Genomic DNA, 55,983 nt, shown 5'->3' with positions numbered 1-55,983 from the left:
TGCGCAACGGCCTTCGCGGCAATGGCCTGATCGGCGTCTTCCAGAATCAGATCCGCGCCCTTTTCCGCGACCATCATCGTCGGCGCGTTGGTGTTGCCCGATGTGATATTCGGGAAGATCGACGCATCCACCACGCGCAAGCCTTCGATGCCATGCACGCGCAGGCGCGCGTCCACCACCGCCGTGCGCGGGTCCGGCCCCATCGCGCAGGTGCCGCACAGGTGATAGATCGACCCGCTTTGCTCGCGGAAGAACTTGAGCATGCTCGCGTCGTCGGTCACTTCGCCGGCGGGCGTCACCTCGGCTTCGGTGATGTCCTGCAATGCGCGCGCCGTCATCAGCTTGCGCACGAGGTGGCTGCCTGAAATCGCCTCGTCGCGGTCCTTCTGCGTCGAAAGGTAGTTGCCACGAATTTTCGGCGCGTCTTCCACGTTCGACGAAGCGATCTCCACCGAACCGCGGCTCGTGGGCCGGCAAGGATTGAAGCAGACGAGAAAGCCCGAGTACGGCTCCGGCGTGAGCTGCGCCCGATTCGACTTCGGAATCCGATACGAAAGCGGATTGAAGTACACCTGCATGTTCGGGTGTGCCTCCTCCTGGCTCGTGCGGAAGAAACCGCCCGACTGGTTCACGCTCATCGAGAACGGACCCTTGCGCTGAAACACGTATTGCAGCCCGAACTTCAGCTTGCCAGTCCAACTGCTGAATGAATCGTTGAGCGTTTTCACGCGCGAACGATAGTAGAAGCTCACGCACAGATGGTCCTGCAGGTTCTGCCCGACAGCAGGCAGTTCGTGCACCACGTCGATGCCGTGCTTCGCGAGCAGCGCGCGCGGGCCCACGCCCGATAGCTGCAACAGCTTGGGCGAATCGACCGCGCCAGCCGCGACGATGACCTCGCGGCTCGCCTGGAACGTGCGCTTCACGCCCTGCTGCACGATCTCCACGCCCACGGCGCGTTGCTTCGCCTCGTCGAACAGCACACGCGTGGCACGCGCATGATGCTCGATCTTCAGGTTCGAGCGCTGCCCCGCACGATGCAGGTAGGCCACGCTGCTTGAATCGCGCTTGCCGTCGCGCGTATTCACATCGTAGATGCCCACGCCTTCGAGCCGCGCGCCGTTGAAGTCCTCGTTGCGCTCGTAACCGAGCTGCGTGCAGCCTTCCACAAAGGTGCGGCAAACCGGATGCGCGCCATCCTTCATCGGCGTGATGCGCACCGGGCCGTTCGCGCCATGCCAGGGGGTGTCGCCGAGCGGATGCGATTCGAGCTTGCGGAAGTACGGCAGCACTTCCTGGTACGACCAGCCCGCATTGCCCGCCGCGGCCCAGTCGTCGTAGTCGCGCGCGGCGCCGCGCACATAAATCATGGCGTTGATCGCGCCCGAGCCGCCCAGCACCTTGCCGCGCGGCGCGTAGATCTGCCGGCCGGCAAGCTCCGGCTCCGGCTCGCTGTAATACATCCAGTTGTACTGCTCGTTGTAGTACAGCTTGGCGAACCCGATAGGGATCTTGAACCAGAACGAATCGTCCGGTCCGCCCGCTTCGAGCAGCAGCACCGAATGGCGCCCGGAAGCGGAGAGCCGTTCCGCGAGAATGCAGCCCGCCGAACCGGCGCCAACGATGATGTAGTCGTAGTTCATCTGAGTGCTCCGGCAGATCAGCCGCGTGCGGGCGAGGTATCGCGCACGTCGGCGGGCTGGCTCGCCATCTGCAAATGCAGACGCTTGCCCGTATAAGGGGAGTGCGCGCGCACGACGTCCATGTCGAGTTCGACGCCCAAGCCCGGCGCCTTCGAGGGAATGATGTAACCGTCTTCCCACTGAATGGGCTGCTTGAGCACTTGTGCGTGGAAACCATCCCACGTCCCGATGCTTTCCTGAATCAGGAAGTTCGGCGTGCAGGCCGCGAGCTGAATGCTCGCCGCCGCGCCAATGGGCCCGTTGTAGAGATGTGGCGCGATCTGCGCGTAGTGCACTTCGGCGAGCGTCGCGATCTTCTTCGCTTCGAGCAGGCCGCCCACGCGCGCAACGTTCAGTTGCAGGATCGACGCACCGCCCGCCTGCAACAGCTTGTGGAATTCGTATTTGGTGGTGAGGCGTTCGCCCGTGGCAATGGGAATCGACGTGTGCTTCGCGACATTGGCGATGGCTTCTTCCTGGCCCGGCGGCACCGGCTCCTCGAACCAGAGCGGGTCGTATTTTTCGAGCCGCTTCGCGAGCCGGATGGCCGAAGAAGGCACCATCTGGCCATGCGTGCCGAACAGCAGATCGGCCTTGCTGCCCACCGCTTCACGCACCTTGCGGCAGAACGTTTCGCAACGGTCGAGCACTTCGAGCGAAAGCTGATGCCCCGAATAAGCCGTGTACGGACCCGCCGGGTCGAACTTGACCGCGGTGAAACCGCGCTTCACATTCTCGGCTGCGCATTCGGCGGCGAGATCGGGGTCGTCGTAGTCGTATTCGCCCTTCGCGTTCTTCGGGTACAGGTAGGTATACGAACGAAGCCGCTCGTTCACCATGCCCCCGAGCAGTTCGTACACGGGCTTGTCCGCCGCCTTCCCGATGATGTCCCAGCACGCCATTTCGAGGCCGCTCACGATGCCCATCATCGTGAGGTCCGGGCGCTGCGTGAAGCCGCTCGAGTATGCCTCGCGGAACAGGCGCTCGACGCGGTGCGGATCGTGGTCCAGCAGATAGCGCGTGAAGACGTCTTCGATCGCGGGCACCATCACATCGGGATGGAACGTCGCGGCGTAGATTTCGCCCACGCCTTCGATGCCGCAATCGGTTTTCAGCGTAACGAAGATCCAGTACATGCCGCCGAGGTGCGGAGGAGGCACCGCAACAACGTTCGTTTCAATTGCAACGACTTTCATGGTTCAGGCTGTTTCAGGCAGGTTTGGAGTGGGTCATGCGCTTGAGCACGAGCGCGGCGATACCGCCGAGCGTGCCAATGGCGGCGACATAGGCGAAATAGATCTGGTAGCCGAACATGCCCGCGTAGTGCTCAGTGATATAGCCGTTCACGAGCGGCAGGAAAATGTCCGACGAGTAGCCGACCAGCGAAACGAGACCGATGGCGAGGCCCGTTATGCGCATGGGAATCGCGCAGTAGTCGAGCAGCGTCCAGTAGAGGCCGCGAATCGCGTAGGTCATGAGGCCGATGAACAGCACCACCGCGCCGAGCAGCGCCATGTTGCGCAGCGCCGGCAGCAGGATCAGACCGATCAGGCCCGCGACGGCCAGGAACAGCGCCCAGATGAGCACGCGCAGGTTCGAAAGGCGGTCGCCGAGAAAGCCGCCGCCAATGCCGCCGATGGGACGCATCCAGAGCTTCGCGGTGGTGACCATGCCCGCCGCCACGACGCTCATGTGCATCTCGCCCTGCTGGAGATACGCGGAGAAGCTGTAAGTCGCCCAAAAGATCTGATAGCCGCAGAACACCACGGCCGCCATGAGCCAGAGCTGAGGAATCGAGGCGAGCGTCGCGAGATCGCGCCACAGCGAACCCTCTGCATGCGCCTCGACCGACTTGCTTTCGGCCTGTGCGGGCGCGGGATCCTTGAAGAAGCTCATCAACGCGCCGAGCGCGATACACGTGAAGGAATACAGAAAGATCACGTGACGCAGGCCCGCCGCTTCACCGCTTCCCGAGCCCGTTGCGGCGGCGAAAAGCGCGAGCGCGGCGGTGGCGAGCAGTGCTTCGACAAGTCCGCGTCCGCCGTCGAGCAGCCCGAAAAATCGGCCTTGTTCGTTCGCCGCCGCGATCATGCGCACGCGTTTGAGTACCGAGGCCCAGAACGTGAGGCCGGTCGTGACGCCCCAAAGGCAGAAGATCACGAGCAGCGCATGGAACGAGGGCGCGGTGGAGTACCAGAGGCCCAGCGCCCCGGTGCCGATGAGCGAGAAGCAGATCAACAGGCGCGGCGCGACGCGGTCGGCGAGCCAGCCGCTCGGCAGATACGAAACGAAGAACACGATGCCGAGCACCGAGTAGAGATAGCCGAGCTGAGCATTGTCGATATGCAGGACATCGAGCATCGTGGTCTGGTAGACCTGACGCAGATACAGCAGCGGATAGATACCGCCCGCAGCGAGCACGAGCAGCAGCAACTGCACGTAGCGCTGCATGGAGCCTGACGCGGCGGGCGTGAGCGATGAGGTTTCGGCGCGCGGCATCGCCTGCGCACTGGGCTTTCGGATGGACTTCTGCAAGATTGTCTCCTGTCGACGCCGGCGCGCGGGCGGTTGCCCGCGCGAGGCGTTTTTTCTTTATCTGCGGCGCCCGGTCGAGGGGCGCCGTTTCTGCGATTAATCAGTATCTCGAACGATCAGAACGGCATCACGACCAGGCGTGTTTGCGTGAATTCGAGCATGCCGTGCTTGCCGTCGTCGCCGCCGAGGCCCGAGCGCTTCCAGCCTGCGTGATAGCCCTGATACGGGTCCGCAGGCGTGCGGTTCACGTACAGTTCGCCAGCTTCGATCTCGTTCGCGACGCGCATGGTCGTGCGGTAGCGCTCCGTAAAGAGCACCGACGAAAGGCCGAACTGGTGATCGTTTGCCATGCGCAGCGCGTCGTCGAGCGTCTCGTACGAAAGCACCGGCAGCACCGGGCCGAAGATCTCCTCCTGCACGATCTCCATGTCCTGGCGGCAATGCGTCAGCAACGTAGGCGGATAGAAATGACCCTTGCCTTCGGGCACATAACCGCCCGTTTCGAGCTTCGCGCCTTCGGCTACCGCGCGCTCGACCATTGCGTGGATCGCCGCGCGCGCGCTTGCGCTCACGAGCGGACCCATGCGGGTTTCGTCTTCGGCGCGGTCGCCGAAGCGCACCGCGCTCATCTTCTCGCGCAGCAGCGCGACGAAGCGGTCATGCACCGAAGCGTGCACGTACACACGTTCGATCGCCGTGCAAAGCTGGCCGCAATGTGTGGTTTTCGAGCGCACGATGGCCGTTGCGGCCGCTTCGAGATCGGCGTCGTCTTCGATGATCACGGGCGTCTTGCCGCCCAGTTCCAGCGACGGCTTGGCGATGTTTTCCTTGCAGTAATCGAGCACCTTGCGGCCCGCGCTCACGCTGCCCGTGAGCGTGATCATGCCGACGTCCGCGTGCGTGCAGAGCACTGCGGCGGTGTCGTGGTCCATGGCCAGCACGTTGAAAATGCCGGCCGGCAGTTCCGCTTCCTGCGCTGCGCGCGCCACTTCGAACGCCGAGCACGGCGTGTTGTTGCTCGGCCGCACGACCACCGCATTACCCGTGATGAGCGCCGGCGCGACCTTGCGCAGCAGCGTGTACACCGGGAAGTTGAACGGAATCAGGCACGCAGTCACGCCGATCGGCTCGCGCATGAGAATGAGGTTTTCGTTCGCGCTATCGCTCGGAATCACCTCGCCTTCGATGCGGCGCGCCCACTGCGCGTGATAGCGCAGAATTTCGGCGGCATACTGCGCCTCGGCAGTGGCGTCGGCAACGCTCTTGCCCGACTCGGCGGCAAGCGCCGCGCCGATCTTCGGCGCGCGTGCCACGATCGCATCCGCAAAACGGTTCAGGATCGCGCCGCGTTCGGCGGCGGGCAACTTGCGCCAGGCGCGCTGCGCGGCCTTGGCGGCCACGACCGCGCGAACCGCGTCGGCGGCGCTCGCGGCGCTCACGTGGCCTATCGCGTCGCCGGTTGCGGGGTTATAGACAGCGATCTGCGACCCTTCGGCGCCGACGAACTGCCCATTGATGAAATTGAGGTCTGATCGCATGGATTGCTGCCGGTTTGGCGTTGCCGCCGCTTCATGAGAAAGCGCAGTATCCGTGCGGCATCGGGACGCGACAAACGATTAATTGTCGAGCGGAGCATGCGAAAAACGCATGCTCGCCGAATGAAGCGCGGGCGCGGCAGGCGCCAAAGCGCGTGACCATCCCACACCTTGCTTGTTATAATTCGATCACGCGGACGAAATAAATCTAACGTCTGGCGAGCCGCAATCGCTCCGCGCCAGACAACCCACTCCATGGCCAAAACCGACCGGCTGCGCGCCCTTGCCGACGCGCTCGCAAAACACAACGTCATGCATCTGCGCGATGCAGCCAGCGTGCTTGGTGTCTCCGAAATGACCGTGCGGCGCGACATCGCCGCGAATCCCGAGCGTTTCACGTATCTGGGCGGCTATATCGTGAGCGCGCAGGACGTCCCCAATACCGCCGGCTACTCGCTCGAACACGAAAAGGACCATTTCGCTCAGGCCAAGGCGCAAGCGTCCGCGCACGCGGCGCGGCTCATCGCGCAGAACGACACGGTATTCATCGACTGCGGCACGACGCTTGCCGCACTTGCGCGCCTCATCCCTTCTCAGCTGCAGATCACGGCGGTGTGCTATTCGCTCAACGTGGCCGAGATTCTGCGGCGCATGCCGAATGTGCGCATGATCTTGCTCGGGGGCGTGTATGTGCCGTCGTCGGACTCGTTTTCCGGCGAGGAGAGCCTTGAAACGCTGCGCCGCATGGGCATCAACAAGGCGTTTATTTCAGCGGGCGGCGTGGACGCCGCGCGCGGCGTAACGTGCTGGAACTTCCACGAAGTGGCGCTCAAGCAGGCCGCCATGGCCAGCGCCGTGGAAAGCCATCTCGTTGTGGACGCCAGCAAGTACGGAATCGTGAAGGCGTGGCGCTTTTCGCAGTTGGACGACTTCAATTCCGTCATCACCGAAAAAGGCCAGGTGCTACGCGGGCACGGCGCATAAGCGCCGGCCGGCCGCGAGGGCCGGCCGCCCTAAAAGCCTGCTGACTCAGCCGCGCCGGCGCAGCGCGAACAGCGTGCCGGCCACCAGAATGAACGCGCCGACAATCACCTTCTGCCAGGTGCTCGGCACGCCCACGAGAATGAGCACGTTGTTGATGAGCGTAACGAGCGCCACGCCGAGCAGCGTGCCCATGACCGTGCCGCTGCCGCCCGTAATGCGCGCGCCGCCCAGAATCACCGCCGCAATCACGTCGAGTTCCGAGCCCACCAGGTCGAACGGATTGGCAAGCCGGTTGTTCGCCACGTGCAAAATGCCTGCCACGCCGGCGAGAAACCCCGTATAGCCGAACACGAACAACCGGATCGCGCGCAAGTTGAAGCCAAGCCGCTCCGCGATCGCCGTGCTGCCGCCCATCGCGTAGACGCCGCGCCCCATCATCGTCCGATTGAGCAGCCACCACGTAAGAATCGCGCCTGCCACGAGTGCGATCGCGGAAACGGGCAGCACCGCGTTGAGCCCGTCGGCGGTCTTGTAGGCAATGAGCGGAATGCGGCCAAAGTGGTCCATGCTGTGCGGGATGTTCATGAAGAACGTCGTGCCCACGAAGGTGAGCAGCAGCCCGCGATAAAGGTACTGCGTGCCGATCGTCACGATCAGCGAAGGCGCCTGCAGCCGGTGCACGAGCATGCCGTTGATCACGCCGAGCACGATGCCGCCCAACGCGCCCGTCAGCAGAATGAGCGCGAACGGCGCATCGGGCCACCACGCGAACACGGCTTTCGTGATCGAGTACATCGTGAGCGCGCCAATCGCCGTGAACGAGACGTCGATGCCGCCCGATGCCAGCACGACGAGCGTGCCGAGCGCGAACAGCGACGTGATCGTTGCCGAGTGCAGCAGGTCGAACAGCGTGGCCCACTGGAAAAAGCGCGGGTTGATAGAAGCGACGATCACGCAGGTAATGACGATCAGCGTGGCCGTGAACCACTCGGGATTGCGGGCGAGCTTCGCGCGCCAGTTGAGCGGCACGCTCTGACGCGCGACTTCGACGGTGTTGGACGACGTGCTCATTGTCTGATTCATGCTCATGCGGTGTCCGGCAAAACGTTACGCGGAATTCAGGCTGCCTCTACAAGCAGCGCGCGGTACAGATCGGCCTCGGTCAGGCCGTCTGCGTGATGCTCTTCGGCGAGGCGGCCTTTACGCATCATCAGCACGCGATCGCAGTTCTGCAGCAGCTCGGGCAGGTCGTCGCTCACGAGCAGAATGCCGATGCCGCGCTGCGAGAGCCGCTGCATGATGCGATAGATGATGTCCTTCGAGCCGACGTCCACGCCCACGGTCGGCCCGTGCAGAATCAGCACGTGCGGGTCGATGGCGAGCCAGCGGCCAATCAACACGCGCTGCTGGTTACCGCCCGACAGCGACTGCACGGCCTTATCCACGTCAGGCGTGGCGATCTGCAGTTCTTTCACGGTGTTTTCGGCCAGCGCGCGTGCGCGCGTGCGGTCGATCTGCCCGAAGCGGTCGCGCAGGCTCGCGATCATCGCCGTGATCACGTTGTCGCGAATCGGCTTGTCGAGGAAAAGGCCTTCATTCAGGCGGTCTTCCGGCACGTAGCCAATGCGCGCGCGCCTCGCGTCGCCGGGCGTCGAAAGCTTGATCGCACGGCCTTCGAGTACGATCTCGCCCGCATCGGCGGGCGCGACGCCCGCAAGCGCACGCGCGAGTTCGTTGCGGCCCGAATCGAGCAAGCCCGTCACGCCGAGAATCTCGCCGCGGCGCAGCGTGAACGACACATCGCTGAACAGGCCCGCGCGCCCAAGGCCGCGAACGCCGAGCAGCACGTCGGATTCAGGCGCGACGGTGCGGTAGCGTGCGGTGGAAAGCTCGCGGCCCGTCATTAGTTCGCTCAACTGCGCCTTGGTGTAATTCGTGATCGGACCTTCTGTCACTTTCTGGCCGTCGCGCAGCACGATCACTTCGCCGCCGATCGCATAGCACTCGTCGAGCTTGTGGCTCACGAACAGCACGGTCACGCCCTGCGCGCGCAACTGGCCGAGCACGGCGATGAGGTTGGTCACTTCCTTTTGTGTGAGCGAGGTCGTGGGCTCGTCCATGATGACGAACTTCGCCTCGCTCGCAATGGCGCGCGCGATCGCCACGAGCTGGCGCGCGGCGAGCGGCAGTTGTTCGATGAGCGTCGCCTGGAAGTCGGCGTCGCCCGGCAGGCCCACGGCCTTCAAGGCGCGCTCGGCCGTGCGGGCAAGTTCGCGGCGGTCGAATGTGCGCGCGAGACGACCCGCATGCTCCGCGAGTTCGGTCGTGAGCCCCACGTTTTCCGCCACGCTCATGTTGGGCAGCAGCGAAAGATCCTGATACACAGTCTCGACGCCCGCCGCGAGCGATTCGAGCGGCGTTAGCCGCGCGTGGCGCGCGCCGTCGATCACCAGTTCGCCTTCGTCGGGCGGCTGCGCCCCGGAGATGATCTTGATGAGCGTGCTCTTGCCGCACCCGTTCTCGCCGAGCAGGTGATAGATCTGCCCGCGCTCGAACGCGAGCGTCACGCCGCGCAAGGCGTGCACGCCCGTGAAGCGTTTGTGCACGCCGAGCACCTGCAATAACGGTTCTGAAGCCATATCTTCTCTTCGTGACGTTGCGACGAAGCGCGCGCCGGGCCACAAGACCATTGCGCGCGCCACCTTCTCCCGATCAGAAGTTGTATTGCTTGTAGTTCGACTTGTCGACGCTCACCCAACCCTGGCCGCGCACGATGATGCCCTTGCCCGGCCCCTTCGACACCGTGACTTTCTCGTAACCCGGCAGGCCGAGGTTCGCGCCGTTCTCCACCGTCTTGCCGTCGATCAGCATCATCGCGATCTTGTTCATCGCCATGCCCGCCAGCTTCGGATCCCAGAACGCAATGCCGTTGATCGCACCGCTTTCGAGGTACTTGCCGGCCTCGGTCGGCAAACCGGTGCCATACACGCAGATCTTGCCCTGCAGGCCCGCTTCCTCGACGGCGCGGCCGATGCCGATCACGTCGAGTGACGACGAGCCCTGGAAGCCCTTGATGTCCGGATGCTTGCGCAGCACTTCCTTGGCCACTTCATAGGCGTGCTCGCCGTCGTTGTTGGTTTCGAGGTTGGTCTCGACGAGCTGCATCTTCGAGAACTTCTTCTTCGCGTTGTCGATGCCGCCGTCGGCCCACTGCACCTGCGAACGGCTGCCGAGCGAGCCGACCATCGTCGCCCACTTGCCTTCGTTGTGCATGCATGAGGCCAGGCGGTCGTTGAGCGCGGCGCCGTAGGCGGAGTTGTCGAACGCCTCGACGTCGACCATCGTGTTCTTTTCGTTGTCGGCTTCGTGCGTGACGACCTTGATACCGCGGTCCATCGCCTTCTTGAGCGCCGGTTCGAGCGTGGGCGGATCATACGGAACGACCGCAATCGCGCTCACTTTCTTCGCGATCAGGTCGTCGATGATCTTCAGTTGCTGCGCGGCGTCCGCGCGGCCCGGCCCCGTCTGGTAGACCGCAACGTTCGGGTTGTCCTTGCCGAATTCCTTGACGCCGTCGTCCATCCGATTGAACCAGCTAATGCCGGTCACCTTTACCACCGTGACGATGGTCGGGTTTTCCGCCGCATACGCCACGGCCGCCATGCCAGCGGCGAGTGCACACGCTGTAATTGCCACGCTGAGTCGCTTGATCTTCATGTTCCTTGTCTCCGTTTTTTATGTCGATCCGCAGTTTGCGCTTTAGCTGTCGACCGGAGTTCGGGCTTTAGCCCTTACTCCGGTCCCATGCAAAGCACTTACTGCGGTCCCATGCAAAGCACGTATGTCGCCCCGAAATGGATGGCGGCGGACCTCCGAGGCACGAGGCCCGCCTGCTACACGGTTCAGCCAGTCAGCCCGAGGTCCGCCCTTTGCCAGCAGACGCCCAGGCGCCGAGACCGAAAATCGCGCGTACCCGCTCGCCGCCCGCGAACGCGAGCGAAAGCAACAACAGGAAGCCCCAGGCGCAGTCGCCGAAAAACTGCGAAACGCCCATCAAATTGAAGAGGCTCGAAAGGAATTGCAACACCGTCGCGGCAAAGAACACGCAGATGATGCGTCCATAGCCGCCCGCCGGGTTCACCCCGCCCATCACCGCAATGAGAATGGCGATCAGCAGATAAGAATTGCCGTAGTCCCATTTCGCGCTGAGCGTGTGCGAAACGCTCACGAGCCCCGCGAGCGAGGCGAGTACGCCGCACATCGCGTAGGTCATGATCAGCATGCGCGCGCGCGGAATGCCGGCATAGAACGCCGCACGCTGGTTCGTGCCCATGAGGTAGAGGCGCAGCCCGAACGGCGTGCGCCTGAGCAGCCAGCCCAGCAGCACGACCACGGCCACGAATAGCAGGAACGAGATCGGCACCTGGAAGAACGTGCCGTTGCTGATATCGGCGAGCGGTTCGACGTAATCCACGTGCACGGAGGCGCCGTTGCTCAGCGCCACCGCGAAGCCCGTGAAAAGCAGTTGTGTACCGAGCGTGCAGAGAATAGGCGTGAGTCCGAGGCGCGCAATCACCACGCCGTTCAGCAGGCCGCCAAGGAGCCCCATGCACACTACGATCACGCAGAAGAGCGCCGTATAGAGCACGGGTGAGTCGTCGCCGCTCACGAGGTGCGGTACGACCAGCGCGGCGATCATGCCCGAAAGATTCGCGAGCCCCACGCCGGAAAGGTCGATGCCGCCGTTACCCGACAGCATGGAGAGCATGATGCCGAGCGCGAGCAGCGCGACTTCGGGCAGTTGCGCGCCCATCGACTGCAGGTTGTCGATGCCGACGAACTGCCCGCGCGACACCCAGACCGCGACCAGCACGACCAGCAGGTTCACGGCCAGCAGGAAGTTCAACTGGCGGTCACCGAACCATTTGGCAAAGAGTGCAGACTTCATAGACCTCATCCTTTGCGGTGTGTTTTCACCTGGCTATGCTCAATGTGCAGCGGTGTTCGCCGTGCGTGCGAGCATGGCGTCGACTTCTTCCCTGCGCGGCATGGAAGGCGCAGTGCCGGGGCGCGTGACGGAAATGCCTGCCAGCGCGCAGCCAAAGCGCGTGGCCGTGAGCGCGTCGTCGCCGCGCGCGAGCGCTGCCGCGAAGCCGCCCGTGAAGCCGTCGCCCGCGCCCGCCGTTTCCACCACCGGGCCGCAATTGAAGGCGGGAAGCAGGACCGAAGCATCGCGCGTATGGAGCAGCGCGCCGGCTTCGCCCAACGTCACGATCACCGCGCCCGCGCCCTTGGCGAGCAGCACGTCGGCGGCACGGCGCGCGTCGTCGGCGTTGCGGATCTCGATGCCCGTGAGCGCCTGCGCCTCGGTCTCATTGGGCGTGACGTAGTCGCAAAGCGGGAAGATGTCGTCGGGCAGCGCCATGGCGGGCGCCGGATTGAACACCGTCTTCACGCCATGCCGGCGCGCGAGTTCGAGGCCGCGCCGCGCTGCCGCGAGCGGCTGTTCCAGCTGCGTGACGAATACCTGGGAGGCCGCAATATCGGCTTCGATCGCTTCGGCGTCGCCGGGCTCCATCGTGCCCGCTGCACCCGCCGCGACGATGATCGCGTTCATGCCGGTCGTGTCGTCCACGAAGATGTGCGCCGCGCCCGTGGCGAGGCCATCCACCGCCTGGGTGCGCGCCGTGATGCCTTCGGCGGCCCACGTCGCACGCGCGATGTCGCCGAATGCGTCGTTGCCCACGCGCGTGCAGAACACCACTTGCGCGCCCGCGCGGGCGGCGGCCACGGCCTGATTCGAGCCCTTGCCGCCCGGCCCCATCGCGAATGCCGATCCGGCGAGCGTCTCGCCGATCATCGGCATGCGGCTCGCACGGAACGCGAGATCGGTCACATAGATGCCGAGGATGACGACGCGTCCGCTCATTGGCCGTGCTCCTTCGCACGCGGTGCGTCGGGTGCGAGCAGCACGCCTTTGGTGAACACGAAGCAGCCGTAGCCGCGTGTTTCGCCCGTGGCGATCACACAGTAAGCCTTGCGGGCGCGCGCGTAGAACGCATGACGTTCGATGGGCGCGAACGGCACGGCGCGGCCTTCCGCGGCGTCGACCTCGGCCTGCGCTTCGTGCTGCACGGTGGGAATCGTGTTGGGTTCGCCCACCACTTCCATGCGCATGGCCGGGGCTTCGACGAAGGTGTCGAGCGGCAGCACGGAGAGGATCGCGCGCACGGCGCGGGGCGCATCTGCGCCGTCGATGCGCAGAAGCTTGCCGAGCACCGTTGCGCGCGCAACGGAGTCGGCGGGGAAGTTGGCGTCGCAAACGACGAGTTCGTCGCCGTGACCCATCGCGCGCAGCGCTTGCAGGACATCGGCGTTCAGAAGCGGGTCAAGATTCTTCAGCATTTTTGTCTCCTGTCGGCCGCACTTGGCGCTTTAGCGCTTAGTGCGGCCCCATGCAAAGCTGGGGGCTGGCGCTTTCTTGTTCGAAGCGCTCAGTCGCCGTACGGTATCCAGATGTTCTTCACCTGCACGGCGTGGCGCAGGAACGGCAATCCTGCGCTCGTCCGGTCGAACCAGTCAACCTCGCGGCCATGATCGACGAAGGTCCGCTTCAGATTGCCAACCGACTCGCGCTCTACGAGGGACGAATCGGCCGCCGTGCCGAAGCACCAGAGCGCGTCCACGTCGTCGTGCTTCGCGAGGGCCGGCAGCAGCGCGGCGCGCTCGCCGGTCAGAATGTTGAGCGCGCCCGCAGGCACGTCCGACGTTTCCACGACCTGATAGAAGTCCGTTGCCGCCAGCGGGCAAGCCTCGCTCGCCAGCGCCACGACGCGATTGCCCATCGCAAGCGCCGGTGCGATCAGCGAAACGAAGCCGAGCAGCGGCGCTTCGTCAGGGCAAGCGATGCCGACCACGCCCAGCGCCTCATGCATGGCGAGCGCGACACCGCGCAACGGCGGTGTATGCACCGCGCCATCGAACTTGTCGGCCCACGCCGCATAGCTGAAAAGCCGGTCGATCGCCATCTCCACTTCACGCTCGGCCGCGCGCGCGTCGTGCCCCGCGCGGCGCGTGAGCTGCCGCGCGAATTCTTCGGCGCGCGCGCTCAAGTTTTCCGCGAGGTAGTACAGCACCTGGGCGCGAGCGTGCGTGCTCATCTGCGTCCACTTGCTCGCGCCGCGCGCGGCGGCGACGGCATCGCGCACGTCCTTGCGGCTGCCCGCGCCCACTTCGCCCACCCATTCGCCGTTCGGCGCGTAGACGGCGTGCGAATAGCCGCTATCGGGCCGCACCTGTTTGCCGCCGATAAAAAGCTTCGCAGTGCGATCGAGACCGGTGCCCGCGTGCGCAAAGTCTGGTGCGGGCGGGCGCGCCTCGCGTTGCGCGCGCGTCGGCAGCTTGCTCCATGCGGCCGGCTTCAGATATTCGAACACGCCTTCGCGGCCGCCCTCACGCCCGAAGCCCGATTCACGGTAGCCGCCAAAGCCCACGCTCGCGTCGAAGAGGTTCGTCGCGTTGATCCACACCACGCCGCATTGCAGGCGCGGCGCGATATCGAGTGCGCGCCCGATGGTCTCGCTCCATACGCTCGCGGCGAGGCCATAGCGCGAATTGTTCGCGAGCGCCACGGCCTCTTCCGGGGTGCGAAAGCTCATGGCCACGAGCACTGGCCCGAAGACTTCTTCCTGCGCGAGCGTCGAGGCGGGGCCAATGCCCGTAACGAGCGTCGGCGGATAGAAGCAGCCGCCCGCTGGCAGCTCGACTTCGCGCGGCTGCCACACGTTGCAGCCTTCGCGCCGCCCGGCTTCCACGAGCGACTCGATGCGTTCGAGCTGCACCGGATCGACGATCGCCCCGATGTCGATGCCCTTGTCGAGCGAGGGCCCGACGCGCAGCGTCGCCATGCGGCGCCTGAGCTTCTCGAGAAAGCGAGCTTCGACGCCCTCTTGCACCAGCAGCCGGGAACCCGCGCAGCATACCTGGCCCTGGTTGAACCAGATGGCGTCCACGACGCCTTCCACGGCGCCGTCGAGGTCGGCGTCGTCGAAAACGATGAACGGCGACTTGCCGCCCAGTTCGAGCGTAAGCGACTTGCCGGTACCAGCCGTGGCGGTGCGGATGAGGCGGCCCACTTCGGTCGAGCCGGTGAAGGCGATCTTGTCGACGCCGGGGTGCTCGACGAGCACCGCGCCCGTGCTGCCGTCGCCCGTCACCACGTTGAGCACGCCCTTGGGCAGGCCGGCGCGATGCGCCAGTTCGGCGAACAGGAGCGCGGTGAGCGGCGTGTATTCGGCGGGCTTGAGCACCACGCAATTGCCGAGAGCGATGGCGGGCGCCACTTTCCACGCGAGCATCAGCAGCGGGAAATTCCACGGCACGATCTGGCCGATCACGCCAAGCGGCGACCATCCGGCCAGTTCGCTCTCCTGAAGTTGCGCCCAACCTGCGTGATGAAGGAAATGGCGCGCCACCAGCGGCACGTCGATGTCGCGCGCTTCACGGATCGGCTTGCCGTTGTCGAGCGCTTCGAGCACGGCAAAGAGGCGGCTGTGGCGCTGCACCATGCGCGATAGCGCATAGAGATGCCGCGCGCGCGCCGCGCCGCCGATGGCGTACCACTCGGGCTGCGCCGCGCGCGCCGCCGCGACGGCCGCCGCCACATCCGCCGCACCGCCTTGCGCCACGGCGGCGAGCGCCTCGCCGGTGGCGGGCGCACGCACTTCGAAGCACACGCCATCGGCGCTTTCGCGCCACGCGCCGTCAATGAAATGCCCAAACGTGGCCTCGTGCTGCGCGAGCCATGCGCGCACGGGCTGATCGTCCTCGGGGGCGGGACCGTAATCCATCGTTCGGAAATACTCGGCTACGCTCATCGGTATGGTCTGCTCAGGCTACGGGGTGGCGGTGGAAGGCGGAATAGCGGCCGCTCACGTGGTGTTCGAGCTGGCGCTCGATGTCGGCGAGCAGGCTCGAAGCGCCGAAGCGGAACAGCTCGGGCTCGAGCCAGGGCCGCCCCAGCTCTTCCTTCATGAGGATCTGGTACGCGAGCGCGGTTTTGGCGTTCGATACGCCGCCCGCGGGCTTGAAGCCCACCAGCGCCCCAGTGCGCTCCCGGTACTCCCGGATCATGCGCACCATCACGAGCGAAACGTCGAGCGTGGCGTTGGTCCCTTCCTTGCCCGTCGATGTCTTGATGAAGTCCGCGCCGGCCATCATGCAGACCATCGACGCCCTGGCGATGTTCGACAGCACGCGAATGTCGCCCGTGGCGAGAATCGCCTTCAGATGCGCCTCGCCGCAGGCCGCGCGAAACTCGCGCACTTCGTCGTAGAGCGCGCGCCAGTTGCCGGTGAGCACGTGCTCGCGCGTGACGACGATGTCGATTTCCTCGGCGCCATCCTTAACGGAGGCCTCGATTTCCTTGAGCTTGAGCGCGTGCGGGTTCAAGCCAGCCGGAAAGCCGGTGGAGACGGCCGCGACGGGAATTCCGCTGCCCGCCAGCGCGTCCACGGCTGCCGCGACAAAGCGGTGATACACGCACACCGCGCCCGTCGTGATGGCATCGGGAGCGAAACCGAGCGCCGCGAGCAGGTCGGCGCGCACGGGGTGGCGCGCCTTCGTGCACAGGCGCCGCACGCGGCCTTCGGTGTCGTCGCCATTGAGCGTGGTGAGATCGATGCAGGTGATGGCCTTCAGGAGCCACGCGGCCTGCGCGTCCTTCTTGACCGCGCGGCGCGTGCCGAGCGTGGCCGTGCGCCGCTCGACGGCGGACTGGTTGACGCGCAAGGGGTCGAGCCACGCGGCGTCGAACGGCACGCCGGCGTTGCGCGCTAAATGCGCGGCATGCTGGGCGGGCGCGCCGCGCAGCACGACGAGCGAGTTCGTTGAGGCTTCTGACATAGGCTGGGAGGCGAATTTGTGCAATGCACATCAAACCGTGGTGGTTTATTCGCACCCATCCTATACCGATGAAACGATCGTGACAATACTCGTTACAATCCTATCTATCAGCCTTGGGACGTGGGAACGCCGGCCCGCGCGTTCAGCTTTCGCCCGAGACCTCCGTTTGCGCGTACCCGAGCGCCACATCCAGAGAGCGGTTTAGAACGGCAACCGATAGCGTACGAAATCGTCGGCTTTCGCGACTTCGTCGTAGCGCTTGCGCGCGGAGTTGTCCGCGCGCGTGTAGCAGTAAAGGATCGCCCCGGACATTCAGGACGCTGCCGCTTCCCTCAAGCTGGCAAGCGACGCGCGCTGGTCGCCTTGCGCGTCGAAATTCTCTTTCGAGAGCCACGTCTCGAACGCGGCTTTCGCGAGCGGCCAATCCCGGTCGATGATCGCGAACCACGCCGTGTCGCGGTTGCGGCCCTTGTACACGATCGCCTGGCGGAAAATGCCCTCGAACTGGAAGCCCAGACGCAGCGCCGTCTTGCGCGAAGGCGCATTGAGGCTGTCGCACTTCCATTCGTAGCGCCGGTAGCCGAGGTCGTCGAACACGTAGCGCATCAGCAGGTACTGCGCCTCGGTGGAAAGCGGCGTTTGCTTCAGGCGCGGCGAAAACGTCACGCTGCCCACTTCGATCACGCCATGCACCGGCTCGATGCGCATGAGCGCGAACGTGCCCACGGCTTTCCCGCTCGCGCGGTCGATCACGGCGTAATGAAACGGGTCGCTCGATGCAGCCGCTTTCGCGAGGTACTCGCGAAACGCGGCAAAGTCGGTGAACGGCTCGGCGAACAGGTAGGTCCAGTCGCGCCCATCGGCCGCCGTGCCGTAGGCTTCGAAGAGATCGGCGGCGTGGCGGTCGAGGTCGATTGGCTCGATGCGGCAGAACCGACCCTCGATCGTCACGCGCGCAGGCCGTTCGCGCGGCTGCCAGCCGGTGACAGGGTCGCCAATGGGCTGCTGGAATTCGTTCAGTCTTGCTGACATGCGTGACAAGCTCCTCTTGCGCGAGACGTATCCAATATCCGCGTTAAGTTACCGCATGTCGTGGTTCTGTGGAAAGGTCCACGAATGGCCGAGCACGTGGAACCACGCAGCGCGCCGCATCGCGTCGCGCACTTCAATTGTTCAGTTTTCCTCTGCTTTTCGATTACCGCCCGCCTGGGAACTTGCGGATCAACGCCGCCCGCCCGCAAGCCGCACAGCATCGGGACGACGACGCAACCGCAGCATCGCGACACAACCCAGCGCCGGCCCGACGGCCAGCATGCCGAAGCCGCCCCGCCATCCAAGCCACGCCACCACGTACGGCACGAGATGAATGCTCACCAGCGTGAGCAAAAAACCCGCGCAGGTCTGCGCGGTCAGCAGTGTGCCGACCGAGTCCGGATCGGCCAGTTCGGCGACGCTCGCCGAAAACTGCGCGGAATCGGCGATCACCGAGACGCCCCATACGAGCGCGACCGCACCCATCACGATGAGCGGCGCGTTAGCCAGCCAGCCCATCAGCGCTGCACACGTTGCGCTCGTCGCCATCGCGCCGACCGTGACGGCCGTGCGCCCCACGCGGTCCGCCAGCACGCCGCCGAGCCACGCGCCCGCCGCACCGATCGCGATCACGCTGAAGGTCATCCATTCCGCGCGCGTGCGGGCGTTGGCCATGCCGCGCGCGACGAACGTTTGCTGGAGGAACAGCGCGAGCCACGCCCACATCGCGTAAAGCTCCCACATGTGGCCCAGGTAGCCGAGGTTGGCGAGACGCAAGGCGGGTTGCCGCCACGCCCGCGTGACTTTCGCAAAGTCGATGCGCGTTGCGCGCCGGATATTCGGCCCAATTCCCGCAAAGCCGATCAGCACTGCGGCGCACGCCGCGCACGCCGCGGCGACGCCATAGATCGTGCGCCAGCCGAGCCCGCCCGTGGCCGCCAGCAGATGAGGGCTTGCCGAGCCGAGCGTGAGCGCGCCCACGAGCAGGCCGACGAGCAGACCGAGATCGCCTTGCGCCCAGGTGGCCGCGAGCCGCATGCCGACCGGATACACGCCCGCCATGCACATGCCGGTGATGAACCGCAGCGCGACGACCGCGCCGCCAACCGGCGGCAGGAACGCGAGCGAGGCTGTGGCCACGGCCGCCACGAGCGCGGAACCCGCGAGCAGCCGGCGCAGATCGTAGCGGTCGGGCAGCGAAAGCAACGCGGACGTGATGGTGCCGGCCACGAAGCCGCACTGCACGGCGCTCGTGAGCAAGGCTTCGTCGAAGGCGGCAATGGCGTGCGCCTGCTTGATGAGGGCCACCACGGTGCTCGACGAAAACCAGACGCCCATCGCCGCCACCTGCGCGAGGAGCAGCAACGCGAGCGATGCGGCCTTGCCGCGTTGCGCTGCGCCACGCCCTGGCGGCCCCGTTTCGTCAGAAGAACGAGAACCGGCAGCGCCTCGGGAAGGCGTGCCCGCCACGCTCAGGCCGCCGCGGCCGCGTGCGCCTGCGCGAGCACGCGATGAAACGCGCGGCCGAACCAGATCAGGCCGTCACGGCCGCCCACCATGCGCGCCGCCTTGATCTCACAGAAGAACACCGTATGCGTGCCGACTTCGGTCGTGCGCGCGATATGGCAATCGAAGGAACTTACCGCGCCGCGCAGCGCGGGCGCGCCCGTTTCGAGCCGATACCACTCGGCGAGCGCGAAACGTTCGGCCATGTCCATGTCTTTCGTGGCGAAGCGCGTGGCCACCTCGCGCTGGTCGGCCGCCAGCACGTTCACGCAGAGCCGCCCGTTCTCGCGCAGGATCGCGTTGTTGCGGCTCGTGCGATTGATGCAGACGAGCAGCGTGGGCGGCTCGTCCGTCACGCCGCACACGGCGGACGCCGTGCAGCCGGCGCGCCCGGCGTCGCCATCGGTCGTGACGATGTTCACGGCTGCCCCAAGACCGGCCATGGCGTCGCGAAAGAGGGATTTGTCTACCATATTCTTGCCCGCTTGCCGCGGTCTCCTCGTAGCGGGAATTCAGTGCCCGATTTTCATGCGTCGTTCACATGCGCGCCGCGATATTGCGCTGCCGCGTGCGACGCCGGCAGGCGCGCGCCGCCAGAGAGCTTTTCGCGCAGAGTGCCCTCACGATACGCGCTTTTATACGCGCCCCGTGTTTGCAGTTCGGGCACCAGCAGTTCGACCACGTCGTCGAAGCATTCCGGCACCACCGTGCGCGAGAGATTGAAGCCATCCACGCCTGCCGTTTCGCTCCACTCGATCAACGTTTGCGCAATGCGCTCCGCAGACCCCACCCACGGCGCCTGGCGGCTGCCGAGCGCCATCTGCTCGAGCAGCCTGCGGCGCGTCCATTGCGGCCCGGCGCTGCGCGTCATGGCTTCGACGTTGGAAACGATCGCCTGGCTCTTGCCCGTCTCGATGGGCTCGTCGAGATCGTAACGCGCGAAGTCGATGCCAAGCGAAGCCGCCGCGTGCGCGAGCGCCGCTTCCGAACTCGCGTAGCGCCGGTACTCGTCGAACTTCTCGCGCGCTTCGCTATCCGTGCGTCCGACGATCAGCGTCGCGCCTAGAAAGACCTTCACGTCGTCGGCCGCGCGCCCGAGCTGCACCGCCTGGCGCCGAATGTCCCCGACGATCTCCTTCACACCTTCCATCTTCTGACCATTGATGAACACGCACTCGGCGTGCGTCGCGGCAAAACGCCTCCCTCGCGCGGACGACCCTGCCTGGTACAGCACCGGCGTACGCTGCGGTGACGGCGCGCACAGATGCATCGCGTCCACCTTGTATTGCGGCCCGCGATGATGAATCATGCGCACACGCGCGGCGTCGGCGTAGATGCCGCCGGCGCGGTCATTGACAACGGCGTCGTCATCCCAGCTCCCTTCCCAGAGCTTGTACACGAGCGCCATGTATTCGTCGGCCAGATCGTAGCGGTCATCGTGAGCGGTCTGGCCGTCCATGCCGATGGCGCGGGCCGCGCTGTCGAGATAGCCCGTCACGATGTTCCAGCCGATGCGTCCGCCCGTGAGATGGTCGAGTGTGGACATGCGCCGCGCGAACAGAAACGGCTGTTCATACGTGAGATTGGCCGTCACGCCAAAGCCCAGATGCTGCGTAACCGCGCCCATGGCGGGAATGACGAGCGTGGGGTCGTTCACGGGAACCTGCACCGCGCCGCGCAGCGCGGCGTCGGCATTGCCGCCGTAGACGTCGTACACGCCGACTACATCCGCGAAAAAAATGCCGTCGAAGAGGCCCCGTTCGAGCTTCTTCGCGTAGTCGGTCCAGTACTGGAGTTCCGTATAGCGGCTCGACTGGTCGCGCGGATGCGTCCACAAGCCTTGCTGAATGTGGCCCACGCAGTTCATGTCGAAAGCGTTCAGACGGATTTCACGTGGCATGTCGGCTCCTGTTCGGCGCGCTCGATGCCATCTACTATAGTAGACAAACGGATACTAATGAAACCTGGGATTGATCCGGTATTGCCGCGAAGTACTCAGGTGGACTTCTCTTGCCGAGTTCACTGGATGTGATGCCACCCATCACGGATCGCCATTTGTGTCGGTCGACCGGTTGGCGTATGTTTGCCGGGAGTGTGCCGCCCAGACGCTGTCACACTCAAGGAGACGTTCACATGCCAATGCTCAAATTCGACATCATCCAGGGCCGCACTGACGAACAGGTGCGGGTGCTTCTGGACGCCGCTCATCAGGCAATGGTGCAGGCCTTCGATGTACCCGTTACCGATCGCTACCAGAGCGTCACGCAGCATCGTCCTGGCGAACTGGTGGCGGAAGACACCGGGCTCGGGTACACGCGATCCAGGGACGTCGTTTTGCTGACGGTGGTAAGCCGCAAGCGCACCGAGCCGCAAAAGGTCGAATTCTATCGCCTGCTCGTCGAAAGACTGCAGACCCAATGCGGCATTTCCCCGGACGACGTCATCGTGTCGATCATCGAGAACGACGATGCGGACTGGTCCTTTGGCCGCGGGCGCGCACAGTTCCTCACCAGGGAACTGACATAGCGTCGTGAGGTCGGCGCGGTTGCGTATCAAGACCTACCGCGCCTGCCTGGTAGGTGTGACTACATGCCGAGCTGAACGTACCTGCTGGCCTCGGCGAGCAGCCACGCCTCGAACCCTAGCAGTTGGGGCGAATTCTGTTTGTGCTCGGGATAGACCAGGTAATACCCTTTTTCGCTGCGCAACGAGAGATTGCACGGCAGGATGAGCTCGCCGATAGCCAGTTCATGCGACACAAAGAATCGCGGCACGAGCGCGATTCCCAATCCGGCACGCGCCGCTTCCACCAGCATGGAAAACAGTTCGTAACGCTGCCCTTGCATGCAATCGGCGTCGTGAATACCTGCCTGCGAGAACCAGTGCCGCCACGCGTCCGGCCGCGCCGATTGTTGCAGCAACGTGAATCCCGATACCTCACGAGGCTCGAGCACCGTCCTTCCCCCTAGCAACTGAGGATTGCATACGGGCGTCATCTCTTCCCCGAAGAGATATTTCGCAATCGATCCAGGCCAGACGGGGTCGCCAAAGTGAATCGCTGCGTCGAACGGCGTGTCGGTGAACAGGAACGGCTCTGCACGGGTTGCCAGATTGACCGTTACGTGCTCGTGCTGCGCATAGAAGAGAGGAAGACGCGGAATCAGCCAGCGTGTGGCGAATGTCGGGATGACTGCGAGTTCGAGGATGCCGCCGGCGTCGCGGTGCGCCATGGCAGCCAGTGTGTCGCGCTCCATCCTTGCGAGGTTCTCGCGGACCTGCCGCGCGTAGATCTCGCCGATCTCGGTCAGGCTGAGCCGCTTCTTGACGCGGTTAAAAAGCGGCACGCCGAGATACTCCTCGAGCGTCGCCACCTGCCTTCCCACCGCGCTTTGGGTCAGCGCCAGTTCGTCTGCACTGCGGGTAAAGCTCAGATGCCGCGCCGCCGCCTCAAACGCGATCAACGCTTCGATACTCGGGATCTTTCGTCTCACGTTCCTTCCTCAAACGCACAACGTTGCGAGTTTATATCGTTTGCAGACCAGGGACCATATCGCAACAATGACCCCTGTGTCCCCCTGGTTGCCGTCGGTATCTCCGGCTTCCCTCGGTATCGTGGCCGCTGGCCCCCGAGGTGGAATCGCTCCTGCTTACGCTCGGCGGGTTGCGGCCGCACGAAGAAATCGAATTCTGTATTCATCACCCGACCCAACAATTAGTTATCCCAATTGAGAGACAGGCGCCCGCCGGCACGCGCCATCCTACCACTGAAGGAACGATTAATGACCTCCGATTTCATTCCTGCAAAGTTCAAACCCTACACCCGGCAGACGATCAGCCAGGCGCCTCAATGGGCGCTGCTTCCCGAAGAACTTAGGGTCGCCGTGCAGGTAGTGTCACGCGTTATGCCATTTCGCACGAACCACTATGTGATGGACGAACTGATTGACTGGACCAACGTTCCGGACGATCCGATCTTTCGCCTGACGTTCCCGCATAAGGACATGCTGGCGCCGTCCGACTATGTGAACCTGAAAGAGCTGGTATTGGTGAAGAAGGACGAGGCCGCCATCGAAGAGGCGGTCCGCCACATCCGGTTGTCCATGAACCCGCATCCCGCGGGTCAATTGACGCATAACGTGCCCTTCATGAACGGTCAGCCGGTGCGGGGCCTGCAGCACAAATACAAGGAAACGGTGCTCTTCTTTCCGAGCGCAGGCCAGACGTGCCACGCGTACTGCACTTTTTGCTTCCGCTGGCCGCAGTTCGTCGGCATGGACGACCTCAAGTTCGACGCGAGGGAGTCCAACGAGCTCGTCGCCTATCTCAAGCTGCACACCGAGGTCACCGACGTGCTCATCACTGGCGGCGATCCGCTCATCATGAACACGCGTTCGCTCGCCGGCTATATCGAGCCGCTGCTCGTGCCCGAACTCTCGCATATCCAGAACATCCGCATCGGCACCAAGTCGGTCGCCTACTGGCCTCAGCGTTTCGTGACGGACAAGGACTCTGACGATCTGCTGCGCCTGTTCGAGAAGGTCGTGGCGGCGGGCAAGAATCTCGCGATCATGGGCCACTACAATCACCCGGCCGAGTTGCGAACCCCGATTGCACAGCGCGCGGTCAAGCGGATCGTTTCGTCGGGCGCGACGCTGCGCATGCAGGCGCCTCTCATCCGCCACATCAACGAAGATCCCAAGGGCTGGGCGGAGCTTTGGACGACAGGCGTTCGCCTGGGCGCTATTCCCTACTACATGTTCGTCGAGCGCGACACGGGGCCTAGCCACTACTTTCAGCTGCCGCTCGCCCGCGCCTACGAGATTTTCCAGGCCGCCTACCAGTCCGTGTCTGGCCTCGCGCGCACGGTCCGCGGTCCGTCGATGAGCGCCTTCCCCGGCAAGGTCGTCGTGGATGGAATCGTCACCATCGGCGGCGAAAAGGTATTCGCCTTGCAGTTGCTGCAGGCGCGTAATCCTGACTGGGTGCGTCGTCCCTTCTACGCCAGGTTCGATCCCGACGCGACGTGGCTTCACGATCTCGTCCCTGCGTTCGGCGAAAAGAAGTTCTTCTTCGAGGAGGACCATGACGCGCCGCGCAAGCCACTGCAACTGGTCACGCGTCAAACGGGACGCTACGTTCCGGGATCGTCGGAAGAGCCGTCTCGCGCCGTTGCTGCCGAGGCATAAGTCTGCCCATGTGACCGGCCGGCCCGCTCCGCGCGGGTCGACTTTTCCCGCCATTCGCACCCAGGAGGCTCGATGGCCTACGTCGTCACCGAAGCCGCAAGGCAGGCACAAATACCTCAGGTTTTGCAGAATTCGTCTGTTTCATCGCGTTGATAGCCACCCATGCGCAGTCATAGGCGAATGGCGCGTAAGTCAATGTATCCGCGCCAAATCGGTGTTTGAATTTTTCCGCGAATGCTTTGCCCTGGGGAAGGGACTCGACTGGTCGCCCGTACTCCCAAGCCATTGCGCCCTCGGCAGCGCTGCCCGCAACGCTGAGGAAGATGCTGTCGGCAATGCCACCGCTTCCTACGAACTGCGTCCGCATGCCGAGTTGTCTCATGCGCCTGGTTAAAAGCGCTGCCTGGTTATCAAGGCCGGCAAAGTACAGGAGGTCCGCGTTCGCCGCCTTGATATTCGTGAGCTGCGCATTGAATTCGACGGCCTTGTCGTTGGTGTATTCCGAAGCGACGATGTGGCCGCCGGCCGCGATGACAGCCTTCTTGAATTCATCCACGGCTCCCTGGCCAAATGCCGTGCGGTCGTCCATCACTGCAATGCGCTGCGCCTTGGTGACCATGACCGCATACTTTCCTGCATTGCCGGAGTTCTGTGCGTCGGTGGCGATAATACGGAAGACGTTCTTCAGCCCTTGTCGGGTGATGGCCGGGTTCGTGGCGGCGGGGTCTATCAACGGAATGCCGGCCTTGGCAAATATCGGCGATGAGGGCAACGCGACTCCGGAGTTGTAGTAGCCCACCACGGCGACCACGCCGTCATCGACGAGTTTCTGGGCAACTTGCACGCCAATGCGCGGGTCGCCCTGATCATCGACGGAATCCAGCTCGAAGCGCACCTCCTGGCCGCCCAGCTTCGTGTGCTGGGCGTTGGCTTCTTCGACGGCGAGGCGAACACCATTCTCGATGTCCTTGCCATTGGCGGCTCCGGCGCCTGTCAGCGGGGCTGATACGCCGATCTTCACGACCTGCTGTGCAAACGCCTGGCTGCTTGCGAGCAACATCGCGACGGCAGCCAGCCCGGCAGTCAAGCATTTTCTGGAGGTGTTGAGCATCTGTTCACTCGCGGATGTGGGCAAAGCCGTGCGAATTCCAGTTTTGAGGGCGTGCAAGCTACTGGAACATTCTCTTAAAACTCATTGGTGACGCTCCTCCAAGGTAAGCGTACCGAGGCTCCAGCTAGCGGGCCCGTATAATCGACTCACCCCTGCCCAGACCGCCAATCTTCCAGGTATGAACCGACCGCTCACCGACCCCACCTCCGCCATTTCCACGCGCGTGCGCATCGAGCGCGAATCGCGCGGCTGGTCGCTCGCGGACATGGCCGAGCGCTCGGGCGTTTCCAGGGCGATGATCAGCAAGATCGAACGCGGCGAAGCGAGCCCCACCGCTACCGTGCTCGGCCGGCTTTCGGGCGCCTTTGGCCTGCAGCTCTCCATGCTGCTCGCGCTAGCCGAGCAAACTGGCGAGCGTTTGAGCCGCGCCGCCGGTCAGCAGATCTGGCAAGACCCCGAAACCGGCTATACGCGCCGGGCCGTCTCGCCGCGCAACGGCGGCATGCTCGACCTGGTGGAGATCGAGTTACCAGGCGGGGTTCGTGTTGCGTATCCGGCGTCGGCGTTCACGTTCCAGCATCAGCAGATCTGGGTGCGCAGCGGCACGCTGGTATTCGAAGAAGGCGAGCAGGTTCACACGCTCGAAGCCGGCGACTGCCTGCAGCTCGGGCCGCCTGCCGACTGCGCGTTTTTCAATCCGGGCAAGGGCCCGTGCGTCTACGTCGTGGCGCTCGTGCGTCGCTGAATGCGAGTAGCCGAAGGTGAGCATTTGCTTATATTCTGAAGTCCTCAGGCGGTGACGGCATAGGGCCACCGCCACACCATGAGAGACCGTCGATCAAAGCTGGAACGATCAGCCCTTCACCCGCGCCTTCACAATCTTCCCTCGCTGCAGCACATATTCGATCCGCTCGCCGTTACCGGCCACAACGGCACTTCCGCGCGAATGCGGAATTCGCCGGTCTGAAACGCGTGCATCTCGCCGAGCAGGTCGGACCCGAACCCCATCTGCACGCCGGCCTTAGCATAGACCTCCAGCGATTCGCGCCCCTTCTGCTGCACGGAAGCCACCTCCGCCACGATGGCGCGAATTTCATCTTCGGAGTACTGCGTATTGTTGATGGGGTCCGTGGCCGAGGCCACACCGCCCGACGCCATGATCTTGATCTGCGTGGCGCCCTTCTGGATCTCTTCGCGCACCGCAAGGCGCACCGCGTCTACGCCATCCACTGGCGCTGGCCGTCTTCGAGGAGCAGCAGCGTTTCGCCCGCCAGATCGGCAGGCGCGAGCGCGCGTCCCGCGAGATAGCCGGGCGAGCAAACGGGATCTGGCGGCTGATCGCGCTTTGCGTGAGGTGCAGTTCGGCAGCCGCACGCGTGAAGCTGGCGTGACGCACGGCGGCTTCGAACGCGACGAGGCAGGGCAGCGGCGGCAGCGGCGTGATGCGCATGGAATGACTCGGGCGGGTCGTGGCGGGAAGATGTTGCCATACATCCCGCGGCGGCGGCCCCCAACAAAACTGCGCGCGCACCAGGTTGCGCGTGCCTGTTGCGAAAAAAACTTACTATTGCGTTGAATCTCTGCGCAACCAAGGGGGCGAAGATGAGTTCTGCCGAGAATGCGGCAACAGGTGGGGGCGCAGTGCAGTGGCACGCCATGCCCGCTGCCGAGATCGAGCGCCAGCTCAACGTGAATCCGTCGCAAGGGCTCGATGTGGCGGACGCCGCGCAGCGCCTCGGCACCTATGGGCCGAACGTCCTGCCGCTGGGCAAGAAAAGCGGCCCCCTCGTGCGGCTCCTTGCCCAGTTCAACAACGTGCTCATCTACGTGCTGCTCGCGGCGGGCTTCATCAAGCTGATGCTGAGCCTGTGGCTCGACGCCTCCATCATCTTCGCGGTGGTCATCCTCAACTCGCTGCTGGGCTTCCTGCAGGAAGGGCGCGCCGAGAAAGCGCTCGACTCGATTCGCAACATGCTCTCCGCAGAAGCGCGCGTGCTGCGCACCGGCGAGGTGCGCCTGATTCCCGCAGACGAGGTCGTGCCCGGCGACATCGTGCTGCTGGAATCGGGCGACAAGATCCCCGCGGACATCCGTCTCGTGGAGGCGAGGAACCTGCGCACGGAAGAGGCAGCGCTCACGGGCGAATCCGTGCCTGCGGAGAAGAACACCGGTGCGGTGCCGGCACAGGCTACCGTGGGCGACCGCGAGAATATGGCCTTTTCCGGCACGATGGTCCTCTCGGGCCGCGCAACCGGCATCGTCGTGGCGACGGGCAGCCAGACGGAGCTTGGCCGCATCAACCAGATGCTCGCCGAGGTCAGGTCGCTGGAAACGCCGCTGCTACGCCAGATCAAGAAGTTTGGATACGTCATCACCATCGCTATCGGCATCCTCAGCGTGCTGCTCTTCGCATGGGGCCATTGGCTCGGCCACATGACCTTCATCCAGTTGTTCCAGGCTGTGGTGGGCATCGCGGTCTCGGTGATCCCGGAAGGCCTCCCAGCGCTCATTACCATCACGCTCGCCATTGGCGTGCAGCGCATGGCGAAGCGCAACGCCATCATCCGCCGCCTGCCCGCGGTCGAAACGCTGGGTTCCGTCTCGCGCATCTGCTCGGACAAGACCGGCACGCTCACCCTCATGGAGATGATGGTGACTTCGGTCGTGACGGCGGACGCGCCCTATGAAGTCACCGGCGACGGCTACGCACCCGAAGGCGAAGTCCGCGCGGGCGGCAACGCGCTCGGCGCCGCCCCGCCGGAAGTCCTCACGCTCATGGGCCGCGTATCCATCCTGTGCAACGACGCCGGCCTCTTCGAAGAAGACGGCAAATGGAAAGTGGAAGGCGACCCGACCGAGGGCGCGCTCTACCCGTTCGCCGGCAAGCTCGGCATGGACCGCGGCGCGGAAGCCGCGGCCGCGCCACGCATCGACGGCATTCCCTTCGAGTCCGAACACAAGTTCATGGCCACGCTGAACCGTTCGGCGCAAGGCGAAATGCTGCTCGTGAAGGGCGCGCCGGAAGTGATCATCGAAAATTGCGACCGCCAGCAAACGGCAAGCGGCCCCGCGCCGCTCGAGCGCGAGCGCTTTGCGCGCGAAGGCGAGCGGCTCGCTTCGCAGGGCGAACGCGTGCTGGCGCTGGCCTGGCTGCCCGAGCCCGGCCTCGAACTGGGCAACCTCGGCCCGCAGGACCTGCCGAAGACGCTCGTACTGCTCGGTCTCGTGGGCCTCATGGACCCGCCGCGCAAGGAGGCGATCGACGCGGTGCGCGAATGCCACGGCGGCGGTATCCGCGTGACGATGATCACGGGCGACCACAAGGTCACGGCCGCCGCGATTGCGGGCATGCTCGGCATCGGCGACGGCAAAACGGCCGTGGCCGGCACCGAGATCGAGGCGATGAACGACGCCGCGCTGCAGGAATGCGTGCGTGACGTGGACGTATTCGCGCGCGCGAGCCCCGAGCACAAGCTGCGGCTCGTGAAGGCGATCCAGGCCAACCGGCAGGTGGTCGCCATGACGGGCGACGGCGTGAACGACGCGCCCGCGCTCAAGAAGGCCGACATCGGCGTGGCGATGGGCATCAAGGGCACGGAAGTCACGAAGGAAGCTGCGGGCATGATCCTCGCCGACGACAATTTCGCCTCGATCTCGGCGGCGGTGAAGGAGGGGCGCACGGTCTACAACAACATCGAAAAGGCCATGCTCTTCATGCTGCCCACCAATATCGCCCAGGGCGCCGTGATTGCCATCGCGATCCTGTTCGGCTTCGTGCTGCCGATCACCGCGCCGCAGGTGCTGTGGGTGAACATGGTGACGTCCGTCGCGCTTGGCCTCGTCATTTCGTTCGAGCCTCACGAGGACGACGTGATGCAGCGCCCGCCGCGCTCGATCGACCGTCCTATCGTCACACCATTCGGCGTGTGGCGCATTCTCTTTGTCGGCGCCACGCTCGTGCTCTATACGCTCGCCTCATTCTTCTGGATGAAGTCGCAGGGCGTCTCGGACTCGATGGCGCGCACGGCGGCCGTCAACGCCATCACGCTGGGGCAGGTCTTCTATCTGCTCAACAGCCGCTCACTGATCAATTCGGCGCTATCGGTACGCGCGCACATGGGCAACCCGTATCTCTGGTACGGCATCGGTGCTGTCGTCGTGCTGCAGATTCTTTTCACCTATACACCGCCTTTTCACGCTGTGTTCGATACCGAGTCCCTGCCGCTCTCGGCCTGGCTCTGGCTCGTGGCGGGCGCGATCCTGTTCTTCCTCGTGGTGGAGATAGAGAAGCTCGTCATTCGCTCGATACCCGCGCTGAAGAAGTCCGTGAGCCCGCAACAGCGCGGCGCGGCCACAAGGCAGTACCATGACGCGTAGAATCGTTTCGTCCCGACTCGAGAGCGAGGGCCCAATGCCATGCTGCCTGGTGCGAACCTGAACCTGGTCGAGGTGACCGGATTGCTGGTGGGCGGCCTCGCCCTGTTCCTGTTCGGGTTGGATCTCATGACAGGGGCGCTCAAAACGATTGCCGGGGCGCGCCTGCAATCGCTGCTGGGCTCGCTCACGGCCAACCGGTTTCGCGGCGTGCTTGCCGGCGCGGGCATCACGGCGCTCCTGAATTCGTCGACCATCACCACGGTGCTGCTGGTGGGCTTCGTTTCCGCGCGGCTCATGACGCTGCTACAGTCCGTCCCGATGATCATGGGCGCCAATATCGGCTCGACGCTCACCGCGCAGATCATCGCGTTCAATATCTCCGCGCTCACGCCTTTCATGCTCGGCGGCGGCTTCCTGCTCTATGGTTTTGCGAAACGCGAAACGCTGCGCGAACTGGGCGGCGCGCTGCTCGGCCTCGGCCTGCTGTTTCTCGGCATCGAGATGATGGGCAACGCCACGCGGCCCCTGCGCGATTACCAGCCGTTCATCGACGCGATGCAGAACATGCGCAATCCGCTCATCGGCATCGTGATCGGCGCGGTGTTCACGGCCATCGTGCAAAGCTCGGCGGCCACGCTCGCGATCGTGATCGCGCTAGGCAGCCAGGGGCTGATTCCGCTCGAATCGGGCATTGCGCTGATACTCGGCGCGAATGTGGGCACCTGTGGCACGGCGCTGCTCGCTTCAATTGGCAAGTCGGCGGAGGCGGCGCAAGTCGGTATCGTTCACCTGATCTTCAACGTGCTTGGCGTGCTGTTCTTCGCCTTTGTGATTCCACAGTTCGCCGATTTCGTGCGCATGATCTCGCCTTCCGCGCCCGAACTGACCGGCGCTGCGCGCCTCGCGGCGGAAACACCGCGCCAGGCCGCCAACGCGCACACGGTGTTCAGCGTGTTCAGCACCTTCGTGCTGATCTGGTTCACCGGGCCCATTGCGAAGCTCGCCGAACGCCTGGCCCCGGTGCGCCGCGAAGGGTGGCAGGATCCCGGCGTGCCGCGATACCTAGATGAAACGCTGGTCGAAATGCCGGCGCTCGCCATTGCCCGCGTGCAACTCGAACTGGCTTCGCTCGGCAAGCTCGTGCAGATTCTCGTCGAGCACAGCGCTACGCTCCTGGTCGAAAGCTCCACGCAGGCACTTTCCACAGTGACGAACGAGGACAAGGCGGCGGACTCGCTCAGCACCGCGATTCTCACCTACATCGGCAAGCTCTCCGACGCCGTGCAAAGCGACGACGAAGGCCGGCAACTGGTGGATCTCGCGCGTATTGCGACCTGCCTCGACGCCATCCGCGATGTGGCCACCACGAGCATGCTCGCGCTAAGCCAGAGGCGCGCCGCGCAAAGCGCGGACGTGACCGTGTTGGCGAGCAACCCCGAGCTGTTGCGATTCGCCAGGTCCGTCATCGAGCAATTCACGCTTGCCGTGCAGATGATCGCGCACCCGGAGGCCGACGTCGTGACGGGCATCGTCAACGCCAAACCGGAAATCGAAGCCCAGTCCGACTCGGCACGGCAGCACATCATGTCCGCGCTGCAGTTGCGCAACGAGGGTGCGGCGTTCATTTTCCGCTTCGCCAACGACGTGATCGAGCAGTTGAACGAGGTGGCGCGGCTCTCCCGCGCCATCGCCAAGGCCACGCGGTGGCTGCACGATGTGAAAGTGCTGGAGCCTCAAGACGCTGAGGCCGTGGCTGAGACTGAGGCTGAGACCCAGGCCTGAAGAGACGGCACGCGCATGCTGCGCGTGGCCTTCAACGCGTAGCGCTCGACGTCAGGGCATGAGGATCGCTCGTGGGCATCGCTTCGAGAAAGCCGCGCCCCATCTCCGCCTCGAAACACGCAGCACTTCCCTCCCAGACGATGCGCGCATGCTCCAGCACATAAACGCGGTCCGCGTGCGGCAGGGCGAAGCGAACGTTCTGTTCGCCCAGCAGCACCGTAATGGGCGTGGCCTGCTGCAGCGCATCCAGCGCCTTCGAAAGTTGCTCGAGGATCACGGGCGCGAGCCCGAGCGTCGGTTCGTCGAGTATCAGCAGCCTGGGCTGGGGCATGAGCGCACGCGCAATGGCCAGCATTTGCTGCTCGCCGCCCGAGAGCGTGCGCGCGGTTTGGCCCTGGCGCGACTTGAGGATGGGAAAGAGGTCGAAGAGCCACATGAGCTGCTTTTTGCGCACGTCGTCCGATAGGCGATAGCCGCCGAGTTCGAGATTCTCGCGCACCGTCATGTCGCCGAACAGTTCGCGCGTTTCCGGGCATTGCACAAGGCCCGCGCGCGAGACGGCCGCCCCGCTCATGCCCTTCAGATCGCACCCGTCGAAGCGGATCGTCCCCTTGTACGGCAGAAGGCCTGAGAGTGCGTTGAAAAGCGTGGTCTTGCCCGCGCCGTTGAGGCCGACCACCGAAACGAACTCGCCCTCGCGAACGTGGAGGCTCACGCCGTCGAGCGCGCATGCCTTGTCGTACAGCACGCGCACGTTGGAGACCTCGAGGATGGCGCGCTTCGCCTCGCCCGCGAAGCTCGCCCGCTGACGCAACTCCAGCTTGCCACCCAGATACACGCGGCGCACCGTTTCGTTTTGCATCACTTCTTCAGCCGTGCCTTCGGCAATGCGCTCGCCAAGGTACATGGCGAGCACGCGGTCGGCGAGCGCGGAAAGGCTCTTGACGTTGTGATCGACCAGCAGCACCGCGCGGCCCTCCGCGCGAAAACCGCGAATCAGCTCGGAGAATGCCTCCGATTCCGCAACGGTTAGTCCAGCGAACGGCTCATCGACGAGCACGACCTTCGGGTCGCGCGCAATCGCCTTCGCCATTTCCATCCGGCGCAGGTCCGCGAACGGCAGCGTAGCGGGATGCCGGTGCATGACGGCGGCCAGACCCACGCGCGCAGCGATTTCCTGCGCGCGCTGATGCACATGCGGCTCTGCCGCGAGCTTGACGAGCGAGTCCGGAAGCAGCGCGAGCTTGATGTGCTCCAGCACCGTTTGCCGATGCAGCGGGCGCGAATGCTGGAACACGATGCCCACGCCCGCGCGCGCAATGCGGTGCGGCGCCCAGCCGGCCATCTCCACGTCGCCGACCTTGACCGAGCCCGCGTTGGGCCGCTCGATGCCCATGATGAGCTTCATCACAGTCGACTTGCCGGACCCGTTGGGCCCGATCAGGCCCAGTATCTCGCCGGGCCGGATGTCGAAGCCAATGTCCTTCACCGCGACGAGACCGCCAAAGCGCTTGGTCAGCCCGCGTACTGAGAGCAGCGGCGTGTCGTTCATTGGCGTTCCCTCGTGCGCAGCAAGTTGCCAAGCAAGCCGTCCGGAAAGAACAGCAGCGCCGCGAGCGCCACGGCCGCGACGACGAACGTGTTGAGCTGGCCGAGCGGTCGGAGGAACTCGCCGGCCACGATCAGGAAGATCGATCCGAGCACGGCGCCGAGTATCGTGCGGCGGCCGCCGAGCACAGCCGCGATGATGATTTGCACCCCGACGCTCAAGTCCACCACCGTGCTCACGGAAGCCGTGCCTTGATAGAACACGAGCATCGCGCCCGCCACGCCCGAAAATACGGCGCTGATGCAAAAGGCCACGAGCTTGTGCCGCGTGACGTTGAAGCCCAGCGCCTGCGCGCCGGTGGCGTCCTGGCCGCTGGCCTGCAAAATGAGGCCGATTGCCGAGCGGGAGAGGCCGAACAGCAGGATCGCGCAAACCACCAGAAACGCCAGCGCAATCCAGTAGTTGTGGTTGGCGTCGACGGACATTACGTCGGGCACCATCATGCCGATCTCGCCGCCCGTCACGCCCGCGAAAATCACAATGGCGTTCTGCAGCAGCAGCACGGCCACGAGCGTGACGAGACCGAAGTACGGACCGCGTAGCCGCAGCGCGGGCACGGCGAGCAGCACGCCGCCCACCAGCGCGACGAGGCCGCCCGCGATCACGCAAACGGGAATCGGCAGACCCCAATGGGCGTCGATGATCGCCGCTGAATAGGCGCCGAGGCCAATCAGGAACGTCGGGCCGAAATTCACCTCGCCGGCGAAGCCGAACAGCAGATCCCACGACATCGCGAACACGCCGAAGTAATACGCGACCGTGAGCACGCCGAGGATATACCCCGACATCCACCAGGGCAGCGTGGCCGCCGCGACGGCGAGCAACGCGGCCACCCATACCCCATGCGAACGAAGAAGACCGGACATGTCGATGTGCTCCCTTCGCTCGGTTAGCGACGGCCCAGGAAGCCCTGAGGCCGCACATACACGACGAGCACCAGCAGCAGCAGCGCGGGCAGCGGCCGCAGCGTCGGCGCAACGAGATACGCGGTGACGGTCTCCAGATAGCCGACCACATACGCGGCCATCAACGACCCGGAAACGCTGCCAAGTCCGCCCAGCACCACGATGGAGAACGCGCTCGCTGTCAGCTGCCCGGCGTTGTTCGTACTCACGCCGAGGAACGACGCCAGCAGCACGCCCGCAATGCCCGCCAGCACGCCGTAGATGGTCCACGCAAGCAGATAGATGCGCGAGAGTTCGAAGCCGAGCAGCGTGAGACCGCGCGGATTCATCGAAGCGGCGAGCAGCGCGTTGCCCGCGCGCGTGCGGTTCACGAAGAGCCACAGGAGGCCGATCACAGCCCAGCAGACCGCGGCGATCATGATCTCGTTGAACGGCACGCGCACGCTGCCAATCATCGCCACGCCGCTGATGAGCGGGCGCATCGTCACCGGGTTGTCGGTGAAGAGCCAGGCCATGCCTTGCTGGATCATGATGCCCCACAGCAAGGTGCCGGTGAGCACGAAGATTTCCTTCTCTTCGTTCGGAATAGCGGCGGAACGCTGGATAGGCCGCACCACCATGAGGTAGGTAATGTAAGCCGCGACGAGGCCGGCGACCACGCCAAGCAGCGTGCCGAGGTAGGTGCCGAGGCCCGCTTCGCCCGCGAGCATCCAGCCCATCAGCGCCGCGACGAGCATCACGCCGCCGTGCGCGAGATTCAATATGCCGGAAACACCGAAAATCAGCGTGAAGCCGATGGCGCCGAGCGCGTAGAGCGAACTGATGGCAAAGCCGTCGATGAGGATCTGCAAGAGCAGCATGCGCGGCCTTTCATGTGGATTGGCGTGTCGCAACATACGCCGTGCGGCCCATCGTCAGGCGAAGGGCCGCACGGCGCGACGCACTACGAAGGCAGCGTCGTGATGTGCAGGTATTTGCCGTCGATTCTGAAACGGCGCAACTGAATCGTCCCCGTCCATGATTCGTTCCACGAAGCGTCGACGTGGTGGCTCACCAGGTCGCCCTCGATGCTCCACGTCCCCGCGTATGCGCACGAACCATTGAAAAGCGCGATGCGCTCGGCGTCGGTCGGCACGAGATCGGCGGGCGCAGTACGGTTCTCCTCGAGCAGAATCGCGTACATCCGCTTGTCGGCGCCGTAGTTGAGATAGCCGCAAGGGTGAGCGCCGAACAAATCGGTCTTTTCTCCGGTGGCCAGATCTTTGGTCGTGAACGATTGCAGCTTCCATGTGCCAAGCAGCGCAGCGCTGCCGGTTTGCTTTGCTCGTGCCATGGCTTTCCCCTTCACGACAACTTAAGCAGCACGCTACGCCCCTGGCGACGAGACGCTCACTCGCGGTCCTTGCCCCAACGCCAGCGAGGCGGCTCGCCCTTGAGCCAGCACACCGCCGAAAGCGCGAGCGTCGCGAGTATCACGAGCCCCGCAAACGCGAACGGATACCCATGCGGTTCAAAAAATATCGCGCTCAAAGCAATCGACAAGGCATACACCACGAGCACCACCCAACCCTGCCAGGTGAGCGGAAGTCCCCACCCCCAACCATAGCGTTTGGCTCGAAACCAGTATTTGCCAGTGCCTGACATTTCCTCATCTCCCACGCCGCTCGGGTCGCCGGCTTGCGCCTCTAACGTTGCGCAACTTCAGGCCGATGCCGTATGGCACACGGCCTCGACCCGGTTGCCGGCCGGATCGACGAGAAAGGCGGCGTAATAGTCGGCGTGATAATGCGGCCGCAAGCCTGGATCGCCATCGGAGCGGCCGCCCGCCGCGAGACCGGCTGCATGGAACGCATCGACCTGCGCGCGCGAAGCGGCCTTGAAGCACCAGTGCCGTTTGTTCGGCTCGATGGCGCTGGCGTCCAGATAGACGGAAATATACGACGATTGCGTTTCGGCGGCATCGCAACGCTCGCCGTAGCCGAGCGCGTTGGGGCGGTCATAGACCTTGAGCGCACCCAACGTGTTCATGATCGCATCGTAGAAGGGGCGCGCTGCGTCGAGATCGGGAACGCCGATCGAAACGTGATCGAGAAGCTGCATGGTGCTGGAAGTCCACAGTCGTGATTGCACGACTATAACCGGCGAATTGCACCACGCAGCGTTTGCCTTACCCCGCGCGACCGGTGCGGAACACCGAAACCGCGGCATTCAGCCGGTGTGCTTCGTTTTCGAGCGACGATGCCGCAGCCGTTGCCTGCTCAACGAGTGCCGCGTTCTGCTGGGTCACGAGGTCCATCTGTCCAACCGCGATGTTGACCTGATCGATGCCCGTGCTCTGCTCCGCAGCCGCCGATGCGATCTCGTTCATGATCGCGCTCACGCGCGCGATCGCTTCGACGATTTCGCTCATCGTCGAGCCCGAGCGCTCGACGAGGCCCGCGCCCGTTGCCACGCGCGAGGTCGACGACTCGATGAGTTCCTTGATCTCCTTGGCCGCCGCGGCGCTACGCTGCGCAAGCGAGCGCACTTCGCTCGCCACCACCGCGAAGCCGCGCCCTTCCTCGCCCGCACGCGCCGCTTCCACAGCCGCGTTGAGCGCGAGAATGTTGGTCTGGAACGCAATGCCCTCGATCACGCCGACGATCTCGCCCACGCGCCGCGAGTCGCCCACGATGTCCTGCATCGTGCCGACCACTTCGCGCGAGAGCGCGCCGCCCTGCGCGGCGAGACCGGAAGCGCCCTGGGCGAGCGTGCTGGCCTGGCGTGCGTTTTCGGCGGTCTGCTTGACGGTGGAGGTCAGCTCTTCGATGCTCGCCGCCGTTTCCTCGAGCGATGCGGCCTGCTCCTCGGTGCGCTGCGAAAGATCCGTATTGCCCGCGGCAATCTCGCTCACGCCCTTGTCGATCGACAGCGCGCCTTCGCGCACGCTGCTGACCGTCTTGATGAGTGCATCCTGCATTTGCCGCAGCGCGGCCTGCAGGCGGCCCATTTCGTTGTTGCTCGTCGTCTGAACCGTGCCGCTCAGATCGCCGGCGGCGATGCGCTGGAACTGCGCGATGGCCGCGTCCACGGGATGCACGATCGCGCGCATGAGCGCCGCGCGGCCAATCCACGCGAACAGCAGCGAGAGCACCATGCCCACGCCCACCGCGACGCTCACCGCATTGAAGCGGTCCTGTGCCTCCTGGTAGCGCTGCGCGCCGAGGTCGATCTGGCGCTTCTCGAGCACGAGCATCGCCTTCTCGTAGTTGCTGTAGAGCGTCGGCAACTTGTGGCCCTGCAGTTCCTGGAACGCAGTCTTGTCGCCGGCCTTGAGTGCCGCCAGCGCCGGATCGACGCCATCGCGCAGAAAGCTGTTGCGCTTAGCCTGCATGTCGGCGATGAGATCCTGCGCTTCGCCTTCTCCGCTCGCTATCGACAGATAGTGGTCCAGACGCTCGTTCGAGTTCTTCAGGTACTGGTCGAAGCGCTTGAGCACCGCGTCCGCTGCATCATGGTCGCCGAGATCGGAAAGCGATGCGTTGGTGGCGAGCGCGAGGCGCAGACGCAGCAACTGCCCGGCGCTGCCTTCGAGGTCGGCGACGGCCGGCGTATCGACGGTGTACATAGTGCGCAGCGACTCGTTGCCTGCTCGCATCGACAGGAGTCCTGTGGCGGCACCGACAATCAGGACGATGCCGAAGAAGGCGATCATCAGGGTCAGGCTCGCGCGTATCGACAGCTTGTGAAGCATTCCTGGTCTCTCTTACGTGGGGTGCGCGGCTCTGGAGGCCGCGCGTGTCCCAGTCGTCTTTCATCGAATGTTCCGGTGCGCTTGCCCAGTGCAGCCCAGGCGTTCAGGCTGATTAAGCGCCCAGTACATAACAACGGCAGGAGAGGTTGTGAACTTTATGGTTCGCAGCAAAGAAGTTCGACCGTTAGCAACACTTCGTAATACAGACCAACATGTGGGATGCATTCGAGTCAATCCGCATCATGCGCTGGCTTCCTCCGCACCCGCCTCGCCCTCGTCCATCGGCACGAGATAGCGCAGCACGTCGCGCCAGCTCACGATGCCCACGGGGCGAAATTCGGCATCCACGATGGGGATGCATGAAATCTTGTTCGAGAGAAAGAGGGCCACGGCGTCGGAGAGGCTCGCCTCGGGCCTCAGCGTGAGCGGCTTGCGGCTCATGATCTGGTGCACGCGCTTGTTGAGCGTGCCCAGGTCGCGCGCGGATTCGACCACGCTGTCGATGAACGGGCTGATCGCGCGCAGCAGGTCGCGATCGGAGACGACGCCTTGCAGCTTGCCCTCTTCGACCACGAGCAGATGGTGAAAGCTCGCCTCGGCGAAGATCTCGCGCACGGTAGCGAGCGTGTCGTCGAAACCGATGGTGACGACACGGCTCGTCATGAATTTCTCTACTTGCATACCTTCCAGACCTGAGTGGGTTCGATGTCCCGAGCCGGCCTATGCGCAGCAGATTCTGGTGGCGGCTCGGGGCTTCAGCCCGTTATATCGACCGCGGGCGCGTAAATCTTCAGTCTGGAAAGCGGCGTGGGGCGCGCGCGGACGGCGCGCCCCACAAGTTTCATGCTTTTGTCATGCTTCGAGCGCGAGCGTCGCGAAGGTCGCGAGCCAGTGCTCGCCCATATAGTCCCCGGCCACGTGGTCGAGCGCGCTGGCCAGATGCAATTGCGCCGCATCGTTGAGGACGGCCACGCGAGCGTCGCCCGCGGGCAGTGCGCGTGCGAGTGAGCGCTGACACCACGCGCGGCTCAGATTGAGCCCGTCGAGGTGGGCGATCTTGCCGTCGCTGCGGTCGGTCACGGTGGCCGGCGTAAAGAGCGTGACCGGCTCTTGCGTAACGAGGTCGGGCAAAAAGCGCGTGAACCACGGCTCGAAATCCCGCGCGCTCAGTACGCGGCTCATCAGCAGGGCCACGCTCAGCGCGGGAGAGAGGAATTCGTCGCCGCCCGGCTCCCACGCCTGGCAGCCCGCGTCGTTCGCGTGCCAGCGCGTGGCGGTGTCTTCGATCAACGTCACCAGCGCCGGACGCGAGGTGGCTTTCGCGAAGTCGTACGCGAGCGTGAGCGCGAACGCCGTATTGAAGTGCGTGCCCACGCGCAGCGGATAGGTCGCCTTCGGCAGGAATTCCTCGAAGCGCTCGACGAACCAGTCGGTGAGCGGCGCCAGCGCCGCCTTCCAGCGCGCGGCCTGCGGCAGCTTCAACGACTCAACCTGCGCCTCGACCTGCGCCGCGAGCGCGAGCAGCCACGCCCAGCCATAAGGGCGCTCGAAACCGCGGTTGTGCGCGAGCGTGAGGTAGGCCATCTCACCGGCCATCTTCTCCGGCGTGAAGTGCTCGTCGACCACGGCGACGATCTGCGGCCCCTCGGGCAAGTCGGGAAAGCGCTCCAGCAGATGCAGCACGAGCCAGTAACCGTGCACGCACGAATGCCAGTCGTAGCTGCCATAAAAGACCGGGTGCAGCGCGCGCGGGCCCTGCACGTCCTGCGGGCCGTCGAGCGAGTGAGTCAGCTTGTTCGGGTACTCGCGCGTGAGGTGGGCAAGCGCGAGCGAGGCGAACTTCGAGGCATGGGCGTCGGTGAGGTGTGTGGTCATCGTGATCTCATCAGAACCGGAAAACGAAGGCGTACATCAGCAGCGTGTTGACGACCAGAAGCAGCACGGCGGTCGGCCATTGCGCCTTGATCACGCCGTTCTTGTCGCTCAGTTCGAGCAGCGCTGCCGGGACGATGTTGAAGTTTGCGGCCATGGGTGTCATGAGCGTGCCGCAGAAGCCCGAGAGCATGCCGATCGCGCCAAGAATAGCCGGGTTGCCGTGGAACTGATGCACGATCAACGGCAGGCCGATGCCAGCGGTCATCACCGGAAAGGCGGCGAACGCGTTGCCCATGATCATCGTGAACAGGGCCATGCCGAAAGTGTAGGCGGCCACGACCGCGAACGCCGAATTTTGGGGAATCCAGTTCGTGACGAGCTCGGACACCACGTGGCCTACGCCCGCCGCGGCGAACAGCGCGCCGAGCGCCGCGAGCATTTGCGGCAGGATGGCGGCCCAGCCCACGGCGTCCATGGTGTGCCGCGCGCCCTTGAGCGCTTGCACGGGCGAATCGCGCAACATGACGAGCGCCGCGCCGAACGCAACGAGCGTGGCAATCACGAGCGAGATGAGCGTGACGTTCTTCGCTTCGACGAAGGGCGCGTACTTGAGCGTGAGCGTGCCGACGAGCGTCACGACGGGGATGAGCAGCGCCGGAATGAAGAGCCGGCTGCCGAAGCGCCGCGCCCCTTGCTCGCGGCGCGCCTCGGCCTTGGCGTTGTCGTTGCTCGTGGAGCTGCGGCCCAGCTTGCCTGAGCCCGCGATCAAGGCGAGCGCGATGGCGAGGCACCCCATCACGAAATGCGGCAGCACGCCGCCGAACAGGAACGTCACGGCGTAGACGCCCCAGAACACGAAGTTGATGACGCGGCGCGGGTTCGCGCGGTCGAGCAGGTTGAAGACGGCGAACGACGCGAACATCAGGCCCGCGACGACATAGAGCGATTCGAGCTTGATCACGATGCGGCTCCCTGGCGGCTTGCGGCGCCCTGCGCGTTGGCCGCGCCCAGGCGGCGCGAAAGATTGTGATCGAGCAGCTTCAGACGCACGCAGTGGATGAGGAGCGCCGCGAACGCGGTGGGAATCGCCCAGACTGAGACCTGCAGCGGCTGAACGATGATGCCGTTCTGCTCGAGAAAGCCCTTGATGAGCAGGATCGACTGGATCGCGATAAAGATGTCTTCACCGAAGAACACGGCGATGTTGTCCACGGCCGAGGCGTTGGCGCGGATCTGCTGGCGCACAGCGTCGGGCACCTCGCCGAAGCGCTTCGTGGCCGCGGCTTCGGCCATCGGCGCGATAAGCGGACGGACCATCTGCGCGTGGCCACCCAGCGACGTGAGGCCGAGCGCTGCCGTGATCTGGCGGATCACGAAGTAGAGCATCAGCACGCGGCCAGTGGTGGCGGCGTGCACGCGCGAAATGAGGTGCTTTGCCTGCTCGCGCAGGCCATTGCGCTCGAGCAGCGCGATCACGGGCAGCGTGAGCCAGATGAGGCCCATGTAACGGTTATCGGCGAACGCCTTGCCGAAAGCGCTGACGATCTCGACCGTGTGCAGGCCGCCCGCCAGCCCCGTTGCAACACCCGCCGCGGTCACGACGAGCAGCGCGTTCAGGCGCAATGCGAAACCGATCACCACGATCGGCACCCCTATCAAAACCAGCATCTCTCCTCCGCCTTATCGGTTTCCGCCGGACTCGTGGACCCGGCCGCGCGGGCGCGCGCTTCCCCATTGCGCCCAATTCAGCCCAGGAATCTATCACGACAATTTATCGATAAATAGTCGATAAAGTCTTTATACGGGAAGTCCCTGGGCGACGCACACCGGGTGGAATCGAATTGATGCCGCCGCAGCGCGGCGCGGGTCTGGGGTTGGCGGGCTTGGCAGTTAGTTGCATCTGCAGCGCCGGATTTGAATGCCTGCGCGCGCATCGGCGCGACTGCGCGGCATGAATCAGGTGTCGAGATGGAATGCGTGTTGATCGTTTGCCGCTTGCTGGGCGTCGTGGAACGACAACTCGACGCCAATACGCTCGCCGCTGCGCACCCGGCTGATGGCATGCCGGAGGTTCACACGGTAGTTAGCGCTGCTGCCTTTGAATGGCCGCTGGGCCGTGGCGATGATCGCCGCGTCACCCAACCCGAGCGGAACGACCGTCGGGCGCGACTGCATGCGCGGACGCTGCTCGGTCAGCACCAGTTCGCCGCCCGTGAAGTCTTTCCCCGGCGCCGTGAGCAGGGCGACCACTTGCAGCGGAAACACATGCTCTCCGTCGCTGCGTTGATGCAGCGCCAGGTAGTCGTCGCTGCCTAGATGGTTCAGATGCGACTGCGCCTGCGTTTGCCCCGCTCGCCGGTTGTGCTCCAGGAATTCATCCAGATCCGCCGGGAATCGATAAGGCATGCCAAGCATCTCGTTCCATCGATTGGCGATGGGCGCCAACTGACGATAGAGGTCCGCACGCCATTGCGCCCATGGCTGCGGCAGAGCAGCGCTGAAATACAGCAAATCGCCACGGCCGAGATCGAGCGAATCCAGCGAAACGCGGCGCAATGCGTTCGATGCGAGGGCCTCGCGCGCGAGCCTGCGGGCTCCGTCCGCGCCAGCGAGCCGAGGCAGTACCGCATAGCCTTCGCTGTCCAGTTGCGAGGCGATTGCGCTCCAGTTCAGCTTATCGAATGTGTCGGCAGATGGAGTCATAGGTAAGGACATATTCGTGTCAAAAACCCGGGAGCGTTGCCGTCTGTGGAACCTCGCGCGTGACCGCAATCGCCTTCTCGTGTTCGAGCAGCCAGCGCTTGCGATGCGAGCCCCAGGCGTAGCCCTTCAACTCGCCGTTGCTGGCAATCACGCGATGGCACGGCACGACAATAGCGATGGGATTCGCGCCGTTCGCCGCGCCTATGTCGATCGCCGCGCGCGGGTCTTCGAATCCCAACGCTTTCGCGAGCTTGCCGTAACTGGTGGTGCTGCCAGCCGGAATGTGGCGCAACGCGGCCCAGACACTTTGTTCCAGGTCCGAACCCGCCATGACGACCGGCAGAGGATCGAGCGCGTTCAATTCGCCGGAGAAATAGCGCGTCATGGCGTCGGCGATCGAAGCCGGCGCGGCGGCGTCGATCAATTCGGCACCGCCGTGACGTTCGCGCAGGCCACGATGCAGCCGCGAGCGGTGATCAGAGAATTCGAGCGCGTGCAGCCGCTGCTGCGCATCGCTCACCAGCATGAGGTTGCCAAGCGGCGACTCGATATGGCTGAGAAACAGTTGCATCATGCGCTCCTTCGCGTCGTGTGCGCGCTAGCGTGAATCGTGAAAAATCAGGCCGACGGTATGACGCCTCCCGCTGCGCACCACGCTCACGCCGTGCCGCATGGCGACCTTGCGCGTGCTGCCGCGCCGGTTCGCAGCCGGCCGCTGGTTGACGGTGAACAGCACAGCGTCGCCCTGCTCCAGCGGAATCACTTCGGCACACTGACCGTTCGACGCGCTCTGCGTCATCACGAACTCGCCGCCCTCGAAGTCGACGCCGGGCCGTGAGAGCAGCATCGCCACCTGCAGCGGAAACACATGCTCGCCGTAGAGGTCCTGGTGCAGGCAGTTATAGTCGCCCGGGCCGTATTCGAGGATGAGCGGTGTCGGGCGCGTTTGCCCCGCGCGGTGGCATTGATCGAGAAAGGCTTCGAGGTCGGCTGGGTACCGCGTGTCGATCCCCAGTTGCTCGTTCCAGCGGTTGGCGACAGGCGCGAGGTACGGATAGAGCGCATGCCGCAACCGCTGAAGCAGCGACGGCAGCGGATACGCGAAGTACTTGTACTCCCCGCGCCCGAAATTGTGACGCGCCATGACGATGCGCGAGCGAAATCCATCGTCCCTCGCGTAAAGGGCAGCGAGCTGCGCGCACTGCTCGGGCCTGAGCACGCGGGGCAGGACGGCATAGCCGCGCGCGTCGAGCGATCGCTCGATCTCGACCCAGTCGTAGGTTCCGGATTCCGGCTTGTCTGCCCGCATGGCTCCGGTTTTCATCGCGTGTCTCCCTCGTCTCGCAACCGGCATTTTCGCCGATCTCGCATACAGACCAACGATACGCCAACGCGCCGCGCGTTCCGATCCGATTGTTGCGCTCTAATTCGGCGCGCGCCACGACGTGAATACCTCGCGAATGTCACGGCAAGAAACGGGTATCTGCGCGGCTTGCTGGTCGATATCGTTCATTTCAGGCGGAGCAATCCTGCTTCACCGTGAATCGAGATCAGCAAGGAGTCGAACATGTCGATGGAAGAGGACAACAAGGCGATCGTTGGCCGCTGGTTCACGCGTTTCTGGGGCGAAACCTGCGACCTCAGCGTCGTCGACGAGCTAGCCGCGCCGGACATGCTGCTCAAGTATTCGCTGCACGAGCCGCGCCGCGGGCGCGAGGACATCAAGGCGTTCATGACCGGCTTTCGCGCGGCGTTCCCCGATCTGAACTTCTGGGGCGCCGCCGGCCTCATCGCCGAAGGCGAGTTCGTGGTAGGTCAGTGGGAAGGCGGCGGCACCCATTCAGGCCCGGCGTTCGGGGACTTTCTCGCGGGATCGTTGCCGGCGGCGAGCGGCCGCAAGATGCATTTCACCGGCACGACGGTGTTGCGCCTGAAAGACGGAAAGATCGTCGAGGAGATCGGGCTCGACGACGGCGTAACAGCGCTCACGCAGCTCGGGCTCATCAAGCGGGTCTGACTGCGCCACGAACGGAACGTCTCACGTAGGGAGTCGAATCATGTCACTGCTTGCTCCGCTCCTCCCCCTTCACGCGCTCGCGGCTCACCGCGGCGACGGGCTGCGGCCTGAACTACTCGCACTTTTCTTGCGCCATGCCCAATCCGATGCCGGACTCAGCGCGAGCATCGATCCCCCGTGCGTGGAAGCCAGTCAGGCGCCGCCGCACTGCGCCAGGACGTTGGACTGCGCATCGAGCCACACGGGAATGGCATCGAGCTTCGAGCCAGCGCACGGGCCTTCAATGCACTGCCCGTCTTCGAAGCGAAACAACGCGCTGTGATGCGCGCACATGATCACCTGCGCGCGATACGTCGGCACACGGCCGGGCTCGTAGTCGAGCGGCACCGAGAAGTGCGGGCAGCGGTTCACGTAAGCCCAGACTTCGCCGGCACGCCGCACGACGACGACCGGCCGCCCTGCCAGCGCGGCGTCGATCACGCGCGCGCCGCCATCGGGCACATCGTCAAGGCAACACAGGCTCACGGTCTGCATGACTCACACTCTTTGCTCAGGATTACCAAGATTCCAGTCCCACGGACGAATCTCGACATGTTCGAACAAGCCCGCCAGTGTATAAGGATCGTCGCGCACGAAGCGCATCACATCGTCGTATCCTTCCGCCTCGATCACGAGCAGCGTGCCGTTGAGCGCGTCGCAACGCGGCGCGAGCGTCGACCCGCCCAGCCGCACGAACACCCCGCGCTGCGAGGCCGAGCGCAGATAGGTGCGATGCACCGCACGCACGCGCTCGCGGACTTCGCGCATGCCAGGCTTGTCGGTCGCGAATACGGCGTAGTAACGCGTGTGCGGTCTCATGCGCGCTCCAGCACGAAGTCGTAGCGCGCCTCGCGAAAGCTGTCGGCGAAGCCGAACTGCTGCGCGCCCGCCCCGCCCGCCGGGTGCTCGCGATAATCCACGAGCAGCGAGGGCTTCACGCCGAACACCGCGTCCGAGTCCAGATACGGGTCGTTCTGGTTGAACAGATGCGTGACGAGCGTGCTGTGGCCCGGCGCCGTGATCATGAAGTGCAGATGGGCGGGCCGCCACGGATGCCGACCCGTGGCGTTGAGCATGCGGCCCACCGGGCCGTCGGTAGGAATGGGATAGCACACAGGCACGATGGTGCGGATCGCGTAGCGGCCTTCGGCGTCGGTGCGATAACGGCCACGCAGGTTGCCGTGAGGCTGCCCGGTGTCCTGCCCAGAGTACATGCCGTTGTCCGCCGTCTGCCACACGTCGAGCAGCGCGTTCGCCAGGGGCTTGCCGTCGGTCGTGAGCACGCGGCCATGCACGAGGGCCGGCGTACCGGGCGTGAACGCCATGTTCTCGCCGTAGGCGCGTTCCGGCATGCCCTCGATATAGAACGGGCCGAACACCGTCGTATCGGTCGCGCCTGTCGCGTAGCGATGATTGATCGCGTCGACGAGCATGGACACGCCCAGCGTGTCGGAAAGCAGGATGAATTCCTGGCGCACGACGTCATCGCACATCTGGCCCGTTTCGGTCAGGAAGCGGATCGCGGCGAGCCACTCCGCCTCCGTAGGCTCGACTTCGCGCACGTAGGCGTGCAAATGCCGCACGAGGCTTTGCATCAGTGTGCGCAGGCGCGCGTCGGGTGTGTTCGCGAACCGGCCCACGACCTGTTCCGTCAAGGCGCGTTCGGCCTCGGTGCCATGCATCGACATGGTTGTCTCCTTTCCTCTGTTTTGTGCGCCACGCGCGCGGCGTGGCGCGGCCTGACTAGCGCGGCGCCACGCCTTCCCACGCGCGTTGCAGCAGTGCGCGGATCGCTTCGCGCTCCAACGGTCGCGGATTGGGGTAGGCATTCGTGCACGCAAGGTCGGCCGCTTCGTCGAGGCCCGCTTCGGGCATGCCGATTTCCTCGAGCGACAGTGCCATGCCGAGCGACTCGTTCAACGCGTAGAGCCGTGGCCCGGCCTCGTCCGCATGCGCGCCGCCGAGCGCACGCGCCACGCGCTCGAGCGCCTGTGGCGCGGCCGCGTGGTTGTAGTGCGCCGTATGCGGCAGCATGACCGCGTGCGTTTGCGCATGCGGCAGGTTGAAGGTGCCGCCGAGCGTGTGGCAGAGCTTGTGATGCAGCGCCATGCCCACAGCACCCAGGCAACTGCCCGCGAGCCACGCACCGTAGAGCGCGCGACTGCGCATCGCCGCGTCGTCCGGGCGACGCACGACAGCCGGCAGCGCTTCGCCCAACGCGCGAATCGATTCTTCGGCCATCAGGCTGATCACCGGGTTCGCGTCCTCGGCATAGAGCGCCTCCACCGCGTGCGCCATGGCGTTCACGCCCGAAGCCGCCGAAATGCCGGCGGGCAGCGAGACGGTGAGCGACGGGTCGTAGATCACGGTGCGCGGCAGCACGCGCAGGTCGCGCCCGGTCTTTTTCAAGCGCCCTTCGGTGAGACCGTAGATGGGCGTCATCTCCGAGCCCGCATAGGTGGTGGGCACGGCGACGATCGGCAGCGCCGATTCGAGCGCGATGGCCTTGCCAAGGCCGATGGTCGAGCCGCCGCCCACGGCCACGCAGCACTGCGCGTCCAGTGCCGCCGCCTTCTCGCGCGCGGCCCGTGCGACCTCCACAGGCACGTGCATGACCGCTTCGGCATGGATGCCCGCGGCGCGCTCGCCGAGCAGGCGCGCGACTTCTTCAGCAAGCGCGCGCTGCTCGGGCGTCGAGAGGATCAACGCGCGGCGCGCGCCCAACCGGTCCACTTCTTCCGGCAACCGCGCGAGGTTGCCCCAGCCGAACACCACGCGCGACGGCAAGCCTTGATAGACGAAGTGATCCATACGTGCCTCAACGCTTGAAGTGCGGCGGCACCTGGGCATCCACGTTGACCCACACCGAGCGGGCCTCCGTGTAGTCGTGCATCGCCTCGAAGCCCATTTCGCGACCGTAGCCCGATTGACCGACGCCGCCGAACGGGCTGCCCGGATTCACGCGCTTGTAGCAGTTCACCCAGCACATGCCCGCATGAATCTTGCCCGCGATGCTGTGCGCACGCGAGAGGTCGCGCGTCCACAAGCCGCTGCCGAGACCGTAGTCGGTGCCGTTGGCAATGGCGAGCGCCTCTTCGTCGGACTTGAAGCGCAGCACGGTCGCGAACGGACCGAACACCTCTTCCTGCGCGATACGATCGTCCGGCGTCTTCGCCTCGATCACCGTGGGGCGCACGTAGTAGCCGTTGGCGAGCGCGGGGTCCTGGGGCACGCTGCCGCCCGTGAGCACGCGCCCGCCCTGCTCGCGCGCCACGTCCACAAAAGCCTTCACGCGTTCCAGATGCTGCAGCGAGGTGAGTGGTCCCATTTCTGTTTCGGGATCCAAAGGATTGCCGACACGAATCGAAGCGGCCAGCGCCACGAAGCGTTCGAGAAATTCGTCGGCGATGCTGTCGTGCAGCACCAAACGCGAACCCGCAATGCACGCCTGGCCCTGGTTGTGGAAGATCGCCCAGGCCGCGCCGTTGATGGCGGCGTCGAGATTGGCGTCGTCGAACACGATGTTGGCACCCTTGCCGCCCAGTTCGAGCTGCACGCGCTTCAGGTTGCCCTGCGAGGCCTCCACGATGCGCCGCCCCGTAGCCGTCGACCCGGTGAAGGCGATCTTGCCCACGCCCTCGTGCTCCGCGAGCCGCTGGCCGGCCGTGTGCCCATAGCCCGGCACGATGTTGACGACGCCCGCGGGAAAGCCCACTTCCGCCATCAGTTCGACGATGCGCAGTGTGGAAAGCGGCGTGATTTCCGAGGGCTTCAGCACGACCGTGTTGCCGGCCGCGAGCGCCGGGCCCATCTTCCAGCTCGTGAACATGAGCGGGAAATTCCATGGCACGATCTGGCCCACCACGCCAATGGGCGCACGCTGCACGTAGTTGAGAAAACCCGTTTCGACCGGAATGACCGAGCCTTGAAGCTTGTCGGCCATGCCGCCGAAGTAGCGGAAGCACGCCGCCGTGCGCGGCACGTCCAGCGCGCGCGAGTCGCGAATCGGGTGCCCGGTGTCGAGCGATTCGAGTTGCGCGAGTTCTTCGCCGTTCGCTTCGATGGCGTCGGCGAGACGCAGCAGCAGGCGGCCGCGCTCCGCGGCCGGCATCGCCGCCCACTGCGGGAAGGCGCGCGTGGCGGCGGCCACGGCCAGATCGATGTCGGCGGCGGTGGCGGCGGCGATCTTCGTGATCAGCGAGCCGTCGTGCGGATTGAGCACGTCGATGGTGCCGCCCTCGACGGCGTCAACGAAGCGGCCGTCGATGAACAATTGCGTTTGCATGAGTAAATCCTCGATTGATGCTTAAGGCTGCTGCCTAACTGCGAAACTCGTTCAGAACTCGACCGGATACGGCTTGAGTTCGCCACTCTCGTAGCGCGTGGGCAAACCGGCGGTCGCGTTCTCCCACACGAGCAGCATCGAACGCTTGGTCGAATAGCCCTGGTGACGAATATCGGCGGGCATCGCGCAGATGTCGCCCGCGCGCATGGTGATGCGTGCACGCGGCGCGCCGGTGTTCTTGTCGCCGATGTCCCAGACGATCTCGTCGGAGAGCTGCAGGAACCATTCCACGCGATCGTTGCCGTGGAATACCGGCAGGATGTACTCCTCGGTCGTCGGGCAGAACAGGCTCTGGCCGCACACCGAAGTGACCGAGGGGTTCCATGTCACGTCCGAGCGCGAGAGATACTTGAAGAGGTTGAACGCGTGCAGCTCGCCTTCGAAACCGGGCTCGGCGTGCACTTCGGGGCTGTCCTGTGGCACGTCGGTGAAGGCGCGGTTCACCGGGAGGTCGTCGCGCAGCGGCGAGTCGCCTTCGAGGCCCGGCATGCGGCGCGTGGCGATGCGCGTGCGCTCGATCGCGGCGTCGTTCTCGCCATGCTTGCGGCCGAACGCGGTGCCGGTTTCCTCGGGCGCGGCGAACGGGTCGAAGCCTTCGTTGGTCCAGTCGTGCAGGATCGCCTTGAAGGTCGCCATGATGGTGGGCGTTTCGAAGGTCTCGATATAGTCCACACCGGCATCCTTCATGATGCCGTTGAACGAGCCCGCATACACGTCCACCTTGCCGTAGTGGTTGCGCGTGCCGAACACGTGGTCGAAATTGACCCAACCGTAGAAGAAACCCCAGGCCACGTCGCGCATCATCGCGCGCAGGAAGGCGTCGGCGGGGATGGCGTGCGTGCGGGTCTGCCCCTTCGCGGGCCACAGCACTTTGACGAAGTATTCGTCGCGCGTAAATTCGAAGGCGCCGAGCGTGTAGCGGCGATAGCCGGTCACGGCGTCGGGCTCGCTCGCGCGCACGGTGTCGGCGGCAAAGCCTGCGGAATGGTCGAGGGTTTCGAGGGTGGCCATTTGGTGTCTCCAGTAGTCGAGTGATGGGTTGGCGTGTGTGCGTTCAGTGCAGGCAGATATCAGCCCACTTCTGGACGGACAGTTCACCGACCATGGTCTGCACGAGCGCCACGCCAGCCTTTTGTGCGCTGAAGCGGTACGCACAGCCTGCCGGCAGCAGCGCTTGATGCCCGCTGCGCAGCACCACGTGGCCCATCTTGCGGCCTGCAGGCTGCTCGCCTGCGTCGACCGTGCCCTTACTGTCCTTGAGCGGCGTATCGAGCTTGACGAAGTCGATACGCACTTCGCCATCCATCAGGATGACGAACTCATCGTGTGCGCAGGCGAACCAGCGCGACTGTCCCTGGATGCGCAGCACCTCGATCACGTATTCGAGGTTCTTGCCGACCACGACCTTCTCGTAGGGCGCCGAGCTTGCGGCAACTTCGAAGACGTTCGAGAAAACATAGTGGCGAGCGTCGCCGCTCGTGATTTCGATCTCGCCCTTGCGGTACTGCTCGAGCGAGCCGAAGACGGTGTGGAATGTCGAATCGGTCATGGCTGTCTCCTGTTTTGGAAGGTGTCGTTGGAATCAACTTTAGGAGCGCTGCGGGTCGGCTACAACCAGCGGCCAGGCGACTACGGCATTCGCGTTTCGCAAACAATCGCGGCAGGCAATCGCCGCAAGCGCCGCAAGCGCTAGCGCACCCAGCCGCGCTCGATCAGCGGCACGTCCCACGCGGGCTCGGGGCCCAGATACTCGGCCAGAAACTCCACCAGCGCCTTCACTTTCAAGGCCTGACGCTGCGTGGAGGGATACACGGCTGCAAAGCTCAATGCCGAAAGGTGGTAGTCGGTAAGAATCGGCACGAGCGTGCCGTTGAGGAGCGCCTCGCTCGCCACGAGCGTAGGCAGGCACACCACGCCGCCGCCCGTGAGTGCGTAGTCGCGCAGCAAATGCACCGAGTTCGAGCGGATCATGCCGGGCAACTCGATCTCCACGACCTCGTCGCCGCGCGCCATCGTCCAGCGGTTGCGCGAGGGATAGCCCGAATAGAGTGCTGTGGTGTGCTGCAGCAATTCGCGAGGATGCTGCGGTGCGCCATGCTCTGCCACATAAGCGGGCGTGGCGCAAAAGAGCCGCCGCACCGAAAAGAGCCGCCGTTCGATCAGCGAATCGGAAATAGGCGGGAAAATCTGGAAAGCGACGTCGAAGCCTTCTTCGATCGGATCGACCACGCGGTCGTTGACGATCACATCGAGCTGGATGCCAGGATAGCGGCGGTTGAACTCGGCGAGCGGCGCGCCGAAATGGCCGAGCGCGAAACCCGGCAATATCTGGATGCGCAGCCTGCCCGTGGGCGTGGCGCGCAGTTCGCGCATCTGGTCGGTCAGTTCGTTCACGCGCCCCACCACCTCCGCGCATTCACGATAAAACGCCTCGCCGACTTCGGAGAGGCGCACGTGCCGCGTGCTGCGATGAAAGAGTGGTGCGTTGACGAACTTCTCCAGTTGCTGGATCCGGTTCGTCACGACCGAACTGGTCACGCCGAGTTGCCGGGCCGCTTCCGCGAAACTGCTCGTTTCCGCCACGCGCACAAAGGCTTCGATGCTCAGGAATCGGTCCATGCTCCTCTCTTCTTCACGGGTTCGGGCCATCCAAGTATAGGGCCCGCTCCCAGTCGCCCGCGCCGCTCCTGCACGGGCTGCGCAACCGCAGAAGACGACACGGACAGCGCTCGCACGCTACTCGGCCTGCCCCGCTGCAGGCAAGGGCGCGGCGGGGGCGGCGGCCTCGCTGCGCCGCAGCTTCGCGGGCGCGGTTTCCTTGAGGAAGAGGCTCACCAGCACCCCGAGGAAAACAGCGCCAATGGGCAGCCACAAAATGTTCTGGATACCGAAATGCGCTGCAACGAATCCGGCGAGCGCGGGCGCCACGCCGCCGCCAAAGATTTCGCCCGCGCCCACCACGAGCCCGATCGAGGTCGACACCATGCCAGCCGGCGCGGCTTCAGTGGCAACCGGTCCCGAGAGCAGCGAAACGAGGCCGAGCGTGAAGAACGACGCCGCGAACAGCACCACGAAGAGCGCGAGCGGCTGCGCGCCGAGACCGCGAAACACGATCAGCATGACAGCGGTGCCCACGAAGCCGAGGACGCTCGCCAGGCGCCGGCCCAGCAGATCCGAAAGCCCCGGCAAGCCGAACTGTCCGACGAATCCGCCAAAGCCGATTGCCGAGGCCACGACGCCCATGCGCTGCATATCGAGCGAAAGATACTGCGTGAGATAGAGCGGCAGCATGGCGCCGAGCACGAACACGCCCGTCATGGCGCAGAAGAGCGCGACCATCGCCACGGGAATGTTGCGGCTGCGGATCACGTCGCGCCAGTGGCCGGGTTCGGCCTTCGCCGCGGGCGCACCCGCGCTACGCGTCAGCGCACCTTGCGGCTCCCGGATCACGCGGTACATCAGCAAGCCGAGAATGAGGCCCGGCACCGAGACGAGTGCGAACACCCCGCGCCAGTTCATCACGCCCAGCAACTGCGTGGCGATGATCGGCGAAAGCGCGAGCCCGAACAGCGCGAAGCCGCTTTGCTGAAGCCCGAGATTGAAGCCACGGCGCTTGGGGTGCGAGGCATCGGCCGTGGCGGCGAAGCTGGTTGGGCAGAACGAGCCTTCCGCCACGCCCATCAGCGCGCGCATGGCCAGCAGGCTCGCGAAGCCGCCTGCGAGACCCGAGAAGCCCGAGAGCAGCGAGAACGCGATGATCGCCGGAATCAGCACCTTGCGCCGCCCCACCTTGTCGGACATGCCGCCCATGACCGCCGCGAACACGCCCCACGAAAGGCCGAGTATGCCGATGCAATTGCCGACATCCTGCGCATTGAGATTGAGGTCTTTCATGATCGACGGGAACAGCGGCGCGATCAGCCAGCGGTCGAGGCCCACGAGGCCGAAGCCCAGCGCCAGCAGCGTCACGGCCTTCCATTCGTAGGCCGTGTCCCATGTGTTCGGTTTCATCTCTGTCTCCTTGGGCCGGCCGAATGCCGCGCCACACGCTCATGTTTGAAAACGGTGTGCGACGCGACGTGCACCACTGCTCACTTGCAGGACGTCATCGGCATCGACGACGCCAAGATAGTCGCAAGCGCGGCGTAATCAGTACCGGATAACGCCCGAATACGTCATTCGCGGATCGCGAACAATCGGGCGCGCCAGTCCAGCGGGCACGGCAGGCGGGACGCTGCGAGCGGAGCGCGCCACGCATTGCACCGCGGCGCGCCCACCCCAGGACAATTACGGGTAGACGCTCGCTTGCGTGCCGGGCGGTACGCATTCAACGCATGAGTTGCACGAGTCCAAGTGCCACGCCCGGCACGAGAATCACCACCAGGAGCGCGACGATGTTGGCGCACAGAAACGGCACCGTCCCACGGAAAATGGTGCGAATCGACAACTCCGGCAGCATGGTCTTCACGATGAATACGTTCATGCCCACGGGCGGATGAATCATGCCGATCTCCATCATCATCGCCACGTAAATGGCGAACCAGATCATGTTCGCGCCGAGTGGCTGCACCACGGCAGCGAACACGGGAATGGTGAGCAGCATCATCGCGAGCGCTTCCATGAGCGAGCCGAGCACGATGTAGATGCAGGTGATGACGGCGATCACGCTTTGCGCAAGTGCTCGGTATGCATCTCGCTCAAACGGCTCAGCAGGATGCCGTAGCCGGTCAAATGCCCGAGATAGACGCTCGTGAAGACGCCCGTTGCGGGCAGCGCTTCGACGAGCGCATGCAGTTCCTCGCGAGTCAGCGGCTCCACGAGTAGACCTGGGCGTTCCACCCGAAGGTCGGCCTGGGAAGCCAATTGCCGGTGCACGTCCACGAGGCGCGCGAGGCCGCGCCGGTATGCGTCTTTCCATTGCGCATCCAGCGCCTCGTATTGCGCGTTGAACGTGTCGAGCGTTTCGAGGAAGCCGACGATCGAATCGAATAGCTCGTGGTAGCACGAGAACAGCGGCAAGCGATCGCGATTGCGCTTCAAATGCGCCGACACCCACGACTGCTCCAGGTCCGACTTGAGGAGATCGTGCGCCTGCTTCAGATTGCTGCTCGACACCCGCAGCGCGGCCGTCGCCGATTTCAGTTTCTCTCGGTCCAGCGTTTTCATTGCGACCTCGGTGAGCAACGCCTCGGCCTGTGCGTTGCCGTCGTTCACGAGCGTATTCGCCCAGAAGCCGTGATCGGGCGGAAAGGCAATTTGCTGGATGAGGAAACCGAGCAGCATGCCGAGCACCACGCCGATCAGCCGTTGCTCCAGCAACGGTATGTGCTCGCCCGTGTAGAGCACGAGCGTCATGGGCACGGTGATGCTCGTCATCTGGAACACCGAAGGCCTGACGCGCACGATCGTGAAAATCACGAGCGGCAGCAGGATCACGCCCAGCCACAAATGCGGCGCGGTCAGCCAGATCAGGAGCGTGCCGATCGGCATCGCTACGAGGTTCGACATCACGCGCTTGTAGAAGTACCCGCGCGCCGCCGAGATGGAACTGCCAAGCGCGAGTGTGAGCATGGTCGAGCCGGAGAGCGCGACCGCCGCCTCGGGATACCCGCACGCGTACGGAATGCCGAAGCCGATCCACATGCCGAGCGTGAGCTTCGTGTATTTCGCGAGTTCGGAGAGGGAAAAGCGTGCGAGCGCGCGGCGAAACGGCGTGAGCGGTTTGTGAGCGTAGGAGATGGAAGCCATGGATGCCGTCGGTCGTTTCAGGCGGAGCGCCAATGTTAACGCGAATGACGTGACTGTTCCGGCACTCAGTCCATCCTCGACGAATTCCCGATTATTTTGCCGCCCGGATTTTCTTTCCGATTCATCAGATCAAACATCGGCACTTTGTGCGGATGGCCGCCGTTGCGGGCTCTGCGGGCCGCCTTGCGCAAGGTGCGTTCCTTGCGAATTATTTTCAATTTCTTTCGGTTTTTTTTCATTTACCGTCATGTCCAACGGATGAAGTTCGCATTACAAACCCGCCTTTGCGAACGTCTCCGCATCCCTCCAGCACTGGGGTCTGCCCATGACGACAACAACGAAGGTCTCCATTTGCCTGCCGACGTACAACCGGCCTGAACTGCTCGTTCGCTGCATCGAATCGTGCCTCATGCAAACGCATGCGAACATCGAGATCGTGATCGGCGACGACTCGAGCGACGAGCGCACGCAGCGACTGATTGCCTCGCGTTACGGCGACGATCCGCGCATCGCCTACCGGCGAAACGTGCCCGCGCTCGGCCAGGCGCCCAATGTGGCCAGCCTCTTCGAGCGGGCGAGCGGAGACAAGATCCTGCTGATCCACGACGACGATTACCTGCTCGTGCACTGCATTGAGAAACTGCTTGCGCAGTGGGAGCGCTATCCGGATCTGGAAGTCGCGTTCGGCGATCAGTACGAAACCGATCACGACGGGCGCATCATGCACGCGGCTAGCGACCGCATGAATATCGCGTATCACCGTACGGCCAGCACGGCGGGGCTGCAACACCCGCCGGGTCGCGTGGGCATCGTGCAGATGTTCCCCAACAACGGCTGGCTCGCCAATGCGGCACTCGTCAAGCGCGTCGGCTACGACGACCAATACGGCACCTGCTGCGATTACGTGTTCGGCACGCGCCTGTGCCTCGCGGCAAAACGCGTGTACTACGTGAACGAATACGTCTCGTGCTATCGCATCACCGACGTTTCGGTATCCCAGGCAACGCGGACGGGCGTCAATGCCTCGTCTATCTCGGCGTGGCGCTTTCTCAACGGCCTCGCGCTGGCGCCCGAACTCGAACCGGCTCGCAAGCTCGCCATGCGCCGGCTCGTGCCGATCGTCGTCTCGTTGCTCGCGCGCAATCGCGAGGCGCGCGCCGGGCTGCAGCTCGCGCTCGGCAATCTCTACGCGTACCGGTTCGGCTTCAGCCCGCGCCTCTACTACCACCTGCTGATGATCTGGAAGGCCACGCGGCGGCCCGGCACGGAGTCCGTCGCCCTATTGGGCATGAAGGACGAGCAAGGTGTGGATACTTCCCGAACGCGCATGCCGTAACGAATGCATCACGCCGTGAACGGCGTCCGCAGGTCGGCAA

The 55,983-nt window shown here is 64.6% G+C and carries 52 protein-coding genes and 3 pseudogenes (2 of these 55 running past the window's edge); 8 read left to right on the top strand and 47 right to left on the bottom strand.

Going from position 1 to position 55,983, the window contains the following annotated elements; genetic code table 11:
• From M3I54_RS02775 to aldA, 4 genes are all read right to left on the bottom strand, one after another.
• Positions 1-1,643, bottom strand: partial view of a GMC family oxidoreductase gene (locus tag M3I54_RS02775; RefSeq protein ID WP_254332840.1) — the 5' portion only. 34 nt of this gene lie to the left of the window's left edge; only the first 1,643 of its 1,677 coding nucleotides appear in the window; its start codon is at positions 1,641-1,643; its stop codon lies off the left edge, out of view.
• 17 nt (positions 1,644-1,660) lie between these two features.
• Positions 1,661-2,878: a mandelate racemase/muconate lactonizing enzyme family protein gene (locus M3I54_RS02770; protein WP_254332839.1), complete on the bottom strand. Its 1,218-nt coding sequence runs from the start codon at positions 2,876-2,878 to the stop codon at positions 1,661-1,663.
• 13 nt (positions 2,879-2,891) lie between these two features.
• Positions 2,892-4,181 carry a nitrate/nitrite transporter gene (locus M3I54_RS02765; protein ID WP_254333017.1) on the bottom strand — a complete coding sequence of 430 codons (1,290 nt, stop codon included), beginning with the start codon at positions 4,179-4,181 and terminating at the stop codon, positions 2,892-2,894.
• Between the two features lie 152 nt (positions 4,182-4,333).
• Positions 4,334-5,755 (bottom strand): aldehyde dehydrogenase, encoded by a 1,422-nt coding sequence (gene aldA, locus M3I54_RS02760; protein ID WP_254332838.1) that lies wholly within the window; start codon positions 5,753-5,755, stop codon positions 4,334-4,336.
• Positions 5,756-6,007: 252 nt separating this feature from the next.
• On the opposite strand from aldA, the gene M3I54_RS02755 reads away from it, so the two are divergent.
• Positions 6,008-6,736, top strand: coding sequence for a DeoR/GlpR family DNA-binding transcription regulator (locus tag M3I54_RS02755; RefSeq protein ID WP_254332836.1), 729 nt, complete (start codon positions 6,008-6,010; stop codon positions 6,734-6,736).
• Positions 6,737-6,781: 45 nt separating this feature from the next.
• On the opposite strand, the gene M3I54_RS02750 is transcribed toward M3I54_RS02755, so the two are convergent.
• From M3I54_RS02750 to M3I54_RS02695, 12 genes and pseudogenes are all read right to left on the bottom strand, one after another.
• Positions 6,782-7,819, bottom strand: a complete 1,038-nt coding sequence (locus M3I54_RS02750; RefSeq protein WP_375542083.1) for an ABC transporter permease — start codon at positions 7,817-7,819, stop codon at positions 6,782-6,784.
• A 35-nt stretch (positions 7,820-7,854) separates the two neighbouring features.
• Positions 7,855-9,375 carry a sugar ABC transporter ATP-binding protein gene (locus tag M3I54_RS02745; protein ID WP_254332834.1) on the bottom strand — a complete coding sequence of 507 codons (1,521 nt, stop codon included), beginning with the start codon at positions 9,373-9,375 and terminating at the stop codon, positions 7,855-7,857.
• A gap of 73 nt (positions 9,376-9,448) precedes the next feature.
• Positions 9,449-10,453, bottom strand: a complete 1,005-nt coding sequence (locus tag M3I54_RS02740) for an autoinducer 2 ABC transporter substrate-binding protein (RefSeq protein WP_254332833.1) — start codon at positions 10,451-10,453, stop codon at positions 9,449-9,451.
• Between the two features lie 193 nt (positions 10,454-10,646).
• Positions 10,647-11,684, bottom strand: coding sequence for an ABC transporter permease (locus M3I54_RS02735; protein WP_254332832.1), 1,038 nt, complete (start codon positions 11,682-11,684; stop codon positions 10,647-10,649).
• A gap of 39 nt (positions 11,685-11,723) precedes the next feature.
• Positions 11,724-12,665 (bottom strand): ribokinase, encoded by a 942-nt coding sequence (gene rbsK, locus M3I54_RS02730; RefSeq protein ID WP_254332831.1) that lies wholly within the window; start codon positions 12,663-12,665, stop codon positions 11,724-11,726.
• Positions 12,662-13,141: an RbsD/FucU family protein gene (locus M3I54_RS02725; protein ID WP_028204477.1), complete on the bottom strand. Its 480-nt coding sequence runs from the start codon at positions 13,139-13,141 to the stop codon at positions 12,662-12,664. Before M3I54_RS02725 ends, rbsK begins: the two co-directional genes overlap by 4 nt.
• A gap of 89 nt (positions 13,142-13,230) precedes the next feature.
• Positions 13,231-15,612 (bottom strand): aldehyde dehydrogenase family protein, encoded by a 2,382-nt coding sequence (locus tag M3I54_RS02720; protein ID WP_254332830.1) that lies wholly within the window; start codon positions 15,610-15,612, stop codon positions 13,231-13,233.
• A 13-nt stretch (positions 15,613-15,625) separates the two neighbouring features.
• Positions 15,626-16,639: a deoxyribose-phosphate aldolase gene (gene deoC, locus M3I54_RS02715; RefSeq protein ID WP_254332829.1), complete on the bottom strand. Its 1,014-nt coding sequence runs from the start codon at positions 16,637-16,639 to the stop codon at positions 15,626-15,628.
• 315 nt (positions 16,640-16,954) lie between these two features.
• Positions 16,955-17,671: pseudogene (locus tag M3I54_RS02710) on the bottom strand (GNAT family N-acetyltransferase); the annotation flags it as partial.
• 189 nt (positions 17,672-17,860) lie between these two features.
• The gene (locus tag M3I54_RS02705) at positions 17,861-19,141 is read right to left on the bottom strand and encodes an MFS transporter (protein ID WP_254332828.1); all 1,281 of its coding nucleotides are present in this window, start codon (positions 19,139-19,141) and stop codon (positions 17,861-17,863) included.
• Between the two features lie 2 nt (positions 19,142-19,143).
• Positions 19,144-19,650, bottom strand: a complete 507-nt coding sequence (locus M3I54_RS02700) for a flavin reductase (RefSeq protein WP_254332827.1) — start codon at positions 19,648-19,650, stop codon at positions 19,144-19,146.
• Between the two features lie 53 nt (positions 19,651-19,703).
• On the bottom strand, positions 19,704-21,077 hold the full coding sequence (locus M3I54_RS02695) for an LLM class flavin-dependent oxidoreductase (RefSeq protein WP_254332826.1): 1,374 nt from the start codon (positions 21,075-21,077) through the stop codon (positions 19,704-19,706).
• 233 nt (positions 21,078-21,310) lie between these two features.
• Here M3I54_RS02695 and M3I54_RS02690 point away from each other — a divergent pair, with 233 nt between their 5' ends.
• Complete coding sequence (locus tag M3I54_RS02690) at positions 21,311-21,703, top strand: tautomerase family protein (RefSeq protein WP_254332824.1); 393 nt, start codon at positions 21,311-21,313, stop codon at positions 21,701-21,703.
• 59 nt (positions 21,704-21,762) lie between these two features.
• On the opposite strand, the gene M3I54_RS02685 is transcribed toward M3I54_RS02690, so the two are convergent.
• Complete coding sequence (locus M3I54_RS02685) at positions 21,763-22,668, bottom strand: LysR family transcriptional regulator (RefSeq protein WP_254332822.1); 906 nt, start codon at positions 22,666-22,668, stop codon at positions 21,763-21,765.
• 288 nt (positions 22,669-22,956) lie between these two features.
• Here M3I54_RS02685 and M3I54_RS02680 point away from each other — a divergent pair, with 288 nt between their 5' ends.
• Complete coding sequence (locus M3I54_RS02680; protein ID WP_254332821.1) at positions 22,957-24,363, top strand: KamA family radical SAM protein; 1,407 nt, start codon at positions 22,957-22,959, stop codon at positions 24,361-24,363.
• A gap of 85 nt (positions 24,364-24,448) precedes the next feature.
• Here M3I54_RS02680 and M3I54_RS02675 read toward each other — a convergent pair whose 3' ends face one another.
• Positions 24,449-25,474 carry a branched-chain amino acid ABC transporter substrate-binding protein gene (locus M3I54_RS02675; RefSeq protein ID WP_254332820.1) on the bottom strand — a complete coding sequence of 342 codons (1,026 nt, stop codon included), beginning with the start codon at positions 25,472-25,474 and terminating at the stop codon, positions 24,449-24,451.
• A 178-nt stretch (positions 25,475-25,652) separates the two neighbouring features.
• Here M3I54_RS02675 and M3I54_RS02670 point away from each other — a divergent pair, with 178 nt between their 5' ends.
• Complete coding sequence (locus tag M3I54_RS02670) at positions 25,653-26,219, top strand: XRE family transcriptional regulator (RefSeq protein ID WP_254332819.1); 567 nt, start codon at positions 25,653-25,655, stop codon at positions 26,217-26,219.
• 108 nt (positions 26,220-26,327) lie between these two features.
• On the opposite strand, the pseudogene M3I54_RS02665 reads toward M3I54_RS02670, so the two are convergent.
• Together M3I54_RS02665 and M3I54_RS02660 are read right to left on the bottom strand one after the other, a co-directional pair.
• Positions 26,328-26,776, bottom strand: a pseudogene (locus tag M3I54_RS02665) (amidohydrolase family protein); the annotation flags it as partial.
• Between the two features lie 22 nt (positions 26,777-26,798).
• Positions 26,799-26,924: pseudogene (locus M3I54_RS02660) on the bottom strand (LysR family transcriptional regulator); the annotation flags it as partial.
• A 152-nt stretch (positions 26,925-27,076) separates the two neighbouring features.
• Between M3I54_RS02660 and M3I54_RS02655 the strand changes: the two are divergent.
• Positions 27,077-29,851, top strand: coding sequence for an HAD-IC family P-type ATPase (locus M3I54_RS02655; protein WP_254332818.1), 2,775 nt, complete (start codon positions 27,077-27,079; stop codon positions 29,849-29,851).
• A gap of 39 nt (positions 29,852-29,890) precedes the next feature.
• Positions 29,891-31,633 (top strand): Na/Pi cotransporter family protein, encoded by a 1,743-nt coding sequence (locus tag M3I54_RS02650; protein WP_254332817.1) that lies wholly within the window; start codon positions 29,891-29,893, stop codon positions 31,631-31,633.
• Between the two features lie 31 nt (positions 31,634-31,664).
• Here M3I54_RS02650 and M3I54_RS02645 read toward each other — a convergent pair whose 3' ends face one another.
• From M3I54_RS02645 to M3I54_RS02580, 14 genes are all read right to left on the bottom strand, one after another.
• Positions 31,665-33,185 carry an ATP-binding cassette domain-containing protein gene (locus tag M3I54_RS02645; protein WP_254332816.1) on the bottom strand — a complete coding sequence of 507 codons (1,521 nt, stop codon included), beginning with the start codon at positions 33,183-33,185 and terminating at the stop codon, positions 31,665-31,667.
• A complete protein-coding gene (locus M3I54_RS02640; RefSeq protein ID WP_254332814.1) occupies positions 33,182-34,108 on the bottom strand; it encodes a branched-chain amino acid ABC transporter permease in 927 nt (308 codons plus the stop codon). The genes M3I54_RS02645 and M3I54_RS02640 overlap by 4 nt, the downstream gene beginning before the upstream one ends.
• 23 nt (positions 34,109-34,131) lie before the next feature.
• Positions 34,132-35,007, bottom strand: a complete 876-nt coding sequence (locus M3I54_RS02635; protein ID WP_254332811.1) for a branched-chain amino acid ABC transporter permease — start codon at positions 35,005-35,007, stop codon at positions 34,132-34,134.
• Between the two features lie 83 nt (positions 35,008-35,090).
• On the bottom strand, positions 35,091-35,480 hold the full coding sequence (locus M3I54_RS02630) for a lipocalin-like domain-containing protein (protein ID WP_254332809.1): 390 nt from the start codon (positions 35,478-35,480) through the stop codon (positions 35,091-35,093).
• 56 nt (positions 35,481-35,536) lie between these two features.
• Positions 35,537-35,791, bottom strand: a complete 255-nt coding sequence (locus M3I54_RS02625) for a hypothetical protein (protein WP_254332808.1) — start codon at positions 35,789-35,791, stop codon at positions 35,537-35,539.
• A 57-nt stretch (positions 35,792-35,848) separates the two neighbouring features.
• Entirely contained in the window at positions 35,849-36,247 is a 399-nt protein-coding gene (locus M3I54_RS02620; RefSeq protein ID WP_254332806.1) for a VOC family protein, read from the bottom strand.
• Between the two features lie 67 nt (positions 36,248-36,314).
• Positions 36,315-37,880: a methyl-accepting chemotaxis protein gene (locus M3I54_RS02615; RefSeq protein WP_254332805.1), complete on the bottom strand. Its 1,566-nt coding sequence runs from the start codon at positions 37,878-37,880 to the stop codon at positions 36,315-36,317.
• Positions 37,881-38,120: 240 nt separating this feature from the next.
• Positions 38,121-38,561, bottom strand: coding sequence for a CBS domain-containing protein (locus tag M3I54_RS02610; protein ID WP_254332804.1), 441 nt, complete (start codon positions 38,559-38,561; stop codon positions 38,121-38,123).
• 171 nt (positions 38,562-38,732) lie between these two features.
• A complete protein-coding gene (locus M3I54_RS02605; RefSeq protein WP_254332803.1) occupies positions 38,733-39,755 on the bottom strand; it encodes a DUF2891 domain-containing protein in 1,023 nt (340 codons plus the stop codon).
• A gap of 10 nt (positions 39,756-39,765) precedes the next feature.
• Positions 39,766-40,716, bottom strand: a complete 951-nt coding sequence (locus M3I54_RS02600) for a DUF979 domain-containing protein (RefSeq protein WP_254332802.1) — start codon at positions 40,714-40,716, stop codon at positions 39,766-39,768.
• Positions 40,713-41,423 carry a DUF969 domain-containing protein gene (locus M3I54_RS02595; protein ID WP_254332801.1) on the bottom strand — a complete coding sequence of 237 codons (711 nt, stop codon included), beginning with the start codon at positions 41,421-41,423 and terminating at the stop codon, positions 40,713-40,715. The genes M3I54_RS02600 and M3I54_RS02595 overlap by 4 nt, the downstream gene beginning before the upstream one ends.
• A gap of 288 nt (positions 41,424-41,711) precedes the next feature.
• Positions 41,712-42,458: a 2OG-Fe(II) oxygenase gene (locus tag M3I54_RS02590; protein ID WP_254333015.1), complete on the bottom strand. Its 747-nt coding sequence runs from the start codon at positions 42,456-42,458 to the stop codon at positions 41,712-41,714.
• A gap of 19 nt (positions 42,459-42,477) precedes the next feature.
• The gene (locus tag M3I54_RS02585; protein WP_254333013.1) at positions 42,478-43,029 is read right to left on the bottom strand and encodes a methylated-DNA--[protein]-cysteine S-methyltransferase; all 552 of its coding nucleotides are present in this window, start codon (positions 43,027-43,029) and stop codon (positions 42,478-42,480) included.
• Positions 43,030-43,056: 27 nt separating this feature from the next.
• Complete coding sequence (locus tag M3I54_RS02580) at positions 43,057-43,782, bottom strand: 2OG-Fe(II) oxygenase (RefSeq protein ID WP_254332800.1); 726 nt, start codon at positions 43,780-43,782, stop codon at positions 43,057-43,059.
• Positions 43,783-44,025: 243 nt separating this feature from the next.
• Between M3I54_RS02580 and M3I54_RS02575 the strand changes: the two genes are divergently transcribed.
• Positions 44,026-44,475 carry an ester cyclase gene (locus M3I54_RS02575; protein ID WP_254332798.1) on the top strand — a complete coding sequence of 150 codons (450 nt, stop codon included), beginning with the start codon at positions 44,026-44,028 and terminating at the stop codon, positions 44,473-44,475.
• Between the two features lie 192 nt (positions 44,476-44,667).
• On the opposite strand, the gene M3I54_RS02570 is transcribed toward M3I54_RS02575, so the two are convergent.
• The 12 genes from M3I54_RS02570 to M3I54_RS02515 all read right to left on the bottom strand — a co-directional run bounded on the left by M3I54_RS02570 (position 44,668) and on the right by M3I54_RS02515 (position 54,846).
• Positions 44,668-45,009, bottom strand: coding sequence for a Rieske 2Fe-2S domain-containing protein (locus M3I54_RS02570; RefSeq protein WP_254332797.1), 342 nt, complete (start codon positions 45,007-45,009; stop codon positions 44,668-44,670).
• A gap of 3 nt (positions 45,010-45,012) precedes the next feature.
• Positions 45,013-45,333 carry a YciI family protein gene (locus tag M3I54_RS02565; protein ID WP_254332796.1) on the bottom strand — a complete coding sequence of 107 codons (321 nt, stop codon included), beginning with the start codon at positions 45,331-45,333 and terminating at the stop codon, positions 45,013-45,015.
• A complete protein-coding gene (locus tag M3I54_RS02560) occupies positions 45,330-46,202 on the bottom strand; it encodes an intradiol ring-cleavage dioxygenase (RefSeq protein WP_254332795.1) in 873 nt (290 codons plus the stop codon). The genes M3I54_RS02565 and M3I54_RS02560 overlap by 4 nt, the downstream gene beginning before the upstream one ends.
• 55 nt (positions 46,203-46,257) lie before the next feature.
• A complete protein-coding gene (locus tag M3I54_RS02555; protein WP_254332794.1) occupies positions 46,258-47,325 on the bottom strand; it encodes a maleylacetate reductase in 1,068 nt (355 codons plus the stop codon).
• Between the two features lie 7 nt (positions 47,326-47,332).
• Positions 47,333-48,799, bottom strand: coding sequence for an aldehyde dehydrogenase family protein (locus tag M3I54_RS02550; protein ID WP_254332793.1), 1,467 nt, complete (start codon positions 48,797-48,799; stop codon positions 47,333-47,335).
• Positions 48,800-48,850: 51 nt separating this feature from the next.
• Positions 48,851-49,870 carry a hydroxyquinol 1,2-dioxygenase gene (locus M3I54_RS02545; RefSeq protein WP_254332792.1) on the bottom strand — a complete coding sequence of 340 codons (1,020 nt, stop codon included), beginning with the start codon at positions 49,868-49,870 and terminating at the stop codon, positions 48,851-48,853.
• A 43-nt stretch (positions 49,871-49,913) separates the two neighbouring features.
• On the bottom strand, positions 49,914-50,408 hold the full coding sequence (locus M3I54_RS02540) for a hydroxyquinol 1,2-dioxygenase (protein ID WP_254332791.1): 495 nt from the start codon (positions 50,406-50,408) through the stop codon (positions 49,914-49,916).
• Positions 50,409-50,548: 140 nt separating this feature from the next.
• Positions 50,549-51,478: a LysR family transcriptional regulator gene (locus M3I54_RS02535; RefSeq protein ID WP_254332789.1), complete on the bottom strand. Its 930-nt coding sequence runs from the start codon at positions 51,476-51,478 to the stop codon at positions 50,549-50,551.
• Between the two features lie 117 nt (positions 51,479-51,595).
• A complete protein-coding gene (locus tag M3I54_RS02530; protein ID WP_254332787.1) occupies positions 51,596-52,870 on the bottom strand; it encodes an MFS transporter in 1,275 nt (424 codons plus the stop codon).
• A gap of 316 nt (positions 52,871-53,186) precedes the next feature.
• Positions 53,187-53,525, bottom strand: a complete 339-nt coding sequence (locus M3I54_RS02525; RefSeq protein WP_254332785.1) for a TRAP transporter large permease subunit — start codon at positions 53,523-53,525, stop codon at positions 53,187-53,189.
• Positions 53,522-54,607, bottom strand: a complete 1,086-nt coding sequence (locus M3I54_RS02520; RefSeq protein WP_254332783.1) for an FUSC family protein — start codon at positions 54,605-54,607, stop codon at positions 53,522-53,524. Before M3I54_RS02520 ends, M3I54_RS02525 begins: the two co-directional genes overlap by 4 nt.
• A gap of 65 nt (positions 54,608-54,672) precedes the next feature.
• A complete protein-coding gene (locus M3I54_RS02515; protein ID WP_254332781.1) occupies positions 54,673-54,846 on the bottom strand; it encodes a hypothetical protein in 174 nt (57 codons plus the stop codon).
• A gap of 86 nt (positions 54,847-54,932) precedes the next feature.
• On the opposite strand from M3I54_RS02515, the gene M3I54_RS02510 reads away from it, so the two are divergent.
• On the top strand, positions 54,933-55,943 hold the full coding sequence (locus tag M3I54_RS02510) for a glycosyltransferase family 2 protein (RefSeq protein ID WP_254332779.1): 1,011 nt from the start codon (positions 54,933-54,935) through the stop codon (positions 55,941-55,943).
• 8 nt (positions 55,944-55,951) lie between these two features.
• Here the strand turns inward: M3I54_RS02510 and M3I54_RS02505 are convergent, their stop codons facing one another.
• Positions 55,952-55,983 carry the 3' end of an MmgE/PrpD family protein gene (locus M3I54_RS02505; protein ID WP_254332777.1) on the bottom strand. Its footprint extends 1,816 nt past the window's final position, so the window shows 32 of its 1,848 coding nt (coding positions 1,817-1,848); its start codon lies beyond the right edge, outside the window; it ends in the stop codon at positions 55,952-55,954.

This window comes from Paraburkholderia sp. CNPSo 3274, from assembly GCF_024206475.1.
GTDB lineage: Bacteria > Pseudomonadota > Gammaproteobacteria > Burkholderiales > Burkholderiaceae > Paraburkholderia.
This window is presented reverse-complemented; position numbering and strand designations above follow the sequence as displayed.

Bases quoted from the DNA above. Each gene is read 5' to 3' on its own strand.
- M3I54_RS02770 (WP_254332839.1), bottom strand. From the start codon at position 2,878: ATGAAAGTCGTTGCAATTGAAACGAACGTTGTTGCGGTGCCTCCTCCG.
- M3I54_RS02765 (WP_254333017.1), bottom strand. From the start codon at position 4,181: ATGCCGCGCGCCGAAACCTCATCGCTCACGCCCGCCGCGTCAGGCTCC.
- aldA (WP_254332838.1), bottom strand. From the start codon at position 5,755: ATGCGATCAGACCTCAATTTCATCAATGGGCAGTTCGTCGGCGCCGAA.
- M3I54_RS02755 (WP_254332836.1), top strand. From the start codon at position 6,008: ATGGCCAAAACCGACCGGCTGCGCGCCCTTGCCGACGCGCTCGCAAAA.
- M3I54_RS02750 (WP_375542083.1), bottom strand. From the start codon at position 7,819: ATGAATCAGACAATGAGCACGTCGTCCAACACCGTCGAAGTCGCGCGT.
- M3I54_RS02745 (WP_254332834.1), bottom strand. From the start codon at position 9,375: ATGGCTTCAGAACCGTTATTGCAGGTGCTCGGCGTGCACAAACGCTTC.
- M3I54_RS02740 (WP_254332833.1), bottom strand. From the start codon at position 10,453: ATGAAGATCAAGCGACTCAGCGTGGCAATTACAGCGTGTGCACTCGCC.
- M3I54_RS02735 (WP_254332832.1), bottom strand. From the start codon at position 11,684: ATGAAGTCTGCACTCTTTGCCAAATGGTTCGGTGACCGCCAGTTGAAC.
- rbsK (WP_254332831.1), bottom strand. From the start codon at position 12,665: ATGAGCGGACGCGTCGTCATCCTCGGCATCTATGTGACCGATCTCGCG.
- M3I54_RS02725 (WP_028204477.1), bottom strand. From the start codon at position 13,141: ATGCTGAAGAATCTTGACCCGCTTCTGAACGCCGATGTCCTGCAAGCG.
- M3I54_RS02720 (WP_254332830.1), bottom strand. From the start codon at position 15,612: ATGAGCGTAGCCGAGTATTTCCGAACGATGGATTACGGTCCCGCCCCC.
- deoC (WP_254332829.1), bottom strand. From the start codon at position 16,639: ATGTCAGAAGCCTCAACGAACTCGCTCGTCGTGCTGCGCGGCGCGCCC.
- M3I54_RS02700 (WP_254332827.1), bottom strand. From the start codon at position 19,650: ATGGTAGACAAATCCCTCTTTCGCGACGCCATGGCCGGTCTTGGGGCA.
- M3I54_RS02695 (WP_254332826.1), bottom strand. From the start codon at position 21,077: ATGCCACGTGAAATCCGTCTGAACGCTTTCGACATGAACTGCGTGGGC.
- M3I54_RS02690 (WP_254332824.1), top strand. From the start codon at position 21,311: ATGCCAATGCTCAAATTCGACATCATCCAGGGCCGCACTGACGAACAG.
- M3I54_RS02680 (WP_254332821.1), top strand. From the start codon at position 22,957: ATGACCTCCGATTTCATTCCTGCAAAGTTCAAACCCTACACCCGGCAG.
- M3I54_RS02675 (WP_254332820.1), bottom strand. From the start codon at position 25,474: ATGCTCAACACCTCCAGAAAATGCTTGACTGCCGGGCTGGCTGCCGTC.
- M3I54_RS02670 (WP_254332819.1), top strand. From the start codon at position 25,653: ATGAACCGACCGCTCACCGACCCCACCTCCGCCATTTCCACGCGCGTG.
- M3I54_RS02655 (WP_254332818.1), top strand. From the start codon at position 27,077: ATGAGTTCTGCCGAGAATGCGGCAACAGGTGGGGGCGCAGTGCAGTGG.
- M3I54_RS02650 (WP_254332817.1), top strand. From the start codon at position 29,891: ATGCTGCCTGGTGCGAACCTGAACCTGGTCGAGGTGACCGGATTGCTG.
- M3I54_RS02645 (WP_254332816.1), bottom strand. From the start codon at position 33,185: ATGAACGACACGCCGCTGCTCTCAGTACGCGGGCTGACCAAGCGCTTT.
- M3I54_RS02640 (WP_254332814.1), bottom strand. From the start codon at position 34,108: ATGTCCGGTCTTCTTCGTTCGCATGGGGTATGGGTGGCCGCGTTGCTC.
- M3I54_RS02635 (WP_254332811.1), bottom strand. From the start codon at position 35,007: ATGCTGCTCTTGCAGATCCTCATCGACGGCTTTGCCATCAGTTCGCTC.
- M3I54_RS02630 (WP_254332809.1), bottom strand. From the start codon at position 35,480: ATGGCACGAGCAAAGCAAACCGGCAGCGCTGCGCTGCTTGGCACATGG.
- M3I54_RS02625 (WP_254332808.1), bottom strand. From the start codon at position 35,791: ATGTCAGGCACTGGCAAATACTGGTTTCGAGCCAAACGCTATGGTTGG.
- M3I54_RS02620 (WP_254332806.1), bottom strand. From the start codon at position 36,247: ATGCAGCTTCTCGATCACGTTTCGATCGGCGTTCCCGATCTCGACGCA.
- M3I54_RS02615 (WP_254332805.1), bottom strand. From the start codon at position 37,880: ATGCTTCACAAGCTGTCGATACGCGCGAGCCTGACCCTGATGATCGCC.
- M3I54_RS02610 (WP_254332804.1), bottom strand. From the start codon at position 38,561: ATGCAAGTAGAGAAATTCATGACGAGCCGTGTCGTCACCATCGGTTTC.
- M3I54_RS02605 (WP_254332803.1), bottom strand. From the start codon at position 39,755: ATGACCACACACCTCACCGACGCCCATGCCTCGAAGTTCGCCTCGCTC.
- M3I54_RS02595 (WP_254332801.1), bottom strand. From the start codon at position 41,423: ATGCTGGTTTTGATAGGGGTGCCGATCGTGGTGATCGGTTTCGCATTG.
- M3I54_RS02590 (WP_254333015.1), bottom strand. From the start codon at position 42,458: ATGACTCCATCTGCCGACACATTCGATAAGCTGAACTGGAGCGCAATC.
- M3I54_RS02585 (WP_254333013.1), bottom strand. From the start codon at position 43,029: ATGCAACTGTTTCTCAGCCATATCGAGTCGCCGCTTGGCAACCTCATG.
- M3I54_RS02580 (WP_254332800.1), bottom strand. From the start codon at position 43,782: ATGAAAACCGGAGCCATGCGGGCAGACAAGCCGGAATCCGGAACCTAC.
- M3I54_RS02575 (WP_254332798.1), top strand. From the start codon at position 44,026: ATGTCGATGGAAGAGGACAACAAGGCGATCGTTGGCCGCTGGTTCACG.
- M3I54_RS02570 (WP_254332797.1), bottom strand. From the start codon at position 45,009: ATGCAGACCGTGAGCCTGTGTTGCCTTGACGATGTGCCCGATGGCGGC.
- M3I54_RS02565 (WP_254332796.1), bottom strand. From the start codon at position 45,333: ATGAGACCGCACACGCGTTACTACGCCGTATTCGCGACCGACAAGCCT.
- M3I54_RS02560 (WP_254332795.1), bottom strand. From the start codon at position 46,202: ATGTCGATGCATGGCACCGAGGCCGAACGCGCCTTGACGGAACAGGTC.
- M3I54_RS02555 (WP_254332794.1), bottom strand. From the start codon at position 47,325: ATGGATCACTTCGTCTATCAAGGCTTGCCGTCGCGCGTGGTGTTCGGC.
- M3I54_RS02550 (WP_254332793.1), bottom strand. From the start codon at position 48,799: ATGCAAACGCAATTGTTCATCGACGGCCGCTTCGTTGACGCCGTCGAG.
- M3I54_RS02545 (WP_254332792.1), bottom strand. From the start codon at position 49,870: ATGGCCACCCTCGAAACCCTCGACCATTCCGCAGGCTTTGCCGCCGAC.
- M3I54_RS02540 (WP_254332791.1), bottom strand. From the start codon at position 50,408: ATGACCGATTCGACATTCCACACCGTCTTCGGCTCGCTCGAGCAGTAC.
- M3I54_RS02535 (WP_254332789.1), bottom strand. From the start codon at position 51,478: ATGGACCGATTCCTGAGCATCGAAGCCTTTGTGCGCGTGGCGGAAACG.
- M3I54_RS02530 (WP_254332787.1), bottom strand. From the start codon at position 52,870: ATGAAACCGAACACATGGGACACGGCCTACGAATGGAAGGCCGTGACG.
- M3I54_RS02520 (WP_254332783.1), bottom strand. From the start codon at position 54,607: ATGGCTTCCATCTCCTACGCTCACAAACCGCTCACGCCGTTTCGCCGC.
- M3I54_RS02515 (WP_254332781.1), bottom strand. From the start codon at position 54,846: ATGAAAAAAAACCGAAAGAAATTGAAAATAATTCGCAAGGAACGCACC.
- M3I54_RS02510 (WP_254332779.1), top strand. From the start codon at position 54,933: ATGACGACAACAACGAAGGTCTCCATTTGCCTGCCGACGTACAACCGG.